We start from the raw sequence: 56,249 nt of genomic DNA on the forward strand, positions 1-56,249 counted from the left end.
TGGTCATAGATATCGCACCCGACCAGGGTACACCTGCAAATGACCCGGTAGAGCCAGAGGCGCTTCCCAGGACTGCAAGTATCCCGGCCCCAAAACCCTTACCTACTGATATTCCAGCCACCGAACTGGCCTTGCCTTTGCTGCAATTAAATCAACGAAATTTTGAGGAGCAGTTGGCATCACGTATATTGCAAAGCGCTGATCGAGAGGTTGTTGATCTTGAACTGGCAGGTGTCGGAAGCAGGGAATCGTCCAGTTTTGGGTCGCTGCGATCTTCGGAAAAGCTGGTACCAAATCTGCGACTGTCTTCGGTGCTCGATGAGGTTTCGGGGCTAGGCAATCTGGCAGTTCCTCAGATTGATAGCAAACCGGAATGTATCACGGACAGCGAACTGGGTTTTGGGACATGGTCGGGCGCTCGATCATTTTCCGAGGATGTGGCCGAATTGCGGGTCGGGCTATTTCAGGAATTCGATCGTGTCGACCAGGCGCATGCAATGGATTTGGCGAAGCTCTATACGTATTTCGGGTTCGGTGTAGAAGCGCACCAAGCCCTGTCTTTGTTGTCGGAGACCTCGGTTGAGCAGCGCAGAGTAGCGGCCATCGCATCAGTGATGGACGGGTTGCCTGCGCCGACGCCGAACCCTTTGGAAGGACAGCAAAGATGTGATGGTGCCGCCGCACTCTGGGCGCTTTTGAGTAAGGGTAAACTTCAATCCGATGCGCATGTGAAGGCGATCGAACGCAGTTTTGGTCGGCTGCCGTGGCATCTCAGGCAACATCTCGGCCCGGATATCGCCGAGATGTTTGTCTCGGCAGGCCGACTTGAAGTATCGCGCCGGATCTTGCGTGCGGTCGAACGGGTCTTAGAGGACGAACCCGCTGATGTAACCTTTGCCCAAGCCAAAATCGCGGATGCTGCAGGGGATACCGATACCGCAGAAACGCTGTTGACCGAGGTCATATCGGCGCCCGATGCCGCGACCGATGCGCCGTTGGCACTTGCGCGGTTGATCGAAAAGCGGTGGTCGGACCGGGGTACGGTCTCGCCCCGCGACCTCGATTTAGCTGCAAGTTATGCGCGCGAGCTTCGGAAGTCCGATCTTGGCCCGATGTTGGCGCGTGCACACGCTTTGGCGATGGCTTTGTCGCAGGATTTTACCGGAGCTCTTGCCAGTTTTGAGGATGTCTCGGATTCCGACGAATGGCAGAGGACACGAGATCAGGTATTCCAATTGCTGGCGGAGCGGGCGGACGACATTACTTTCCTGCGCCATGTGATGGAATTGAAGGACAAGCGACGCAACGCGCTGGCGGTCGAAACTGCCGTGTCCATGGCAGAGCGATTGGCTGACCTTGGGTTTTCAGCGCAGGCTTACGCGCTGGCAAACCGACCGCAAGATCGGGAACGCAGCCGTGATCGTGCTCGGCTTCGGGCAAAGGCGGCTCTGTTGGGCAACCGTCCCCGTCAGGCGCTGCTGGAAATCGCGGACGATTCCTCGGACACCGCGCAAGAGTTGCGCGCCCAGGCCATGATGCAAACACAGGATTTCGATGCCGCCGCGCGCGCATTGCAGGCAGGCGGGAAGCACGAGATGGCCGATCGATACAACTGGTTGGCGGGCTCCGGCGGTGCGGATGAAGAGAGGTCAAACACCTTCACCGATTTGTCCCGCATCCGAACGTCCCTGATCAAGCCCGTTGCGCGGCAGCCGGACAAGCCGTTGTCGGACGCCGCAATGCTAATACAGGACAGCACCATCGCACGCGCGCAGATCATTGAAATGCTTGAGACAGTGCGCGCAATTGACCCGAACTGAACCTTGGAAGTCTGTTCTTGCAGGGACAGGTGTAACTGATTTGGCCTGTAGGCTGATAGACGCCAAAATCAGCCTCTAACAAAGGTATTGAATTCATTTGGACTTCCTATGCGTTAATCCATGATGCCCATGGGACAGTGGCGGTAAACTCAGTGAACGTGTCGAAGATCTACAGCTGGCTCAATGATCATTCAGGACCACCGCACGCGTTCAAGTGTGCTGGTTCTTGGACAACTCTATCTGAAATTACGATCACCACATCTGCCCTTGGTAATCCAGGCCGAGTGACTCAGACTTTCTGAAACCGTATTCCAGGGCATTACGGTTGCCACATCGGGATCCTGCAGACCCGCCCCAGAGATTTGTTCAGCCCAGATGTGAACATGCACCGCCAAAACAGCCGCTACAATTGGCATTGCGTATTGTGCCGGGGACATGGTCTGGGGTTGGCCCCAAGTTAGCTCGCCCTTTCCAGCATCGCCACGTCAATCCAACCAAACTTGGCCAGTTGATAAAGGATCAAACTGCACCGATCACATAAGCTTGGGCGTGTGTTTTCACAGGCTGATCTCCGGTTTGCGGAGGAGGCGTCTTGAGGAATTTAGTCATATGTACGAGCCGGCATGTGCTCTGCCCCCGACGTGAACCATCAAGAACAGAGACTATTCAACCGGATTTATTCAGTATGGGGCCTCCACATCATTCATCGAGACGTAGACTGTCTTCATCTCGCTGAAGTGGTTGATTGCCAGTTTCGAGTTCTCGCGACCGACGCCCGACATCTTAGATCCGCCGAACGGTGCCTCAACCGGGGCCAGGTTATAAGTGTTGATGTAACAAGTCCCCGCCTCAAAACCTGCCACGATGCGGTGGGCGCGGGTTAGGTCGTTGGTGAAGACGCCGGCGGCCAGACCGAATTCAGTGTCATTGGCACGGGCCAAAACCTCTTCTTCGGTGTCGAAGTCCAGCACCGACATCACCGGGCCGAAAATCTCTTCGCGCGCGATTGTCATATCGTCCTTAACATCGGCAAAAACCGTGGGCTGCATGTAGAAACCATCGCCTTGGACCCGTTCGCCGCCATAGATCAGCCGCGCGCCTTCAGCCTTACCCTTTTCGACATAGCCAAGCGCGATATTCATCTGGTTTTCGCTGACCATCGGGCCAAAGTTGACCTCTTCATCCATCGGGTCGCCGATTTTCGCCGTAGCGAGGCGTTCAGACAGGCGCTTAAGGAACGCTTCTTTGATTCCCTTTTGCACAAAAACTCGAGTGCCGTTGGAACAGACCTGTCCCGAGGAATAGAAATTTCCCAGAATGGCGCCTGACACGGCATTTTCGATGTCGGCATCGTCGAACACGATCATCGGGGACTTGCCACCCAATTCCATGGTGACATGTTTCATGCCATCGGCGGCAGCAGCGTACACCTTGCGGCCCGTTGGAACCGACCCTGTTAGCGAGACCTTGGCCACTCGGGGGTCGGTCACCAGGCTGGCGCCTACATCACCGTAGCCCTGAACAACGTTATAGACGCCTTTGGGTGCACCTGCCTCGATCAAAATCTCGGCTACTTGCAATGCCGACAGCGGAGTAGTCTCGGAAGGCTTGAAGATCATTGTGTTTCCGCACGCCAACGCCGGGGCACCCTTCCAGCAAGCGATCTGCGTCGGGTAGTTCCATGCCCCAATGCCCACACAAACGCCCAGCGCCTCGCGGACGGTATAGACAAAATCCCCGTCTGCCAGAGGGATATGTTCGCCGGTCAGCGAGGCCGCCAGACCGCCAAAATACTCCAGCGCATCCGCGCCGCTGGTAGCGTCGGCCACCAGCGTTTCCTGCAGAGGTTTGCCGGTATCATGGGTTTCGATAATCGATAAGTCACGATTGCGATCCCGCATGATGTCGGCCGCGCGTCGCAGCACACGGCCTCGCTCGGTGCCCGATAGGGCAGCCCAGGCCGCTTGGGCCGATTTTGCGCTGTTTAGAGCCTTTTCAACAATCTCAGGCGTGGCGGAATGTAGCCGTGCGATGACCTCTCCGGTGGCGGGGAAGATAACGTCGATGGGCGCGCCATTGGTGTCCTCGACATACTCGCCATTGATGAAGTGGCTGGCCTTGGGTTGAAACTTCATGCCGGTTCCCTTTGTGTTCAGAAATCTCTTTAGGCAAAGAGATCGCGTACGTTGAGGATCGAACTATCGATTATTGACTGATCAGTCAATCAAGTCGCAAATTGGCAGGATCTCGCCTAATACAAAGGGTCTTCCCTTGAAACGAAAGGTTAATGTTCTATTTATGTTCTACACAGTCAGAGGATTACCCGATGGCCCAGAACATGCGAAATTCCGCCCTGAGCGGCCCGACAAACGACTATCACCTGCTGCCAGTTACAGATCGGCAGATGCGCTTTGCCCGCGCCATCGCGCAACAATCAGCGCTTGAGATTCCGGTCGAGGCGCAGCGTGACCGCAAATCCCTGTCGGACTGGATTTCAGCTCATAAGCCGCATGATCCGTCGCCCTTTGCAAACTACCCAACAGGTAAGCAGGTTGCTTTTGCCGAACGTATCTCGCGCAGCAAGCGCCGCCCGATCCCGTCCGAATGTTTCCGCGACAAACAAATGATGTCGCGCTGGATCGATCATAATAAATAGATCGCTCTATTTGCCGTGGTTGCGCGCGTATAGCGCGACGGCGGCGGCCACAAACATGCCCAACAGGATGTAACCCGTCACAGCCTCGGCCACAGCCAGCCCACGGCAAAAGCCAGTTGGGGACATGTCCCCATATCCGACCGTTGTGAAGGTGACGTATGAAAAATACAGAATATCGGCTGGCCCTTCGGCGCCGATCACACAATGGTCGTTATATCCAAACGCGCCGTAGACGGCTGCGAACAGGAATGGCACGACCTGGATGAAGGACACCCCCATCAGGAACAACAACCTCCGGGGAGATTTCACCTGGGTCATGTAGTACCAGGACTGCGAGGCGATCCAGATCAGAAGGCCTACCGAAGAAAGAGTGCCAATGGTGTCGCCTGCAGTAGCTTCGTTCAGGCGCGACAGACCGTACCACGCAAGAAAGCTTGCCAAGACCAGCCCAAGCGCCGCCAGCAAAGTTGATTTCCATTCTTCCAGGGTTCTGGGTTCGTGGGTCATGAGCGCTCCGTCGGTTGGGCTTGCGCACAATCATCCGATTTCAAACGCAGCCTGCAAGCTGATTTCAGTCAGAGCCCAGATGTTCCTCGCCCCGCGCGCGGGCCAGCTGTATCTGCTTTTGCCGCTCGCGAAACCGCGCCTTGTCCTGTTCTGAAGTCTCATTGATACACCGATGGCAGGATACGCCATGCTCGTATTCAGGGCGTTTCACATCTTCGGGCAGGATCGGGCGACGGCAACCATGGCACAGCTTGTGTGGGCCTTCGACCAGACCATGACCAACTGAAACGCGGTTGTCGAAGACAAAACACTCACCCTGCCAAGTGCTGTCTTCGGGTGGCGTTTCTTCCAGATACCTCAGGATGCCACCCTTCAGGTGATAGACATCCTCGACCCCTTGCCCCAGCAGATAATTGGTGGATTTTTCGCACCGGATGCCACCGGTGCAGAACATGGCAACGCGTTTGTTGTGAAAGCGGTCCTTGTTCTGTTCCCACCACGCCGGGAAATCGCGGAAACTGGCTGTGTTAGGGTCTATTGCACCCTCAAACGTGCCAATCGCCACCTCGTAATCGTTGCGGGTGTCGATCACCACCACATCATCTGATCGGATCAGCGCGTTCCAGTCCTCAGGCTCGACGTAATTGCCGACATTTGCGCGGGGATCGACATCGGGTTGCCCCATAGTCACGATCTCTTTCTTTAACCGCACCTTCATCTTGCCGAAGGGCGGATGGTCCGAGGTCGCCTCTTTCCACTCAAGATCAGTGCATCCTGGCAACGCACGGATATGCGCCAGAACCGCGTCAATCCCGGCACGAGGACCGGCGATGGTGCCATTGATCCCTTCCTGCGCCAGCAGCAGGGTGCCTTTCACCGACTGCGCGCGGCAAAGCTCCTGCAAAGCCGGGCGCAGCGCATCGGGGTCGGTAAAACGCGTGAAATGATAGAGGGCAGCGATTGTGTACATGTGGGCGATCTAATGCCCTTGGCAAAAACACACAAGAGACCGCATTGACGATACCCGCTGCGCACCATACCGATAACACGACTTTAGGAGGCCAGCATGTCCCACGCCCTGCTCGTTATCGATGTTCAAAATGACTTCTGCCCCGGCGGCGCGCTTGCCGTTGCCGGAGGGGACGAGATCGTCGCACCGATCAATGCGATCATGGATACGTTCGATACGGTGATCCTGACACAGGATTGGCACCCGGCGGGACATTCTTCATTCGCCAGTTCTCATACTGGCAAAGCGCCGTTCGAGATGATCGACATGCCTTATGGCCCTCAGGTCTTGTGGCCCGATCACTGTGTTCAGAGCAGCGCAGGCGCGAACTTCCATCCGGATTTGCGAACAGATGGCGATCTGATCATCCGCAAGGGATTTCGCAGCGCTATCGACAGCTATAGCGCGTTTTTCGAAAACGACCATTCCACGCCCACTGGTCTAAAAGGCTATCTTGAGACGCGCGGGATCACGCAGCTGACCATGGTCGGTTTGGCGACAGATTTCTGCGTGCATTATTCGGCGGTAGATGCGGCACAGCTGGGGTTTGATGTCACTGTCTTAAGCAACTTGTGCCGCGCCATTGATATGGACGGATCTTTGGCTGTCGCAGAGCAGGCCATGCGCGCAGCAGGTGTGACACTGGCCTGAGGATCAAAGCGCGGCACCATGCTCGGCCAGCAGTTTCAGAAACACAAACAGGATCACGGCAAGACCTAACGCGAAACCGATACGCCCAGAAACCGTGCGACGCTTTGGACGCACTGGTCTTGGGCGTGGCGCTTGCAATGGTCGCTCGGGCATTTTCCGGTTCACGGTCCCGGGCTTTGCGGTCCTGATATGGCCCAAGAAGTGATGGAAATCGAACTCACCACTATACTCTCCCTGGACACCCATATTCCGGATATTCGCAAAAAGACGCTTTAGGATCAGGAGGCGATCTTCAGCCTCTTCTGGCCGAAAATAACCTCGGGCAAGATGCCCATCCGACTCGTCCAGGCTAAATCCTGATTCCAGAAATATTCTGCGAATCTTGGGCGATGCAGCGCGCAAAGCGTCTGCCGTCTTGATATCCCTGAACCGCGCCCGCACCGGGGGCCGCCCAGTTATCGATGTTTGCCCATGCTCAGGATCAACCTCATCCGGAGCTATTGCAACAATGTCAAAATCGTACTCGAGACTCATTCACTAACTTCAACCTTCAGTTCCATCCCCAGCCCTCACTAAAGCGTGAAGGAAACCCACAATAAGCCCGTAATGTGTTCTGTCGTGGGCATTGTTCCCAATTCCGCGACTCTTGCCATTTCGTGCTCCGATTGATCTAACAACGGAAATTGCAGGAGGTCCCCATGGTCGATATCGCGACGCGGGTCTACAATCATAAATGGAAGATTGACCCGATTATCCGGTCATTGATCGACACAGATTTCTACAAACTGCTGATGTGCCAGTCAGTGTTTCGAAATAAGCCCCAAACCGATGTGGTGTTTTCGCTGATCAACCGGTCGAATCACGTGCCATTGGCCCGTTTGATCGATGAAGGCGAGCTACGCGAGCAGTTGGATCACATCCGCTCGCTAAGTCTGAGTCGTGGGGAAAGCACGTGGTTGCGGGGCAATACATTCTACGGCAAGCGTCAGATGTTCCGCCCGGATTTCATGGAATGGTTCGAGAACCTGCGCCTACCCCCTTACCATCTGGAGCGTAAGGGTGATCAGTATGAGCTGACCTTTGAGGGTAAGTGGCACGAGGTCATGCTATGGGAGATCCCGGCGCTGGCCGTACTGATGGAATTACGCTCACGCGCGGTTCTGAACGATATGCGCCGGTTCGAACTACAGGTGCTCTATGCCCGTGCAATGACACGCGTATGGGAAAAGATAGCCCAGCTTCGCACTATTGAGGGGCTTGGGATCGCGGATTTCGGCACGCGGCGGCGGCATTCCTTCCTTTGGCAGGACTGGTGTGTGCAGGCCATGATTGAAGGTTTGGGCTCGTCCTTTACCGGAACGTCCAACTGTCTGATCGCAATGCGACGCGAAGTTGAGGCTATTGGCACCAACGCACATGAACTACCTATGGTGTATTCTGCGCTCGCCGAAGACGACGCCGCGCTTGCCCAGGCGCCCTATGACGTCCTTAGCGACTGGCACGAGGAACATGATGGAAATCTGCGCATCATTCTGCCCGACACGTATGGCACCAAAGGGTTTCTGGACCGCGCGCCTGACTGGCTGGCAGGCTGGACCGGCATTCGCGTTGACAGCGGCGACCCAGCAACCGGCGCAAAAATCGCAATAGACTGGTGGAAATCACGCGGCGAAGACCCGACGCAGAAGCGGGTTATTTTCTCGGACGGGTTAGATGTGGACAAGATACGCGAATTGCACGCTCAGTTCGCGGATCAAACCAATGTCTCGTTCGGCTGGGGTACGTTGCTGACCAATGACTTCCGCGAACTTGTACCGAATGACGCATTGGCTCCCTTTTCGCTAGTCTGCAAGGCGGTCTCGGCCAATGGCTACCCGACGGTCAAACTATCTGACAACCCGGAAAAGGCGATGGGACCCGCCGAGCAGATTGAGCGGTACAAGCGCGTCTTTGGCGTTGGAGCGCAGGAGCCGATCGAAGTGATCGTTTAGCCGTGGTAGGCCGCAACCGTCTTGAGCTGCGAGAACCCATAAAGCGCCTCGAACCCTTTTTCGCGGCCATGGCCGGATTTTCCAACGCCGCCAAAAGGCAGCTCGACACCTCCGCCCGCGCCGTAGTTGTTAATGAACACCTGCCCCGAACGCAAACCCTTGGCCAGCCGCATCTGCCGCCCACCATCTCGGGTCCAGACGCTAGCAACAAGGCCATATTCGGTGCTATTTGCTATGGTTAGAGCCTGTTCTTCGGTGTCAAACGGGATCAGAACCTGTACGGGGCCAAAGATCTCATCCCGCGCCAAGGCATGATCGGGCGGCACATCCGAGAACAATGTGGGCCGGACATATGCGCCGGATTCGGGTGCGCCAGCCGCAATCTGGCCCTCGGCGGCAATCGCCAAGTCCGAGCCTTGGTGAAGGAAACCGGTCACGATTTCTTTTTGCCGTGTTGAGATCAGCGGACCGACGCGCAAATCCTGGACCGCCGGTCCAACGGTGAGTTCTTGATAGGCAGTCGCCATACGGGATTTCACCGCATCATATACACCGCGCTGCACCAGAATGCGCGACGAGGCCGAGCAGGTCTGGCCCGCATTCTGTATACCCGCATTCACCAGATACGGCAGCGCGGCATCCAGATCGGCGTCATCGAAAACCAGTTGCGGCGACTTGCCGCCCAGTTCCAGTGTCACCGGAACAACGTTTCGACCCGCCGCCTGCTGAACCAACGCGCCAGTCGCGACCGAACCGGTGAATGAGATGTGATCCACACCCGGGTGTGCCGACAGGGCCGCGCCCGCCTCAGCCCCCAGGCCGGGCACCACATTCAGGGCACCAAGCGGAAGGCCCGCCTGTATCGCCAGATGCGCGAAGGCCAGTGCGGTCAGGCAGGCCTCTTCCGCCGGTTTCAGAACACAGGCGTTACCCATTGCCAGCGCCGCCCCGACAGAACGGCCAATGATCTGCATCGGATAATTCCACGGCACGATGTGGCCGGTCACACCGTGCGGCTCGCGCAACGTGTAGACGGTATAGCCATCCAGATAGGGAATGGTCTCGCCCATCACTTTATCCGCAGCACCACCATAAAATTCGCAATACCGCGCCAATGCTACCGCATCTGCCCGCGCTTGGGTCAGCGGTTTGCCGACATCCATCGCCTCTAGCTGTGCCAGTTCATCCACTCGGTCCAGAACCAGTTGCCCCAGTCGGGTGAGAATACGCCCTCGCTCCAGGGCCGTCATGCGACCCCAATCGCCATCGCACGCGGATCGGGCGGCCCGCACTGCAGCGTCGATATCGGTTTCGCCACCTCGAGCGATCTGGCAAATTTCGGAACCGTCCGAGGGATTCACCAGCGGCAAGGTTTGACCTGACGCGGGCATTTTCCATTCTCCGCCGATCAGGCAAAGGTTGGGATCGAACCAGAGGGGGTTAGTCATCGGAAGCTCCAATATCAGGCTCTATACAAGGGTTTTTCATGCAGCGCCTCGTCCAGTCTCCGGCAATTTCGGTGCCGCATTGATCAGAGTTCTTGTGTAAGGATGCTGAGGCTCTGTGAAGACTTGCTCGGTTTCACCCTGTTCCACAATCTTGCCGGCCTGCATCACCAACACACGGTCGGTGATGGTTCGAACCACGCTCAGGTCATGGCTGATGAACAGGTAAGTCAGATCGTAAGCCGCACAAAGCTCGGCCAGCAGGTCGAGAATTTGGGCGCGGACCGAGACATCCAGCGCCGAGACAGCCTCATCAAACAGGATCAACTCGGATCGAATAATCAGAGCGCGCGCAATAGCGATACGTTGCCGCTGCCCACCCGAGAATTCGTGAATGTAGCGGCCCGCATCATCGGGGCTTAGGCCAACGGCGGTAAGCATCTCAGCGACGCGATCCTGCCGTTCAGAACCGGTTGGCGGGGTGTCCAGCAAATGAAATGGCTCGGTGATCAGGCGCGCGACCCGGTGGCGAGGATTGAAGCTGCCATAAGGGTCCTGAAACACCACCTGCATCTTGCGTCGCACTGCCAGATTGGGTTTGTGGCCGGTGAAAACAGGCTGACCATCAAGGGAAATGCGGCCTTGCTGCACCTCCTCCAAGCCCAAAATAGCTCGTGTTAGGGTCGATTTTCCACAACCGGACTCTCCTACCAGCCCTAAACGCTCCCCCCGATTCAGGGTAAAGCTGACATGATCGACGGCCCGATGATGACCGGGCGTGGCAAACAGGCGCGTTCGGGGCAGACGGTAGTCCCGCACCACGTTCTCGACCTCAAGCAACGCTCGCGGTGCAGGAGAGGTCGGCAGGTTGACTTGATGCCCCGAAGCTTCGAACAGCATACGGGTGTAAGGGTGCTGCATATGGCGCAGGAGATGATCTGTTGCGCCCGTTTCAACAACCTCCCCATGCCGCATGACCACAATCTGATCCGCCATGTCTGCAACCACCGCCAAATCATGCGTGATCATCAGCAGACCCATGCCATACTCCGACACGAGCCCTTTAAGCAGATCAAGGATTTGCGCCTGCGTGGTCACATCAAGCGCCGTTGTCGGCTCATCCGCGATCAACAGTCGGGGGCGCAGTGCAATCGCCATGGCGATCACCACTCGCTGGCGCTGACCGCCTGACAGTTCGTGAGGATAACGCTTCAACGGAAACCTGTCGGTTGGCAATCCAACCCGGGCCAGAACCTCTTCGGCCCGAGCGCGCGCTTTGGCCGGGGGCATGGCCTTGTGGATCAGGATAGTCTCCATAACTTGATCGCCGATGGTCTTCACCGGGTTCAGGGCAGTCATCGGCTCTTGGAAAACCATTCCGATCGCAGCGCCCCGCAACGCACAAATCTCGGCCTCAGACCGGTTCAGTAGGTTCTGGCCCTCTAACTCTAGCACCCCATCTACTTCGGCATCGTTTGGCAGCAACTGCATCACGGCAAAGGCTGTCATTGATTTGCCCGAACCGCTTTCTCCGGTCACAGCCACGATCTGCCCAGGGGCAATCGACAGGTTGATCTTCTTTAAAATCGGCGTGCCATGGATAGCCAACGAGAGGTCCTTGATTTGCAAAAGACTCATGCGCGGGCCACCCGTATCCGAGGGTCCAACCAATCGCGCAAGCCATCTCCCAGAAGGTTCAGGCCCAGAACCGTCACGATGATGGCAAGACCTGGAATCAGAGCCAAATGCGGGGCAAAACTAACCATCGTCTGCGCATCGGCCAGCATTCTGCCCCAGCTTGGCGTAGGGGGTTGCGCACCAAGACCGACATAGGACAGCCCAGCCTCGGCCAGAATGCCAAGTGAGAACTGGATTGTTCCCTGAACAATCAGCAGATTGGCGACATTGGGCAGGATATGTTCAGCCGATATCCGTGCCGCGCCTTTGCCTGACACGCGGGCGGCAAGGATAAACTCGCGCTCCCAAAGAGACAAAGCTGCGCCTCGGGTGATGCGGGCAAAAACGGGGATGTTGAAGATACCGATGGCGATGATCGCGTTAATGGCCCCGGCACCAAAGACGGCAGTGATCAGAATGGCGATGACGAGAGAGGGGAATGCAAAGACCAGATCATTGCCGCGCATGATGAATTCATCTAGCCACGATCCACTGCGCGCAGCGGCGGCCAGACCCAAGGGGACGCCCAGCGCCATACCAATCCCGACCGCGACCAGCGCCACCGCAATCGAGGTGCGCGCACCAACCATGATCATCGAGAACATGTCGCGTCCGAAATGATCGGTACCGAACCAGTGCTGCGCGCTGGGTGGCTGCAGCTTGGCCGGAATGCTCAGCGCGGCGTGGTCGTATGGGGTCCAGACAAAGGACACCAGCGCTGCCAACACCACCAGTGAGGACAGCGTCGCGCCAAGGATCAGGTTGCGGCTCATGTCCTGCTCCTCAGCCTTGGATCGACTGCGGCATAGGCCAGATCGACAAAAAAGTTCACCATGATAACGGCAAAGACCAGCAGCATAACGACCGATTCCACGACGATCAGATCGCGCGCCGATATGGCCTGAAAAACCAGCCGCCCGAGGCCGGGTAGATAAAACACCTGTTCGATGATGATCGAACCCGCCAGCAGGAAGGAAAATTGGAGTCCAATGATCGTCAGTACTGGGATCAGAGCATTCCGCACTCCGTGTCGCCAAAGCGCCTGCCGACGCGAAAGGCCCTTGGCGCGTGCAGTGCGCATAAAATCCTCGGCCAGAATATCCAACAGAGCCGAGCGCATAACCCGCGCAAGGATCGCCGCTTGCGGCAGGGCCAATGCAATGGCTGGAAGGGTCAGCGAATGTAGACCGGTCCAAATGCCGTTCTCCCAACCCGCGAAACCGCCGGCATTGAACCAGCGCAAATTGATGGCAAAGACCAGCACCAGCATCATCGCGAACCAGAAATTCGGCACCGCGATACCAAGCTGAGTCGCACCCATCACGGTCAGATCACCCGGTTTGCCGCGCCGTGAGGCTGCGTAGATACCGGCGGGGAAAGCAATCAGCGTGGACAGGGTTAGCGCGTATAAAGCCAGCGGCAATGACACCCACAATCGATCTGCGATCATCTGCGACACGGGTGTGCGATAGGTGTAGGACGTACCAAAATCCCCAACCAGCATCCCGCCGACCCAGTTAAAGTACCGCTCGATCTTCGAGACATCGAGGCCCAGTTCAGCTCTCAGCGCAGTCAATGTATCGGCCTGCGCGTTCACGCCCAGCATGAACGACGCCGGATCACCGGGCGCGACCTCGATCACTGCAAAGATGACAACCGAGGCGACAGCCAGGCTCAGGATCAGCGACAGCAGACGTTTGAGGGCGTAGCGGAGCATTTGGAAACGTTAGGGTCACATCCCGTGTGGGTCCAGCGCCTAAGGCTCGAGAAGATAGACAAAAAGAAACCCGCCAAGCCAGAATCCTTGTGGGTTTCATGGTGCAACAGTTCGCGCCGGGGCGCTGGCCATCGCCCCGGTCCAACTCTGTTCTTCTATTCGGACCAACTGATCCCGGTCAGATCGATCGCTGCCGTAGGTGCGTTTTCCCATAGCCCCTCAACACCGGCCTTGGCCACGCCAAGCTTGGCAAGTTGAAACAGGTACCCGTTGACGTAATCGGTCGAAATCAAGCGCTGTGCCTCACCCAGCAAACGTGTGCGCTCATCAGGGTCCGTGGTCGAATTCAGCGTGTCCATCAATGCCTGAAAGTCGGTGCTGTCATATTGGAAGTAATAGTCGGGCCGGGCATAAATACCGATATCCATCGGCTCGGTATGGCTGACGATGGTCAGGCCAAACTCCTTGCCCTTGAACACGCTTTCCAGCCACTGCGCCCATTCCACATTGATGATCTCGGCGGTGATGCCAATATCGGCCAGTTGCGCAGCGATGATTTCACCCCCGCGTCGGGCGTAGGAAGGCGGCGGCAAGTGCAGCGTGGTCTCGAACCCATCGGGATACCCGGCCTCGGCCAGCAGCGCCTTGGCTTTTTCCGGGTCATAGGCCGAATTGCCGGTCAAATCGACGTAAGCCGGGTTATGCGGAGCAAAATGCGTACCGATGGGTGTGCCATAGCCGAACATAGCCCCATCAATGATGGCCTGCCTGTCAATCGCGTGGGCCAATGCCTGTCGGACCAATATGTCATCAAACGGGGCTTGTTTGTTGTTGGTCGACAGAATGGTTTCCCCCTCGGTCGAGCCGACAAGAACCTGAAAGCGCGGATCAGCCTCGAACTGCGGCAGATTCTCGGGTGCGGGGAAGTTGTCGAACACGTCCACATCCTCGGCCATCATGGCGGCAAAGGCGGCGGTCGGATCCGAGATGAACTTAAACGTTGCGGTCTCTAACGCGGGCTGTTCGCCCCAATAGTTGGGGTTGCGATTCAGGATGATGCTGTCACCCTGCAGCCAGTCAGAGAAGGTGAAGGCCCCCGTGCCAACCGGGTTGGTCTTGATATTCTCGATGCTTTCGGGCGCAACGATCACCGCGTCACCCCAGGCGAGATTGAAAAGGAAGTTCCCGTTCGGCTCATTCAACGTCACCTGAACGGTCAGGGGGTCCACCACCTCGACACTTTTAATACCCGCAAACAAAGCCTTCTGCGCGTTGGCGCTGTCTTCTGCCGTGGCGCGATCAAGGGTAAACTTGGCGTCCTCGGCATCCATCGTTGTGCCATCGTGAAATGTCACACCGTCGCGCAGCTTGAATGTGTAAACGGTACCGTCATCCGAGATTTCCCAGCTTTCGGCCAGCCCCGGCACCACCGAGCCATCGCCCATGAACCGGGTCAGGCCTTCGAAGATATTGGTGTAGACAACCGAATCGATAGCCTGCGCTGCAGCGCTGGTCGGGTCCAGATGCGGTGGCTCAAGCTGCATGGCGATGGTGATGTCAGATTTGGCCATGGCCTGCGTGGCAAACAGGCCCGCGCCAAGGACCAGGGCCGACGCGAACGAGCGAAAGCGCTGCTTTGTCATGAAAATCTCTCCCCACTGAAATTGGCTAGCCCTGCTTTTTTCGGGCCGATCTGCGACCAATGTCCTCGCAAACCCGAGGTCAATCAAGGAATTGTTGGCGCAACCGGGGTTTCTTTGCGCCTGCCGCATCTGCTATGCCGCGCTGCAACATGAACCCTGCGAGGAGCGAGCATGAGCGCCACCGCCCGCAAGAAAGCCCCGAACGCCGAGGATATCCGCGCCCGGAAAGGTACTGATCCTCTGGTCTCGTTGACCGCCTACACAACACCGATGGCGCAGTTGATGGATGCGCATTGTGACTTCGTTCTGGTCGGTGACAGCGTCGGCATGGTGTTGCACGGGTTGACGTCGACCCTTGGTGTGACGATGGAGATGATGATCATGCACGGCCAGGCCGTTGCCCGTGGTCTGGACAAGGCAATGATGGTGATCGACATGCCTTTCGCCAGCTACGAGCATGACCCGGCTCAGGCATTCCGCAACGCAGCCCGGCTGATGTCGGAAACAGGAGCTGGGGCGGTTAAGCTGGAAGGTGGCGTCGAGATGGCTGAAACCATCCGGTTTCTGGTCAAACGCGGGATCCCGGTGATGGCACACATTGGCCTGACACCGCAGTCGATAAACACTTTGGGTGGCTATAAGGTACAAGGGCGCGACGAACAGGCCGATGCCGTATTGGCCGACGCCCGGGCCGTCGCCGAAGCAGGCGCGTTTTCGGTCGTGTTAGAGAAAGTTCCGCAGGGTTTGGCCAACCGGATTACCGCTGAGATTGCGATCCCCACAATCGGCATTGGTGCCTCTGCCGGGTGCGACGGGCAAATTCTGGTGGTGGATGATATGCTTGGCTTTTTCACCGCCTTCAAACCGAAATTCGTCAAACGCTATGCTGATCTTGGCCCGCTGGCCGAAGCCGCCATTGCTGAATACGCCGCCGAGGTTCGTGCGCGAAGCTTCCCGGCACACGAACACGTCTTTGCCGATGCCGTACCCGTCAAAGGACCCAAGTCATGACCGCGCCTATTCTGCGTCGACTGGCAGACTTGCGCGCTCTGACCCGTGATTGGCATCTGAATGGTGAGGTGATCGGAGTTGTCCCCACCATGGGTGCGCTGCACCAGGGGCATCTGTCGCTGGCCGAAGCCGCGAAGACGGCTTGCGACCGGGTGATCGTGACGATCTTTGTAAACCCCAAGCAGTTCAACAACCCCGAAGACCTCGCCAACTATCCGCGCACCGAACAAGAAGACGCGAAAAAACTCGCGCCTTACAACGTCAATGCGATATACGTGCCCGACCCGGATGAGATTTACCCTGATGGCTTCGCCACCACAGTCTCGGTCTCGGGTCTGACCGACGCGATGGAGGGAGAATTCCGCCCGGGTCATTTCGATGGTGTGGCAACAGTTGTCGCAAAGCTGTTCCTGCAAACGCAAGCGGATCGAGCCTATTTCGGGGAAAAAGACTATCAGCAGCTTATGATCGTCCGCCGGATGGCCCGCGACCTCGATATCCCTATCGAGGTGATTGGTTGCCCCACGGTGCGTGAACCTTCGGGCCTCGCAATGTCTTCGCGCAATCAAAGGCTATCCGAGGACGGTCTGGCCATCGCAGCCGAAAAACATCGTATCATGCGTGCAGTTGTTCAGGCGCTGGAAAACGGCGAAGAATTCGAAGCTTTGGCTTCTCAGGCACAGGCCGATCTTTTGGCCGCCGGCTTCAACGAAGTGGAGTATCTGCAACTACGCTGCGCTGAAACGCTGGAGCCTATGACCCATGCCAAACGACCCGCACGACTGTTTGCGGCAGCCTTGGTCGACGGCGTGCGGCTGATCGACAATCTACCGGTGTCTCCGGTCTGATTTCCCCTCTGGTACGTTTGGTTGTGTTTGCGCTAAAGTCCTGCAAAACCAAAGCGGGAGGGGCGCAGGAATGACCTATATACTGGCAATCGATCAGGGCACCACATCGTCTCGTGCAATCCTGTTCGACGCGCAAATGCAGCGCGTCGGCACTGCGCAGCACGAGTTTACACAGCATTTCCCACAGGAAGGCTGGGTTGAGCATGATGCCGAGGAGATATGGGACAGCGTTCTGACGGTTTGCCGTGAAGTGATGCAAAGGACAGGTGTATCCGCGGCACAGATCGCTGGCATCGGGATTACCAACCAACGCGAAACCACTGTCATCTGGGATCGCGCCACCGGGGCCCCCATTCACAACGCAATCGTCTGGCAGGACCGTCGCACCGCTGAGATTTGCGAGCGTCTTCGCAAAGCGGGATGCGAGGATGACGTAACTGCCCAGACCGGTCTGCTGCTAGATCCTTATTTTTCAGGCACCAAGGTCAAATGGTTGCTTGATACCGTCCCCGGCGCACGCGACCGTGCTGCCGCCGGAGAGCTGCTGTTCGGCACAATCGATACCTTCCTGATCTGGCGACTGACAGAAGGGCGCGTGCACGCCACCGACGCCACCAATGCGGCCCGCACATTGCTATTCGATATTCACAAAGGGGAATGGAGTACCGAGATCTGCGACTTGCTGGACATCCCCCAAGCTTTGTTGCCCGACGTGCGCGATTGCGCCGCAGACTTCGGATCGACCTCCCTGTTTAACGGTAATATTCCAATTCTCGGCGTGGCGGGGGATCAGCAAGCTGCCACCATCGGACAGGCCTGTTTCCAGCCGGGCATGATGAAATCCACCTATGGCACGGGCTGTTTCGCACTACTCAACACCGGTACGCAGCCAGTTGAATCGAAAAACCGGCTGCTAACGACAATTGCCTATCAGTTGGACGGGCAGAAAACCTATGCGCTTGAAGGCTCGATTTTCATTGCCGGTGCGGCGGTGCAATGGCTGCGCGATGCGTTGCAAATCATCGAAACCGCACCGCAAAGCGGTGAACTGGCCGCCAAAGCTGATCCAAACCAGCACGTTGTTCTCGTCCCTGCCTTTACTGGGCTGGGCGCGCCTTATTGGAAACCCGATTGCCGGGGCGCAATCTTTGGCCTGACTCGCAATTCAGGCCGCGCCGAAATCACGCGCGCCACGCTGGAAAGCATCGCGTTCCAGACCCGCGACCTGTGGCACGCCATGCAGGGCGATTGGGGCGCAGAGACTGACGTGATCCTGCGCGTCGACGGCGGAATGAGCGCCTCGGACTGGGCCATGCAGGGGCTTTCCGACATTCTGGGCGCCCCGGTCGACCGCCCGGTGATGCAGGAAACCACCGCGCTTGGTGCCGCATGGCTGGCGGGCATGAAAGCGGGTGTCTACCCGGATCAGGCCGGATTCGCCGAAACCTGGGATCTGGATCGGCGGTTTGAGCCTGCAAAACCCGTAGCTGACCGAGACGCGGCCTATGCACGCTGGCAACGCGCGGTTCAGGCGGCCATGGCGTTCTAACTGTGGTCCTTCATCAAGCGCTGTTTCTGCCGTGACCAGTCGCGCTTGGCCTGCGTTTCGCGCTTGTCGTGCAGCTTTTTACCTTTGGCGATGCCGATCTTCAGCTTCGCCCGACCCTTGTGATTAAAGTAAAGTACCAGCGGCACCAGCGTCATGCCTTTGCGTTGGGTCGCGTTCCACAGGTTCGACAGTTCCTTGCGTGACACCAGCAGTTTACGGCGGCGGCGTTCTTCATGTTTGAAGACCTTGGCCTGCTCATAGGGCGCGATATAGCTGTTGATCAGCCATAGCTCTCCATCATCGACGGACGCATAGCTTTCAGCAATGTTCGACCCACCGGCACGCAGGGATTTGACCTCGGACCCTTCCAGGACAATACCGCATTCGAGATCGTCTTCGATCGCATAATCGAAGCGCGCACGCCGGTTTTCGGCGATCACTTTGTAATTCGGGTCAGTATTCTGCTTCTGCTTGGCCATGACGCGTTGATTTAGGCCGCTTGCGTCCGCCTTGCAAGGCAGGGTTACGAATTGGCCGAGATTATCAGGTCAGGTCCAAATATCGTGTCAGCGTGATTGTGCAGATAAATCTTGAGCCACGGGGTAAAACGGTCGGGATGCCGTTTCACCTCGGCCAGCAGATCGTGGTAATCGACCCAGCGGATATCCATCACTTCTTCCGGGTTAGGCTCGATTTTTAGGGCCCCACGCACATGGGCCAGAAAGACATCGACCACCTCGTTCTCGACCATTCCGTTGCCGACATCGGCGTGATACTCCAATCGATGCCGGTATTCGGGGTAAAGTCCGGTGATGCCCAATTCTTCGCGCAGGCGCCGGACGGCACAATGCGAAGCGCTTTCGTCCCAATCCGGATGCGTACAACAGGTATTCGCCCATAGACCCGGCGTGTGGTATTTGCCCATCGCCCGGCGTTGCAGCAATATCTCGGTCCCGCGCACGGCAAACACGGACACAGCCTTGTGTCGCAGCCCCTTTTCATGCGCCTCCAGCTTGTCGACGGGTGTCAGTTCGCCCTCAACCCAAGCCGGGATCAAGATTCCCATCTGTCGTCTCCTGTTGGCGATCTCCGGTGCACATGGCCTTACCGGTTTTCCCCAAAGTGGCGCTGATTACAATGTCAATCAATCGCACGAAAGGCCGCAGGGGCTGCGGCATTTCGAAGTTCGTCTGTAAACCTGTTGGCGGAGTTACTCTCCCGAAACGCTCACGATATAGGCGTAAACGTCTTCGGCGCCCTTTTTCAGCTTGAAGGTCATTTTCGACTTGGCCGAGGTTTCCCCCAAATAGTCTTTCAAGAATGCTTTGGGGTCTTGGGCGTAGGCCACGAAAGTCTCTTCATCCCAGACCAGACCATTTTCGCCCGCGGCCACGATGCTATCGCCGTATCTGAAGCCTTCTTCAGTGCCGGCGGTGCGGCCTGCGATTCCGTACAGGTTCGGACCCGTCTTACCGCCCTTAACGATAACTTCACCCGCAGGGTCAGCAATCATGTGACAGGATTTACATTTATTGAAGGTCTTCTTACCCGCTTCGGCATCACCTTCTGCATAGACAGGAAGGGCCAGCAGACCGGCAATTGCGGTGGCAAGGATACGATTCATAGCTTTTGCTCCGATATGAATTGGCTGCACCGAATGGATCGCTGGCACAGCAGAGAGTCAACGCGCAGATTGCCGCGCGACGGCACTGTGTCACAGGCGATCGGTGTCGTACTTAACCGAAGTCATGTAACTGCGACCAGCAGGGCAGCAGGTCGCCAGCGCGGGGGGAAGCCAGATAGATAGCCCGTGCAATCGCGCGCGCAAGACAGATCGAGGCCGCATGGCCGATCATCGCCATCGCCTCGGGGCCAACCGTGCGCGCGCAGGTGCTGAGACCGAATACCAGATCCCCATCGCCAGGCGTGTGCGCAGGCACGATGGCGCGGGCGATGCCGTCATGGGCTGCTACCGCCAGACGCTGGCATTGCGGTTTGGTCAGCGCTGCATCAGTTGCAACTATAGCAATCGTGGTGTTTGCGCGATCTGGCGGAGCAGAATGCATCATCTGCGCCTTACGGCTGACAAGAGAAGAACCGAGGCCCGAGGTCGGATCTGGCCCCAATCCACCGAACTCGTCATCGATCTCAAACGGCGCAGCCCAAAAATGCCGATCACCCGGTGTGGTTACGCTGCCAAGCGGATTGGCCGCAACCAGCGCGCCGACGGTTACGCCACCCTCAAGCTTTAACGAAGCCGAGCCTAAGCCACCCTTGTGCATCGCGGCCAATGCGCCGGTACCAGCCCCCACCGAGCCCAGTTCAAATTCTGGTGAGGCGGTCAGATACGCAGACTTCCCTAGATCGCGATAAGGATTTTCGGTCCAGTTCTTATCTCCACCATTGAGTAGATCGAACAGAATCGCGCCCGGCACGATGGGCACGACGGCCGAACCGACCTGAAATCCGCGCCCCTGAGCGCGCAATGCGTCTGAAACGCCCGAGCACGCATCCAGTCCAAAGGCCGAGCCGCCGGACAAAGCAATCGCGTCGACCCGATCAACAGTTTTGTCGACCGCCAGAAGGTCGGTCTCACGCGTGCCGGGGGCGCCGCCCATCACATGAACCGAAGCTGTGAACGGGTTGTCCGCCGTCAGGACAGTTGTGCCTGATTTAAGCGTATCATCGTGCGCATTGCCAACCTTGAGGCCAGCGACATCAGTGATCAGGTTTCTGGGTCCGGGGTTCATTTTCGTCTCGCACACTGGGCCGGAAATCGCGCTGGCGCGCGCTGCCTCCGGCGGAGATATTTATGGCCAGATGAAGGGCGGATCAGATGCATCGGCCTCCGTCCACTTCCAGGGCTGTGCCGGTGATCATGCTGGCCTCGTCCGAGCAGAGGAAACAGGCGGCGTTTGCCATATCTTCGGGGGTTGAGAAGCGACCAAGCGGGATCGTCGACAGGAATTTGGCGCGGATTTCCGGGGTGTCTTCACCCATGAAGGATTTCAGCAGCGGGGTTTCACCCGCCACCGGGCAGATCGCGTTGACGCGCAGGCCCGAGGGGGCAAGTTCGACGGCCATCGTCTTGGTCGCGGTGATCATCCAGCCTTTGGAGGCGTTGTACCAGTTCAGATTGGGCCGCGGCGACAGGCCTGCTGTTGAGGCCACGTTCAGGATCGCCCCCGCGCCACGTGTCTTCATCTGCGGAACAAAGGCGCGCGCGGTCAGGTAAACGGATTTCATGTTCACGGCGAAGACGCGGTCGAATTCATCGTCATCGACGTCCTCAAGTGGGGCCGGCAGGTGCGTCACGCCCGCATTATTCACCAGAATATCAAGCTTTCCGAATTCTTCCGACACCGCATTTGCCATTGCCTGAACCGATGCCGCATCCGAGACGTCAACGTGCTGTGCGATGGCATTCGTGCCGACCGCAGACGCCATGTCGGAAGCCGCTTCGCCATTGATATCTGCGATCATCACGCGGGCGCCTTCGGTCAGGAATTTTTGCGCAATCCCAGCGCCGAACCCGGATGCGCCGCCGGTTACGATGGCGGTTTTTCCCTCAAGCCTCATGGCTTTACCTCCCCTGCGTCTTGCACCGGCAGAGTAGCAACGTGCAGCGAAACTGCCAGATCAATCTTCGGACACTTTGCCTCGCAGGGCTTTGACATCCGCGCGGGCTTTCTTAGCAGCAAGCCTTCGCTTGACCGAACCATAAGTGGGTTTGGTCGCGATCCTGCGCTTGGGATTGACCAAAGCCCGCGTGATCAGTTCAGCCAACCGGGCGCGCGCGATGTCGCGGTTTCGGGCCTGAGAGCGTGTTTCTTCACATTGAATGATGATGGCGCCGTCCTTGGTCCAGCGACGTCCGGCCAGCCGTTTCAGACGTGTCTTGACCGGATCAGGCAAGGAAGGTGAGCGCGCGGCCTCGAACCGCAGCTCAACGGCGGTGGAGACCTTGTTGACGTTCTGCCCACCCGGACCAGAAGACCGCACGAAGCTTTCGGTCATTTCCCAGTCTTGCAGGGCGATATCGTCGGTGATGCGCAACATGGATCGGACCTTACAGGGCGCAGTTGAAAACAAAAAGGGCCGCCCCGGCGGGACGGCCCTTCGAAAGCTCAGGAGGTTGGGTCGGTTAGATCAATCGACCAGCCGGAGCGAGCGCTCCGCCAAGGGCTGCCTTAACAGGCGATCCCCCCGGTTGTTCCAACACCTCTCTCCAATCTCTTTCTCGACACTGGATCACCTCCTTTTCTATCTGTTGCGGTTAACTTTGAGCCTGACACAAGATGCGCCAATCTCAAAGCACTTTTTTATGCAGGCTGCGCGGCGGTCAAACGGGCAACAATCACCTTGAACGGAATCAGGGCGATTAGCGCCAGCGACAGTTTCACCAGCCAGTCGGCGAAGGCCAGCGTTACCCAGAGTGGGGCCATCGGGCCGGACAGCATGAAGGGCACAGGCTCCCACGCCCAGTTGATCGCTGCATCTGCATTGGCACCAAAGACGGTAACCGAGACCGAGAACGCCAGGGTAAAGAAGATCGCGGTGTCCAGCGCCGAGCCAACCAGTGTCGACACCAGCGGCGCGCGCCACCAGCGGCCACCACGCAGTGAGTTGAACACAGTGACGTCGGTCAATTGCGCAATCAGGAAGGCGGTGCCCGAAGCCACAGCAATGCGCAGCGGTACGGCTGCATAGATAAACCCGTCACCCTGCAGCATGATCTGGCTGCCGATCAGCGAGCAGATGATACCGGTGACAAAACCGGCGAATACGACCTTGCGGGCCGGACCCACGCCATAGACGCGGTTCATGATGTCGGTGACCAGAAAGGCCAACGGATAGGTGAAGGCACCCCAGGTCAATAGGCCATCAAGGATCAGGAACTGGACCAGGATGTTTGAGGCCACGACGATCGAGGCCATGGCAAGGATGCCGGGAATATAAGAGCGTTGCATTTTCAGATGCCCGTTTTGACAAGGTAGCGGCGACTTGGCCCCAGGCTCATCCCGAGGCAGGCCGTGCGTTTAGACCTTTGTATGCGGCCTGTCAATCAGGCAGCAAGTATTCCACCAACTCGGTACGTTGCAAGGAACGAAAATTGTCGTCCGAAACCATGGTTGCGCGCAACCGCCCGTTCTGATCGCGCCAGACCGAAAGACCCTCCAGATTGTCATGGGCCCCGGTAGCGGTTTCAAACAGCGTTTCTTCGGCCTTGGGCACGTCGCCAGAGATCACCCAGCGTCGCAGGCGTGAGCGGAAGCCGATGAAAGCCACCGCACGCTCTAACACATAGAGCCTCCCGTCGGGCCCGAAATCCGCTGCAACCGGTAGGAACTTTCCACGGGGCGGCAACACAAAAGGCGCTGACCAGCGTGCGCCATCCCAGCGATAGACCGGTATATCGCCTCGAACAGTGCGGGTCTTTTCGGTCAGCGTATACAACCGCCCGCGACCATCTATCGCCAGCGCTTCAAATGAGCCGTTGAGGTCCATATTCAGGAACTCTCGCGGGCGCGGCAGAACCCGTCCATTGGCGTCGGGGGCAGTGTAATGCACGATTCGGTGAACGCCTTCGAACGAGACGTAAACGCTGCCATCTGCAGCAACGGCGAGCCCTTCGGAATCCCCTGCCCTCCCCTTCAAGATACGGCCTTTGCTGGACAGAATCGGCCACTGGTCAAGGATTTGGATGTTTCTGATCGTATCTTGATCTCGTTCAATCCGCGCGGTGATCAGTGTTGACCGGTCACTGATAGCGGCCATGTTCCGCCCGTTTTCGGAGATATGAATCGCCGAAAATCCACCGAACCAGTTAGCGTTGTCGCGCCAGACATAGCTGTCCAGCAGCGAAGCCTGCTTAAGCTCCATCGCCTGAACAGTCCCTGCCAGCAGAAGCGCCGTGATCAGTTGGATTGCAGAACGGCGGTACATTGCTGGGGTAGATCAGCCAGGCGAAACTCACGACGCTTTTTCGGTGCTGGCGCATTTGGATCAGGTGGCGGTGGGTTCAGAATATTGCGCACCCATTGCTGCGCCTCGGCGCAACCATCACCCTTGGGTGGCGGGTCCTGATTTACACAGCCTTTCGATCCTTTCGGGCATTTCAACCGCACGTGGAAATGATAGTGATGTCCCCACCATGGCCGGATCTTGCGCAGATAGGCTTTGTTGCCCTTCTCGTCATTGCACATCTGCACCTTTGCACCCGGGAATACGAAGATCCGGGCAACGCGCTTGTCCTTGGCGGCTTCGCGCAATACCGCATGGTGCTGCTTGGTCCAGTTGCCGTTTACATACGCGCCGTTCGCGCGGCGCAAGGATATAGACGAGATATTCTCGCGTGCTTTGCGGCTTAGGCGCATGTTATCGCCCGGCAGCATCCAGATATCGATATCCAAACCCAACTGATGCGAACGATGGCCCGAAGTCATCGGCCCCCCCCGCGGTTGGCTGATATCCCCGATATAGAGACCATTCCACCCCGGTTGTTTCGCGGCAAACCGGCTGAGATCCTGCACATAGTCGATCGCCTGAGGATGCCCCCAATTGCGATTGCGCGACAGGCGCATGGCTTGCCAAGTTGGCCCGGTTTCAGGGAGTTGCACCGACCCGGCGGCGCACCCGCGCGAATAACTGCCGAATGCGGCAGATTTTTGCTGCGACCCAACCTTCTGGGCTCCGAATAACTGTTTGGCCAAGGGCTGTGCCGTGGCCACGCCTGCCAGTGCTATTGCGGCCAGAACGGCCAAAAAACGTAGTAAAATCATCTGCTCTGATCCCCTTCCGGTTTCACCCAGCGCATCAGGACTAGGCCCAGAATAAACAACAGAATGATCGGTGACACCCCCAGTCTTGCACTACCGGTTGCTGTTGTTGCTATTCCGATCAATAGCGGCGCTGCAAAGGCGGTCGCCCGACCCGAAAGCCCGTACAGCCCAAAACTCTCGACCGGGGTGGCGGGATCAGTATGGCGTACCATCATTGAACGGCTGGCGGATTGCAGAATACCTCCCATGCCGCCGATCAGAACTCCGCACCCGAAGAACGTCATGTCCGGCAGGCCCGAGCCTACGGGTAATGAAATTCCGTAGATCTGTGTTCGATCCATCGACACAACCGTTACGCAGACAAAGATCAGAACCCAAATCGCAACCAATATCACCGGTTTAGGGCCGTATTTGCAATCCATCTTGCCGCCGATCCATGCAAAGATGGCCGAGGCCAGAACGCTGACGATCCCAAATACGCCGATTTTTATCAGGTCCCATTCAAGCACCAGCCGCGCGTAGACGCCTCCGAAACTGTATAGCCCGTTCAACGCGTCGCGATAGAACATCGACGACCCCAGATAGGTCGCGAGACTGACCCGGTGACGCAGCGCCGCCACGGACTTGCCCAGCAAGCGCAGCGCCTCACCCACGCTACCCTGTTTGTTGGTCTCGGGATCATCCCGAACCCACAGGAAATACGGCACCATGAACAACACGAACCATCCGGCGGTGAAGGGGCCGACAAACCGCGTCCCTTCACGCGTTGCCGCATCCAGCCCGAACAACGGATCCATACCAATCAAGGTCTTGCCGTTGGGCTGTTCAACAAACAGCGCCAGCATGATGGCCAGCGACAGCAGGCCTCCGAAATAGCCGAAGGCGAAGCCCGAACCTGAAATCTCGCCCACTTCTCTATCGTCACCCAGATCGGGCAGCTGAGAGTTGATGAAGATCAGTGCATATTCTGCGCCCACAAAGCCCAGACCAAAAGCCGACAGCATCAACCACATGTTCGAGCCATCGGGCATCGTGTACCACAACGCGGCAGACCCCACCGCGTACATCACCGAAAACCCGAGAATCCACGGGATGCGCCGACCCGAAACATCCGCCATCGCGCCCAACAGGGGCGCTCCGAACGCGATGATCAGCCCAGTTATGGTCAGGCAATTCGCCCAGACGGTCTGCGCCTGCGCCGCCGCAGCATCGGTGTCTAATCCGGTATTCGCATAGTATTGAGCCGCCACCCCGGCGAAATAGGGGCCAAAGACAAAGGTCACCAGCAATGTATGGAACGGCTGGCTGGCCCAGTCGAAAAACCACCAGCCCCAGATGCGCTTACGCTTGGAAATCTCCGCCATCTCTGCCCCATATTATTATTGTTGCGATCATAAGACGGGGCTTTGGGTCAATTCGCAAGCGTTCTGTTGGGGCGCACTTGCTCTTTGCGGCTGTGACGCTTAGGTCTCAGGACAATTGACGAACGGAGTGCCCATGCTGTCGCTGATCCAAATCCTTCTGCTGATCCTGGACATTGTCTGGTTCATCATCCTTGCCCATGTGATCATGAGCTGGCTGATCAACTTCCAGGTGCTGAACCTGCACCAGCAACTGGTGGCGCAAATCTGGTACGGACTGAACCGTTTGTTAGAGCCGATCTACGGCCCCATTCGCCGCATTCTACCCGCCATGGGCGGTCTGGATCTGACCCCTCTGGTGGTGCTGATCGGGGTCTATGCGTTGCGGATCATTCTGATCAACAACGCGGTCTATTTCTACTGACCTCTTGTTCACCGAATCTTAGTATGTGATGGTCCTGTCTTAAGAGCAGATAAACCATAAAACAGGACCCTCCGTCGCATGTTCGACTCCGCACCCTTGTTGCGAGACGTTTTCGGATTCGACGACTTCCGCCCCGGTCAGGAAGAGATCGTCGACGCCGTGACCGCGGGTGAAAACGTGCTGGCGATCATGCCCACTGGTGGGGGCAAGTCCTTATGTTTTCAGTTACCTGCGTTGCTGCGAGACGGCGTGACTGTTGTGATCTCTCCGCTGATCGCCTTGATGCGCGATCAGGTGCGTGGGCTGCAGGAAGCCGGTGTCGAGGCGGGCGCGCTCACCTCGGGCAACACCCCCGAAGAAACTGATGCGGTATGGGACGCATTAGAGGCTGGGCGGCTCAAGCTTCTGTATATGGCGCCCGAGCGTCTGGCCGCCGGGTCGGCGCTGGGGATGCTGCGCAGGATTAACGTCAATCTGATCGCGGTGGATGAGGCCCATTGTGTCAGCCAATGGGGCCACGATTTCCGCCCTGATTATCTGCGGATCGGAGAGCTGCGGCGCGCTTTGAATGTGCCCCTCGCCGCGTTCACCGCGACAGCGGATGCGGAAACGCAGGACGAGATCGTCGAAAAACTGTTCGACGGTGTTGAGCCGCGCAAGTTCCTGCGGGGGTTCGACAGGCCCAATATCCATCTGGCTTTTGCCGCCAAGGATGGACCGCGCAAACAGATCCTCGATTTCGCTGCCGCGCGCAAAACCCAATCCGGCATCGTCTATTGCGGGACCCGCAACAAGACCGAGGTGCTGGCGCAAGCCCTGCGCGCCGAAGGTCACACGGCCTGCCACTATCACGGCGGGATGGAGGCCGAGGATCGCCGCATCGTGGAAGCTCGGTTTGCGCGCGAGGACGGGCTGATTGTCGTCGCTACGGTCGCCTTTGGCATGGGTATCGACAAGCCGGACATCCGCTGGGTCGCCCATGCGGATTTGCCGAAATCGATCGAGGCCTATTATCAAGAAATCGGTCGCGCCGGGCGCGATGGTGGACCAGCCGAGACCCTGACCTTGTTCGGGCCTGACGATATCCGACTACGACGCTCACAGATCGACGAAGGGCTGGCCCCACCTGAACGGCGCATGGCGGATCATGCGCGTCTTAACGCGCTGCTGGGATTGGCCGAAGCACTGAAATGCCGCCGCCAGAGCTTGCTGGGGTATTTTGGGGAACAGACTGAACCCTGCGGCAAGTGCGATCTCTGCGACAACCCGCCTGAAGTCTTCGACGGCACAACGCCCGTCCGCATGGCTCTGTCCGCCATTCTACGCACCGAGGAATGGTTCGGCGCAGGTCATCTGATCGACATTCTGCTTGCCAACGAGACCGATAAAATTCGCGCACGGCGACACGACAATCTGTCCACCTACGGCATCGGCAAGGACTGGTCGCGCCCACAATGGCAAGCGATCTTCCGGCAGATGATGGGCCATGATTTGGTGCGCCCCGACCCTGAACGCCACGGCGCGCTGCGTATGACAGAAACCGCCAAACCCATCCTGAAAGGTGAGGCGCAGATCGATCTGCGCAAGGATACCATCCGCAAAGCCACCCGACGACCCGCTGTCAAATCGATGGTGTCCGAGGAAGACGCGCCGCTGCTCTCGGCGCTCAAGGCCAAGCGGCGCGCACTGGCCGAGGCCGCTCGGGTCCCGGCTTATGTCATTTTTCCTGATCGCACCCTAATCGAGATGGCAGAAACCCGACCTGCAAATCTGGATGACATGGCGCGGATCAGCGGTATCGGGTCAAAGAAACTGGAGCGCTATGGATCCACTTTCCTTGAGGTGCTGACCGGCGCGGTAGAAGAATTGCACCCGGCGCGGCGCAAGCTTGCCGGCCGCAATCAGGGCGACATTTACGATCAGTTGCTTGAGGTTCAATCACAATTGTCGCGTGGCCCCGACGGGATCGACAAACCGCTAAGCTGCACGGCCTCGCAATTGGCGAAAGTGGCACAACTGCACCCGGATGATCCACGAGCGATGGAGCAGGTTCTGGGTGACCGTCGTCACGAAAGGTTTGGCGCGGCGTTTCTGGACGTGCTGCAACAGGCGGGCTAGATACGCCTGAGCAGGCGAGAAACGAGGGCGGATATGCTGGTAGTGATTTCCCCGGCCAAGCGGCTGGATTGGGCTGAACGAAACGTCGAAGTGACACAACCCGATTTTCAGGATGACGCGATCCGCTTGTCGAAGACCGCACGCAATCTGACATTGGGCGATCTGAAAAAATTGATGGATCTGAGCGATGATCTGGCTCGCCTGAACCGCGACCGGTATCGTATGTTCTCGGACGCGCCCGATGCGGAGACGACGCGCCCTGCCGCACTGGCTTTTGCGGGCGATACCTATCAAGGGCTTGAAGCCGCATCGCTGGATGCCGACGAAATGGCCTGGGCACAGGATCACCTGCGCATTCTGTCCGGGCTTTATGGCGTATTGCGCCCGCTGGATGCCATACAGGCCTACCGGCTTGAGATGGGTAGTAAACTGAAAACCAGACGCGGGAAAAACCTGTACGAATATTGGCGCGATCAGCTAAGCAAGGTGCTGAACGCGCAGGCCGCCGAAACTGACAGCAAGGTTCTGGTGAACTGCGCCAGTCAGGAATACTTCGGCGCGGTCGACCTGAAGGCACTGAAGCTGCCCGTTGTGACCCCGGTCTTCATGGAGGACAAGGGCGGCACCCCCAAGATCGTCAGCTTCTTCGCCAAGAAAGCGCGCGGTGCGATGGCACGCTACATCATCCAGCACCGCCTGACCGATCCCATTGGCCTGTTGGATTTCGACAGCGTTGGTTATGAATACAGGGCAGATCTGTCTGACGACTACAAACCTGTGTTTGTTCGCCCCTATCAGGCCTGATCGAGCAGTGAAGGGTCGTAGGCTACAAGCTCAACGGTGTTCCCTTCGGGGTCTTGGGTGAAGATACCGCGCCAGCCGATCCAGCCGAAATGCTCGACCCGATAAGGCTGGTCGATCTGGTCGTACCAGCGCATGACAGCATCCTGTTCGACAAAGGGCAGCGACAGCGCGATATGGTGCAGGGCCGAGGCGCCCCCTGTTACTGGCACTGCCGCGCCAGTCTGGCCCGATCCACGCTCAGAGCCAACAGATTGGTGAAACAGGGCCAGCACCTGTGTATGTCCACCAAACCCTTCGGCAATCCGAAAAAAGGTGATGGCGCTGTTATGGTCGCCTTGCAATCGCTGCAACCCGATCACCTTCTCATAGAAATACACCATTGCCGCCATATCGGCGCAGCGAATTGCAATCTCACCCAATCCCCGGGGGCGAAAACCGCGCTCATCTGACATAAATCGATCCTATTCCGTACTTTCACCTTCTGCACCGACCAATTGGGCATCGGCTGGACGATGTTCCAGTATCATCTTGTGGATCAGTTTCTTGTGCAACGGTTTGGTCAGATAATGATCAAGCCCGGCTGCCAGTATGCCCTGATCATCCCCTGTCATGGCATGGGCCGTCAGGGCCACTATGGGAACATGTCGATCCGTGCCGATCTCACGCCGCCGGATTTCACCCGTCGCCTCTTTCCCATCCATCTTGGGCATCGAGATATCCATGAAAATCAGGTCCGGGTCGAAACTGGCGAAGGTTTCGACCGCCTCCAACCCATTGGAGACGAATTTCAAATCGATATTCAGATCTTTGGTCATCTTTTGAAGGATCAGTTGATTGGTTCGATTGTCCTCGGCTGCCAGAACCCGCATCAGCCTCTGATTCTGCGGAACTTGCGCATGAGTCTCGGGATCAGCGACGCAGTCGTCACTGCGATCCGACTTGAATACAGGAGCACCCAGCGCCATCAGCCGTGAATACAGCTCGGCGCGAGGAATGGGCTTTTGCAACACGCCGTCAATCAGGCGATGGGCCGGGTCGGCATGAATCACACCCGGATTGGCCGACATCACCACAATTGGCAGATCACCCCATCCTTTGTCGCGCAGTGTTGTGGCGAGTTCCAGACCGTCCATGTCCGGCAGATCGTGATCGCACAGCACCAGATCAATAGTTTTGTCCATTGCAGAAAGCGCTTCAGCCCCTGTTGAACAGGTGAGCGCCTGAGACCCAAGGCGGCTCAGTTGCTTGGTCAAAATGGCGCGGTTGACGGCCATATCCTCGACCACCAGAACACGGCCCAACTGCCCCGCCAGATCAGGCGGAACGGGCTGCGGACCTTCGGCCGTGGGCAGTGTGATACGGAAACCAAAGCAAGATCCTTTGCCCGCGTCACTTTCGACCCAGACGGCACCGCCCATCATCGAGATCAGCCGCTTGGTGATTGCCAGCCCCAAACCCGTGCCTTCGAATTGGCGGTTCTGAGCATCCTCAACCTGATTGAATTCACCAAAGATGTGCGGGACCTTGTCGGCTTTGATTCCGATACCCGTATCCTCGATGGCCACGTGGATGTCGCAGGTTTCAGTTGTCGCGTCAGGAACGCCGGTCACCCGAATAAGGACATGGCCTTGCGCGGTAAACTTCACTGCATTGCCGACAAGGTTGGTCAGAATCTGCCGAATCCGCCCCGGATCACCCACAAAAAGCGTCGGCAGGAACAGGTCATAGTCCACCAGCAAGGTCAGGCCCTTGTCGCGTACGCTGGGTTGCAACAGCATCGCGACCTCAAGGATACAGCGCTCCAAATCGAACTGTTCGGGGTGCAGCGTCAACTTGTCGGCCTCGATCTTGGAATAGTCGAGAACATCGTTGATGATGACCAGCAAAGCCTCGCCCGAATTGCGAATTGTGCTTACATAGAGCCTTTGTTCTTCGTTCATCGGGGTTTCGGTCAGCAGTTCGGTCATACCGACGATCCCGTTCATCGGCGTGCGAATCTCATGGCTCATATTGGCCAGAAAGGCGGATTTGGCGCGGTTTGCGGCCTCGGCCCGTTCACGTGCAGCGTCCAGCTCGGCCTCATGCCGGACCGAGGCTGTGATGTTCAACGCCAGGCTCAGCACGTCACCGCCGTGGCCCCGCTGATCAATCAGCCGGATATATTGGCTGTTCCACAACTGGATCACCTCGGGTTCGGGGTGCGGTTGCGCCCAGCGTGCAAGCATACGCACCTGCCAGTCCGCGATATTTTCTGCGCCGATATCCACGATCCCTTCATGGGTCAGAATTTCAAGAATACGCGTGTAGCTGATCCCCGGCGCGACCTCTTCCAGCCCATCGAATACGCTTAGGTAAGCGGCGTTGGCACCGATCAGTGTGTTGTTGCCGTCGAAAAAGGCAAACCCGTCAGGGATGGTCTGGATCGAATGCCACAGGCGGCGTTCAGCCACTTCGATCTTGGCATTGGCCACGGTCAGATCGGATTTGACCTTTTCGTTTTCATCGCGAACCGTCGCAACCTCGGCCTGAGTCTCATCGATCTGACGTGTCAATGCGATAGCATGACGTCCCAATTTGCGGTTGGCAGCAGACAACTCGGCCTGTTTCAGATGCAACAACCGCTCCGCCGCCAGTCGTGCGCGCCGTTCCTGCGCCAGTTTCTCAGCAAGACTCATGTAAAGTTTTCCCGCGATAATCTGCTCAGAGCATCGCGGTAGAGCATGAAAAAGTGCTTAAGCAGCGTTAGCGACGTCCCTCGCGCAACCAACCGGCCAAGAGGAACCCACCGGCCAGCAACAGCACCAGCCAGGGTGGAAGCAACCCGGCCTGTGTAACATCGCGGGTTTCATAGGCGTCGCGCGGGGTCAGACCGATCCAGCCCCGACCTGCTGCCGGTCGGCCCGCACGGACATTCCGGATTGAGGGCAGACCCTCTTCCAACCGGATCGTTCCCCCGCGCAGGCTGGCCAGAACGGGGCTTAGAATCTCATCGGTCGCGATCGTGCGCTCGAATTCCTTTGGTGCAGCAGGACCAAGGCCGATCACGGCAGAATGCGCGCCCTCTTCCAGACGGTACAGGCCAATTTCAGGGCCGAAGTACTGCGCCTCGAACCGACCGGGCGAGACTTCGTTTAGCGTAATCTCCAAGGTGTCGCCGTTGGGGAGGGTGACGGTGACCGGGCCAACCTCATCCTCCAGCGTTTGACGGATAATACGCATGGACTGGCCGTTCGCTTCGGCCCACAGCGCCTCTTCCTCAAGCTCGGGTTCTTTCATCATCCAATGCGCCAGCCTGCGGAGTAGTTCCAGCTGCGGGCCACCGCCCTCAAAGCCGCGGCTCCATAGCCAGGCGTGGTCTGATGCCATCAGCGCCACACGGCCTTCACCCACGCGATCCAACAGCAGCAACGGACGATCATCCACGCCGGTCATGAGCATATTGCCGGACAGCTGGCTGACATCGATCTGGCGCAGCCAAGCGCCCCAAGTCTCAGCATCGCCCAGATCAGCGGTAACCGGATGACGCTGGCCCAGATCGGTGACCATGGGCACGTACCGTTCCTCGTAAACCCGCGCACTGGGTTTTGCGGGCAGGACCGGCCCAAGCGGGGATCGGTACAGGCTGTCAGCCGTGGCAAAATCAGGGCCAGCAGCGACCAGCACCGCGCCACCATTGACGATATAGTCGCCAACATTATCCAGATAGATCGCAGGAAGGATGCCGCGCCGTTTGTAGCGGTCAAAGATGATCAGGTCGAAATCATTGATCTTCTCCAGAAACAACTCTCGCGTTGGGAAGGCAATCAGTGAGAGCTCATCCACCGGTACGCCATCCTGTTTTTCCGGCGGCCGGAGGATGGTGAAATGGACCAAATCAACCGAGCTGTCAGATTTCAGCAGGTTGCGCCAAGTACGCCCGCCCGGATGCGGCTCGCCCGATACCAGCAGAACACGCAGGCGATCCCGCACACCGTTCATCTGGATCAGAGCCGTGTTGTTGCGGTCGGTCAGTTCGCCCTCGGCCTGCGGGACCGTGAACTGGATGACGTTCCGACCACCATGCGGCAGCGTGATCGGGAGCTCGACGTCCAGACCGATTGGAATGGTGAACTGCTCGGGTTCACCTCCGTCGACGGAAATCTCAAGCGGAGCGTTAGTAACTCCAGCAGGCGCAGCGCCAGTATCTTCGACGCGCAGGGTCAGGGTCACGGGCTCACCGATAATGGCGAAGGCTGGGGCGTTACGCACGATCAGGCGCCGATCCCAATCGCCTTCGCGCCCGGTCTGCAACAGATGCATTGGAGCAGGCAGGTCGGGTGCCAGGTCTGCATCATGAACGATGCCGTCTGACACCACGATAATGCCCGCAATCCGCGCACGGGGTTCTTCGGCCAGTGCCGCGTTCAGCGCAGCCATGACCTGCGTGCCCTCGTCACCATCGCCGTCACCAACCTGGATGCGGCGCAGCTCGGTATTGTCTCGGGCTTCGATCTCGGTCGCGAGGTCGTTGGCAGCCTGAGCAGTCTGTTCGGCACGATCCGATAGGGTTTGACTGGCGCTTTCATCTTCGATCATCAACACGATGTCGGTAAGCGGCGCGCGATCTTCGACCTGATAGACAGGACCGCTAAGCGCCCCGAGGATGACCAAGGCCGCCAAGCCGCGCAGGGCCCAGCCCGACAGACCGCGCCAAAGCGCCAGAACCACACCTGACATGGCAATCAATGCCACGGCTGCCAGAAACGGCCACGGGATTAGCGGGTCAAAGATGACGGTTCCGGTCATTGTCCCAACCTGTCCAAAAGCGCGGGCACGTGAACCTGATCGGATTTGTAATTCCCGGTCAGCACATGCATTACCAGATTAACCCCAAACCGATTGGCCAACTCGCGCTGTCGTTCTCCGGCATAACCGCGACCCACGGGCAACAGGGACTGACCGTTGCGATCCACCGCCCAGGCCCCGGCCCAGTCATTACCGCCGATCACCACCGGGGTCACGTTATCGTTGAGGTTTCGGAAGGGCATTCCTTCGATCTGCTCGGCATCGGGTGGCGCGGCTTCGACCCAGACCTCGGTGCCAGAATATCGTCCGGGAAAATCCTGCAACAGGTAGAAGGCGCGAGTCAGCACGTGGTCACGCGGAACAGGCTCTAACGAGGGGATATTCAGCGGTGCCGCCAGCTGTTGTAGCTTGCGCCCATTGGGACTGGAGGCCCCGAAACCGGCGATATCGGCATCGCGCGTGTCAAACAGGATCATCCCACCCGACCGCAGATAGGCGTTCAGCTTTGCATAAGCTTCAACCGAGGGCTGCGGCTGGTCCGGAGTGACAGGCCAATAGAGCAGCGGAAAGAATGCAAGCTCATCACGTTCAAGGTCGATGCCAATCGGGTCGGCGGGTTCGACCGAAGTGCGAAAATGCAGCGTCTGCACCAACCCACGCAGCCCGGCCAGCGCGATATCGTCGACCTGAGCATTCCCGGTAAGTACATGGGCCAACACAAGCTCATGCGTCGCGTTCAATGCAAAATCGGTGTCTTCAGGGGTCTGCGCCCGCGCCTCGGGGGCAAGGAACACGGCAGTAAGCGCAAATGCAACAGGGGTTGCCTTGGCCAAGCGCCCCGACAACGCCAAAGACGCAATCACATCGATTGTCAGCAACAACAGTGCAAGGCCAAGCAACAGCCCTTCCAACGGAGTCTCATTGCTGATCTCCTGACCCCGGATTGGGACGTCAGACGGCCAGACCACCGGGGATAGTACAGCATCCTCGGCAAGAACATTCCGCGCCAGTTTCTGCTTGCCGTTTTCATAAAGCCCCGGGCGCAGGTCCGGCCCGATTTGCCCAGAAACCAGTTCGACTCCATCGACACCGGGCAGCGTTCCTGCGTCAGTCAAAACACCGAAGCCATCCATTATTTGAATCGGCTCCCATACGGTGCCCTGCATCTGAGCCTCTTGACGCGATTTGGCAGCAGAGGCAACGGCAAGCCGGTCGAGCATTTCGACAAACAGCCCGGACAGCGGCAGGCTGGACCATTCCGCATCAGCCGTGACATGGAACAGAACCACCTGCCCCAGCCCCAGCGGTTTTCGGGTCACCAATGGTGTGCCATCCGACAGTGACGCAATGACCCGATCCGCCAAATTAGGATCTGGTTGTGCCATGACCTGAGTGCTCACAGAGACGTCCGCAGGAATCTCCAACCCATAGAACGGCGAGTTTTCAGTGAACGGAGCAAGCCCCTTCGCTTCACCCCAGCTCATGGCGCCGCCGACCGAGCGGCCACCGCTACGAAGTCGAACCGGCAACAGTGCATCCTCAGTATCGCGCCCCAGATCGCTGGCGGCCATGCGTGGGCCGGCAAAGCGCAGCAGTAGGCCGCCCTGTTCAACCCATTCGACGACTTCAGCCTGTTCCGACTCGGACAGCTTGGCCACATCCGCCAATACGATCACATCCGGGTTCGCGGGGAGAACCTCGGCCAGGCCGCCTTCGACAAAATCAGCGGTCGGAATCAGCACCTGTGTCAGGTAGTGAAGCGGCGACAGTAACTCTAACCCTTCGCGGTTCAGGGTACCTGCGATCAATGCCACTTCGCGCCGACGCAGGCTGTCATCTGTCAGTGTAATGGCACCGGCAGAGCGCTGGCCTTGAATCTCGAACCGTGTAATGCGTGCGCGCAGTTCCGATGGAAGCGCAAGATCAATTTCCGCCTGCGTAGAGCCGTTTTCGAACTCAAGATTGGTCGATTGCAGCACCCGCATTGCTCCTGCCGGGTCGCGCCCTTGCGCCAGAACGGTGACTCTTTCCTCTGGTCCTGGATTAGCGCGCTGTACGCTGAGTCGGATTGCGCCGTCCTGATAGGTGGCGGGCAAGATCGCGGTAACGGGTGCAGAGGATTGGTAGACAATCACGTCCCCACGCGCCTGCAGGGCAGAAGTCAAACGATCATGGCCGACATAGGACAGACGGTCGCTGAACCAATGGGTGTCGAAGCCACCTTCGACCTGTCCCAACGCGATCAGAGTTTGGTCAATCTGTGCTTCGGTTGGCTGCCACGGCATCGGTGTAAGGCCCGGCAGACGACCACGCCACGCCTCGGCGGCCTGAAACACAGGTGCCTCAGGCTCAGTCAGACGCAAGATCGACACAGGACGACCCGCCCGCCCGGCTTCCGTCAATTGCGCATCAATCTGATCAAGTGTCGAGGACCAACGTGTCGCGCCCCCCCAGCTTGCATCCAGCACCAGCAGAAGCGGCCCGGATCCGGTCTCATCGCGTGAGGGGTTCAGCACCGGCCCTGCCAGCCCGATGATGATCGCTGCGGCTGCCAGCATCCGCAGTAGCAGCAACCACCATGGTGTACGGTCCGAAACGCTTTCATCATCCTTCAATCCCAGCAGCAAGGTGACCGCCGGGAAAAGACGTCGGATCGGTGCAGGTGGGACGGCACGCAGAATCAACCACAAAATCGGAAGGGTCAGAAGACCCAGCAGCACCCAAGGCGCGGTAAATCCGATTCCTGCAAGAACCGTCATTGCGCACCCCCATCTAAGGCGCGATAAAGCCACAACAGAGCCGATTGAGCGCTGTCATCGGTGTGATGGAGCCCCATCTGCCAGCCAGTCGCGCGGCACAGGTGGGTCAGCGCATCCTTGCGCGCCGCTAAGCGATCCAGATAACGATCGCGCAAATCAGCGGCCTTCAAGGTTTCATGTCGAGCGGTGCCACCAACACTTTCAAAAATGGTACGTCCCGAATAGGGAAAGGACTCCTCGCTGGGGTCCAGAACCTGCAGCAACACGCCGCGCACGCCCCGGTCAGCGGCTTTGGTAAGGGCCAGCTCGACCTCGTCCAGCGGCCCAAGAAAATCCGAGATAAACACCGCACGCGCATGCGGGATCATGGCGCGGTGTTCGGGTGGCGCGTAATCGGTTTGCGCATCTTCAGACCAGGCTTGGGCCAGCCGAATGATCTGAGCATTCCCCCTGCGCGGGGGCAGCGTCGTGCCAGTCAGACCAACGCGCTCGCCACCACGCACAAGCAGGATAGCGGACGACAGCCCCAGCAGGCGCGCACGATCGGCCTTGGTCGGCAAGTTCTTGTCCGAAGCAAACCGCATCGACGCGCCCTGATCGACCCAAAGCATGATCGACTGTGCAATCTGCCATTCGCGCTCACGTACAAACTGCTGATCACCACGGGCCGAACGGCGATGGTCGATCAACCGGCGACTGTCGCCAATCTGCGCAGGGCGGTACTGCCAGAAATCATCCCCCAGACCCGAGCGTCTCCGCCCGTGATCGCCCAATAAAACGGTTCCGGCCAGATGCTCGGCCCGCGCCAATAACGGCGGCAACCGGGACGCTTCGGCCTCGGAGCGTTCGCGTAGGGTCTGGGCGGCGCTCACGCCGCGGCCTCAGTTCGGACCAGCCCAGTAGCGGTGGACTCAATCAGGTCAGAGAGGCTGTCACCACGTGCCCGCGCCGCGAAGTTCAACGCCATACGGTGGCTGAGAACCGGACGCGCCATGGTCAGAACATCCTCGGCATTGGGGGCCAAACGGCCTTCCAGCATCGCATTTGCGCGCACGGTCATCATCAGAGCCTGCGCAGCGCGCGGTCCGGGACCCCAGGCAACAGTTTCCTTCACCCGCTCTGACACACCTGCCTCATCCGGGCGGAAGGCGCGGACCAGATCGAGGATCAGTTCGACAACCGACTCTCCTACAGGCATCCGGCGCAACAGAACCTGTGCGGCCAGCAATTCTTCTTTGGTGAAAATCTGATGCGCCTCGGCTTCCTCAACACCCGTGGTAGCCAGCAGAATATCACGCTCGGTCTGGCGATCCGGATATTCCACGTCGACCTGCACTAGAAACCGGTCCAGTTGAGCTTCGGGCAATGGATAGGTCCCTTCCTGCTCAATCGGGTTCTGCGTTGCCAGCACATGGAACGGTACGCCCAATTCGCGGTCTTCGCCCGCGACTGTCACCGTACGCTCTTGCATCGCCTGCAACAGCGCCGATTGGGTCCGGGGACTGGCACGGTTGATCTCGTCCGCCATCAGCAACTCACAGAAAATCGGGCCGGAGATGAACCGGAAATGGCGGCTGCCATCTTCGGCAGTATCCAGCACTTCCGAGCCCAGAATATCAGCAGGCATCAGGTCCGGCGTGAACTGGATGCGGTTGCCATGCAGGCCCATCACGGTCGAAAGCGTCTCGACCAACCGCGTCTTGCCCAGCCCCGGCAGACCGATCAGCAGCGCGTGACCGCCGCACAAAAGCGCGGTCAGGGTCAGGTCCACGACCTTCTCCTGCCCGATAAAGCGGCGGGTGATCGAGGATTTGGCCTCTTGCAGCTTGTTTTCCAGCGCTTCGATCTCGGACACGAGGTCGGCAGGTTCGGACATGAGGTTCCCTTCCGTGGACTGTTATGATTGAAGTGTATCGCGCTGAGAGGAAATGGCAAAAGCAATGAGCGGACAAAAACCCGTGACCCCTTCACCAGACGGTCTGGCGGCTTCGGTCAAAGCGGCCAAAACGCGGGGTTTGCCGCCCGTTCACCTATGGAATCCTCCGTTTTGTGGCGATCTGGACATTCGGATCGCCAAAGATGGCACTTGGAGTTATCTAGGGTCACCGATCAACAGGGTCGAGCTTGTTAAGCTATTTTCCTCAATTCTTAAGAAAGAAGAGGGTGGGTACTTTCTCGTCACTCCCGCTGAAAAGGTGGGAATCACCGTCGAGGATGCGCCGTTTGTTGCCGTTGATTTTGAGCATGAGGGACAAGGCGAAGCCCAACGTCTGACTTTTACGACGCAAGTGGGCGATACAGCCATCGCCGGGCCCGATCACCCGATCCGCATTGTCCTAAATACGGAAACTGATGAGCCCTCACCCTACATATTGATGCGCGCGAATCTTGAGGCGCGCATTGATCGCAAGAGCTTTTACCGGTTGGTCGAGATCGCCAGACATCACGACGGTTGGTTTGGTGTCTGGTCGGACGGCCAGTTTTTCCCACTGATCGCATCTGATGTGCTAGAGGATTGAACCGGTCGCGGCTTGCGGTCCTGCGCCAGCACGACTGCAAGCGCCACCAGCGACGCGCCCAGCGCGCGGGTCCAGTTCCAGTCCTCGCCCAGCGCCATCATGATCACCATCACATAAAATGGTGCGATATTGATGTGGAATGACGCCAGGGCGACCCCTAGTTTTCCCACTGATGCTATGAAGAAAAATTGGCTCAGGCCCAGTGAGAACAGTGCGTAGAACACCAACATACCCATCTGCGCCACATCTACGGGGCGTGTAGGCAAGACCTCTAGCCCCAGCAATCCGGCTAACGGCACCAGAATGGCTGCGGTCGACAATCCTCCGACCAATGTAATGGTGCTACGGCCCAACTGGCTAAGCTCGGGGAAGTCGCGCGCAGTGGCCATGCTGGCCCAACAGAACAGCGCGGTAGACACCACTGCGCACATCGCGCCCAGTCCTAATTGTGCCGGTGCCACCGCGCTGGTGGCAATCAGGCCGCCAATGATTGAAATCACCAATCCCAGCGCAAAACTCCAGCGCAATCGCCGCGTTCCCGCCACAAGCTCCATGATCGTAGCGATCAAAGGCGCACACGAGGCGATAATGGCAACGGTAACTGGGTCGGTCAGCTTCTGCGCTACAAGGATCAGGAACATCCCCGACCCTAGCCCCAAACCGCCGACCAGGAGGGCATGGCCCCAACGGGCGCGCAATACCTGAGCCGGTCCGTCCAGAATCAGCCAGATTGGTACCATGACCAACACCGCAAGAGACATCCGTGCCGCGAACAGTGCGATAGGTGGCCAGCTTTGCAATAGGATCTCAGCCGCCGGGAACCCCGCCGCCCACGTCAGCATCGAAGCCACCGCCAGCGTATTTCCGGTGAACGCGGTCTGTCGACCGTCAGATACAGCTATAGCGGTCCCGCGCGCGGGTTCAGGGCTCATGGCCATCGTGATCAGACCTTATTGTTGGCGCGGCCCTCGCAACGGGATACCGCTTGAGCCTGATGGTCCCTGATTCGAAAGCCTTTATCTGGCCGATTTTCGACAATCTGTCGTTTTCAGTCTCTTTCACGTGGCCGTCGTGATCGCTAGGCTCTGCAAAGTTCGACACCAGATGCCCGATGCCCAGATTTGCCGCCAATCTTTCACTGCTGTTTGCAGAACTGCCCTATCTCGACCGGTTTCAAGCCGCCGCGCAGGCCGGGTTTACGGCTGTTGAAATTCTCTTCCCCTACGACCTCGCAGCCAAAGAGACCCGCCGCGCGCTGCTGTCCAGCGGGCTTGATCTGGTGCTGATCAACGCCCCGCCCCCGAATTATACCGGCGGTGAACCGGGTTACGCCGCCATGCCCGGCAGCTCCGACCGGTTTAAGTCCGATATCCGGCGCGTTCTGCGCTACGCGGATGTGCTGCGGCCAGAGATGATTCACGTTATGTCCGGATTTGCTTCTGGTCCCGAGGCCCTGCGTTGTTTTGTCGAGAACCTGCAATGGGCGGCAGATCTTGCGCCGGCACAGCGGTTTACAATCGAACCGCTCAACCCCGTATCGCAACCTGGTTACTTCTTGAACAATTATGATCTGGCCGCCGAAGTGCTGGACCGCGTCGACCGCGCAAATGTCGGCCTACAATATGACAGTTTTCATGCACAGATGATCCACGGCGATGCGCTGGCGATTTGGCACCGTTTTCAGCCCCGTATTGTCCATGCACAGATCGGGGCTGCGCCGGATCGCTCGGAACCCGGGCTGGGTACAATGGACTTTGCCGCGTTGTTTGCTGCGATGGACCAGTCGGATTACAGCGGCTGGGTCAGCGCCGAATACAACCCCTCAACTCGGCGGACTGAGGACTCACTGGCTTGGATACAGTATTAAACCCTATATGAACGCTGGATTTTCAGACTGAAATGGCGCAATTGAGGGCATCGACACGCCAAGGATGCCCCGCATGATATCTGCCCGCTATGCCAATGCCCTGTTCGCCTTGATCATGTCCGGCCTGATGTCCTGCGTCGTCACCGGCATAGCCACGCTAAAAGCTATCGGCTTCAGCCCTTCAACACTCGGAGACTGGATGGCCTCTTGGGCCTTTTGCTGGCCTATCGCCTTTACCGTCATCCTGACGCTGGGCCCTTTCGTAAAACGCCTGATCGCCCGCCTGGTCAGGCCAGAAGCCTGACCCGCTGCAAAGAGGGCCCGCAGGGCTTGATGAGCAGCGCCGCCCCTAATGGGCCTCGGCCCAGTTCGCGCCTTGTCCGGCATCCGCGACCAGCTTAATATCCAGCTTCACTGCCGGATCTGCTGCCCCTTCCATCACCGCGCGCGCGACCGAAATGGTTTGATCAACAGCCTCTTCAGCCACTTCGAACAGCAGCTCGTCATGCACCTGCAACAGCATCTTGGCGGGCAAGCCGTTGATCGCATCCGGCATCCTCACCATCGCGCGCCGGATCACATCTGCTGCCGTCCCTTGGATCGGAGCATTGATCGCAGCACGACGCGAGAACCCCGCATGCGGCCCCTTGGCATTGATCTCGGGTGTATGGATTTTCCGGCCGAACAGGGTCTGGACATAGCCATTCTCTTTGGCAAACGCGATCGTGTCGTCCATATAGCGCCGGATGCCCGGGAAACGTTCGAAATAGCGATCGATGAAACCCTGCGCATCCGCCCGGGGAATGCGCAGATTGCGCGCCAGCCCAAAGCCCGAAATGCCGTAGATCACACCAAAGTTGATCGCCTTGGCCTGACGACGGATATCCGGCGTCATCTCGTCCAACGGAACATCAAACATCTCGGACGCCGTCATTGCGTGAATGTCCAAACCATCCGCAAACGCCTGTTTCAGGGTCGGAATATCGGCGATATGGGCCAGAATCCGAAGCTCAATCTGGCTGTAATCAAGGCTGACCAGCACATTGCCCGGCTCGGCAATGAACGCCTCACGTATGCGCCGACCTTCCTCAGTCCGCACCGGAATGTTTTGCAGGTTCGGATCGGTCGAGGCCAAACGGCCCGTATTCGCCCCCGTAATCGAATATGACGTATGCACCCGGCCCGTATCAGGATTGATATGGGTCTGCAGCGCGTCCGTATAGGTCGATTTCAGCTTGGAGAGTTGCCGCCAGTCCAGCACCCGGCGCGGCAGTTCATGTTCGGTCGCGAGGTCCTCAAGAATGTCCGCCCCGGTCGAGTACTTACCGGTCTTGCCCTTCTTGCCGCCCTCAAGCCCCATTTTGTCGAACAGGATTTCACCCAGTTGCGCTGGCGAACCGACGTTAAAGTTCTCACCCGCCAATTCGTGGATTTCAGCCTCTAACCCGGCCATCTTCTGCGCAAATGCATTTGACATTCGGCTGAGAACATCGCGATCGACCTTGATGCCATGCATCTCCATTTCTTTGAGAACCGGCACCAATGGACGTTCAAGTGTTTCATACACCGTCGTCACCTGCACCTGATGCAACTGCGGCTTGAACAATTTCCACAGGCGAAGGGTGATGTCCGCATCCTCGGCAGCGTAGGCCGTGGCCTTGTCAATCGGCACCTTGTCGAAAGTGATTGCAGACTTGCCCGAGCCAAGCAGAGGTTTGATGGGAATCGGCGTATGGCTCAGATAGCGTTCAGATAGCGTATCCATGCCATGCCCATGCTCACCGCCGTGCATGGCGTAGGACATCAGCATCGTGTCGTCGATGGGGGCAACGTCGACGCCGTATCGCTTAAAGATTTTGGCATCGTATTTCATGTTCTGTCCGATCTTCAGGATCGACGGATCCTCAAACATCGGTTTCAGCAAGTTTAGAGCCTCATCCAGCGGCATCTGTCCATCGGCCAGCGCATCCGATCCGAACAGATCATCGGTCGCGCTTTCACGGTGAGTCAACGGGATGTAACAAGCCTCACCCGCCTCGACACATAGCGAAATCCCGACCAAATCGGCGATCATCTCATTCAGGCCAGTGGTCTCGGTATCCACCGCAACCCAGCCGCGCTCGTAGGCCTGATCGATCCATTTCTGCAAAGCCGCTGCATCGCGCACGCATTCGTATTTCGTTGCATCAAATGGGACGTCTTCGGCCTGTGACTCCGCCTCGGGCGTGGATATATCGGGGATGACAGGGGACTCGACGCCCAGCTTGTCAGCAATGCGTTTGGTGAGCGTCCGAAATTCCATCTCTGCCAGAAACTTCATCAAAGTCTCAGCATCGGGATCCTTCACCTCAAGGTCATCCAGAGTGAAATCCAACGGTGTGTTTTCATCCAATTGCACAAGTTTCTTCGAAAGCTCGATCTGGTCGCGCTTATCGATCAGAGTCTGGCGGCGCTTGGGCTGTTTGATCTCTTCAGCGCGATCCAGCAGGGTTTCCAGATCGCCATATTCATTGATCAACAGCGCTGCCGTCTTCACACCAATGCCCGGAGCGCCCGGTACGTTATCCACCGAATCCCCGGCCAAAGCCTGCACATCGACAACCCGCTCGGGCCCGACGCCGAACTTCTCAACCACCCCGTCGCGATTGATGCGCTTGTTCTTCATCGCATCCAGCATCTCGACACCGCCACCCACAAGCTGCATCAGGTCTTTGTCAGAACTGACAATGGTCACCCGCCCACCGGCCTCACGCGCCTGAACGGCGAGGGTCGCGATAATGTCGTCGGCTTCATAGCCTTCAAGTTCTTTGCAGGCGATGTTGAACGCCTTGGTGGCTTCGCGAGTCAGCGGCATTTGCGGGCGCAAATCCTCGGGCATCGCTTCACGGTTGGCCTTGTAGAGATCATACAGGTCATTACGGAACGTATGCGAGCCCTTGTCGAAGATCACCGCAACATGGGTCGGCGCATCCGGCCCGGCGTTCCCTTCGACATATTTCTGCAGCATGTTGCAAAAGCCCGACACGGCCCCAATTGGTAGCCCATCCGATTTCCGCGTCAACGGCGGTAAAGCGTGATAGGCGCGGAAGATAAAGGCTGATCCATCAATCAGATGCAGATGGCAGCCTTTTCCGAATTGGGTGGTGGTCATATGAGGCTCCTGCGCTGGGTTGCGCCAAGTTGTACAGAAGGGCTGCACGAAAGACGAGGCCGCCTGGCCAATTCGTTGCGACCTAATTTGCCCGTGGTCTGGCCTTAGCTATTCGAAAAGGTGCGCTTATCCGCATTCCAAGCCAAACCTGCTTTTTGCGCGATCAACGAGAACTGTTTGTTCAGCGAGCGATCATTCAGACGTTGGGACAGGCTGCGCAGTGGGATGAGGTTCCGCTCACCATATCCATCGATCAGGAAGCAGGCCGGACCAGCGCCCCTTGTCCCGTAGACAATATTCGAACTTTTGACGTCGCGCGCGACGATGTGAAGGTCAAACATCTGCCCGACGAATGCATTCAGCGCATCTAAAACCGGGGCGTCCAATCCACTACGGCAGACTTCATACAGCTTTGGTGCAAGCCCGCCATCAAGGCCAGAAATGCGCTCAACCACAACCCCCGCCCCATGCGTCGTCTGAACCACGCCCAACATCCTGGACAGGGGTGAACGCTCAATTTCTGTCCCGAGTTTCAGCGATACCCGCAGCTCGCATTCCAGCTCTTTTAGCGTGCTGCGATACTGCGCCTCGGGGAACAGTTTCCATGCCAGTCGCTTGCCAAGCCTGTGCGAGACACGATCTTGGGACCGGGTAAAAACTTTGATCAGAAGGTCAGGATGACCGGGAAAGTCATAGACACTGCGCACAGTCCCGTTCGCGATTGGCTGGCTGTCGGAAAGGTCAATCGTTTTGGCTGTGAACAGCATTATCCATCCTCGCCAGTTACGACCGCCTGCCGTCCTGATCGCCCTTACGCGTCCTGACCAGAGTCCTCACCACGCAGCACGTATTTGCAATCGCAATAGGGGCACTCGACCCAACCAGTGTCTTCGGGAATCTGCAGCCAGACGCGCGGATGACCCAGCGCACCCTCGCCACCATCGCAGGCGACGCGGGTAATTTCGACAATCTTGGTTTCCGGCGCTTCGATGGTCACGGCTGGCGATCCTTCTTTGGTTGTCGGCCTCGCGGGCATGTATTAGGTGCGTTTATGGGCGATGAGCAAACCGGGGGCAAGGGCCACATGTCCGATGCGGCAATCACAATCAGATCACTGCGCAAGACCTATCGCGGCGGCAAGGGCCAGCCCGAGAAACAGGCTTTGAAAGGGATCGACCTGACGGTGCCGCAGGGGTCCGTTTTCGGTCTGCTTGGCCCGAATGGAGCCGGCAAATCGACCCTGATCAACATTCTGGCGGGGCTGGTGGTCAAAACGTCTGGCAGCGTCTCGATCTGGGGCTTCGACCAGGATCAAAACCCGCGCCAATCCCGCGCCGCCATCGGCGTGATGCCTCAGGAATTGAACCTTGATCCGTTCTTTACACCTCGAGGCGCATTAGAAGTTCAGGCCGGGCTGTACGGTGTTCCCAAGTCTGATCGGCGAAGCGATGAGATCCTCGACCTCGTTGGCCTTGCCGACAAGGCCGAGGCCTATGCGCGCACGCTCTCGGGCGGAATGCGGCGGCGTCTGCTGCTGGCCAAAGCGCTGGTGCACCATCCCAAGATTCTGGTGCTCGACGAACCCACGGCGGGTGTGGATATTGAACTGCGACAGATGCTTTGGGCCAATGTGCGCAAGCTGAACGAACAGGGCATGACCATCATCCTGACCACGCACTATCTGGAAGAAGCGCAAGAGATGTGTGACGAGATCGCCATTATCAATCACGGCGAAAAGATCGCACAAGACAGCACGGCTAATCTGCTGGGCCGCATGGACAGCCGAACCATGGTGATCGTGCCGGATAGCCCCATACAGACTCTGCCTGTAGCGGATAACGTGACTGCGGCGCAACGTGAGAACGGCGACCTTGTGCTGCAATACCACAGCAACCTAACTACAGCCGAGCAGGTGCTGGAATCTGTACGTCAGGCCGATATTCGCATTCAGGACGTCCGCACTGAAGAAGCTGATCTTGAGGATGTGTTCCTTGCGTTGACCTCCAGCCGGGTCGACGACGCAACTGTCAACGACCCGAACCAACCACATCGGGGGATGCACCGCGTCAAGCTTTAGACACGATCGATCCGTGCGTGATAACAGTTGTTCAGAGCAGATCGGATGTGGATGTAAGCGACATCAGCGCGGGAGAATATTTTTTTAGCCGCCTCATGCAACTGCGCCTGTGGGGTGATGATCCCGGTTCCATAGACAATTCGGTCGTCCGGACCATACCCTTTGATCAGGTATTTGGGCGAGTCGGTCAACGCCTCGGGCAGCACATCCTCACTTTCATAGCGCGCGCAGGGGTCGGCACAAAGGAAGATCGGTCCAGTCTCTGCATAAGGCTGCGTTTCCGGGAAGGGTCGGTGCGCCAACACCAGCATCTCTTTACCTTCCGGTATGTATTTCAAACAATGACGGCATGGGTTGCCCGCCCCATTGGAAATCGCACGCTCTGGTTGGTTTCCATATCCATCCGGCGCACCGGCGCGATATGCCTGAACCTGCTGTGTTGGTAGGGCTGAAATTCCGTGCATGATGTTTCTCCTTGATTTGAGATGATCATGGCAATCGCTTGTTTTGGACTCGACCCGTTTCCTGCGTATTGCAAAATCTGCAACCCTGCCTGCAAAAGAATGTTAGCGATAAAATAAGGGCTACCCGTCAGACCAATTTGGGTCTAAGCAAACATCAAACACCCCAAACGATCCATCTATGATTGAGGCTTTTGTCATGAGCGCTCAGAACTCCACCCTTCGTGGGCTTGCCTTTGCGTTCTTAGGCTTTGCCGTCTTCGCGACGCATGACGTGCTGATCAAGGTGCTGGGTGGCACCTATTCGGTTTTGCAGATCATCTTCTTTGCGACGCTGTTTTCCTTTGTCCCCATGGCAGTAACAATTCTGGCCGATCGGACCACTGGGAATTTCCTGCCGCGGCATCCGTGGTTGGTGCTGTTGCGATCAGCGACGATGATCATGGCCATGTCTTGTGCCTTCTACGCTTTTTCGGTGCTGCCGCTGGCCGAAGTCTATTCCCTGCTATTTTCCTTTCCGCTGATCGTAACTGTTCTGTCGATTCCGATTCTGGGTGAGGTGGTCCGTGCCCAAAGGTGGGCGGCCGTGGGCGTCGGCCTGGTCGGCGTCCTGATCGTCCTGCGCCCTGGCGCGACCGAGATCACCCTGGGCCATTTAGCGGCTCTGGCAGCAGCCTTCTGCAGCGCATTTGCTTCGGTTCTTGTCCGCAAAATCGGGAATGAAGAACGCTCTGCCGTCCTGATCCTTTATCCTATGCTGCTGGCCATCGCCGTCATGAGCGTCACCCAACCGGCTGTCTATCAACCACCATCATTGCTGCATCTGGCGATGATGGCGTTTGTCGGGGTGTTCTCGGTAATCGCACAGCACCTGATCATCCTTGCTTATCGCGCCGCCCCCGCCGGCGTCATTGCGCCCAGTCAATACAGCCAGATCATCTGGGCCACGATCTTCGGCGTGATTTTCTTTGGCGAGCACCCGGATATCTGGGTCGCCGTTGGCGCAAGTATCATCATCGCATCAGGTGTTTTCGTGGTTTGGCGAGAGAGCCGATCAAACACTACCTCTGCTAATACGCCTGTGCTGCGCGTCAGGTCGCCCCGATCAGATACTGGAGCGACGAGGCCCGGAGAATAAGAAACGGCGCGCATTGCAGCGCGCCGTTCAATCCATTTCAGCCCTTATGGAGCCTTAGTAGACGACCACTGATCGGATACTCTCGCCCTTATGCATCAGGTCGAAACCGTGGTTGATGTCATCCAGGCCCATGGTGTGGGTAATCATGGGGTCGATCTCGATCTTCCCGTCCATGTACCAATCCACGATTTTCGGGACGTCGGTGCGTCCACGCGCTCCGCCAAACGCGGTGCCACGCCATGAGCGGCCTGTTACCAGTTGGAACGGTCGGGTCGAGATTTCGGCACCCGCAGGAGCCACACCGATGATGATCGATTCACCCCAGCCCTTGTGAGCCGATTCCAGCGCTGCGCGCATTACGCCGACATTGCCTGTGGCGTCAAAGGTATAATCCGCGCCGCCCTTGGTCAGGTTGACCAGATACGGCACCAGATCACCTTCGACCTCAGAGGGGTTCACGAAATCGGTCATGCCGAACTTGGTCGCCATTTCCACCTTGGCTGGATTCAAATCAACGCCCACGATCTGATCCGCGCCAGCCAGACGCAGGCCCTGAATCACGTTCAGGCCGATACCGCCCAAGCCGAACACGATGGCACGGCTGCCAATTTCTACCTTGGCAGTGTTGATCACCGCGCCAATTCCGGTGGTCACGCCGCAGCCGATATAGCAGATCTTGTCAAAGGGCGCGTCCTCACGCACTTTGGCGAGCGCGATTTCAGGCAGAACCGTATGGTTCGAGAAGGTCGAGCAGCCCATGTAGTGCAGGATCGGATCGCCATCCAACGTAGAAAAACGCGAGGTGCCATCCGGCATGAGGCCTTGGCCTTGGGTTTCGCGAATTGCCTGGCACAGGTTGGTCTTGGGATGCAGGCAGTATTCGCACTCACGGCACTCGGGCGTATAAAGCGGGATGACGTGATCGCCGGGTTTCAGGCTGGTTACACCCGGGCCGACCTCAAGCACGACACCTGCGCCTTCATGGCCCAGAATGGCGGGAAACAAGCCTTCAGGGTCGGCGCCCGACAGTGTGAATTCATCGGTATGGCAAATGCCTGTCGCCTTGATCTCGACCAGAACCTCGCCCGCTTTGGGGCCTTCAAGGTTTACGTCCATCACTTCCAAAGGTTTGCCTGCCTGAACGGCGACGGCGGCACGGGTACGCATGGTGCTTGTCTCCCTGTCTGTTTTGCCCGACCCTGCGTCAAATACAGGGTTTTTTCAACTGCGCTTTCATGACAGGTTGGCTAAATCTTTGATATTTCAGAAACGACATCACCAGAAAGCCCTGCGCCAATGTACCGTTTATTTCCGATCCTAATTCTTCTGACCGCATGTTCTGAGACCTCTGCACCGCAGGACGCGGCGCTTGAACTAGAGGAGGCACCGGTTGATCTTGCATTTTGTAAGGGAGAACCGTTTGCGAACACCATTGGTGAGCCGGTTTCAACCATACGAGCCCAACTGCCTGAACGGTCGCGCGTTCTGGGCCCGGATGATATTGCCACGCAGGATTATCGCATCGACCGGCTGAACGTTTATGTGAACGGCGCAGGCACAATTCAGAGGCTTACCTGCGGATAGGGTCACTTTGCCCGGTACACCAGAATATCGGGCAAATAATCGATCAGGCGCACAACCCATGAGAACGGTACCGGGAAATCGGTTCGAAACCGGCGACGGGACATGGCGCGCACTACGTGATCGGCCGCATCTTCGGGTGTCATCAGCATCGGCATTTTGAAACTGTTCTTGTCGGTCAGACGGGTCTTGATGAACCCCGGATTGACAATGCGCACCGTCACGCCTGACCCTGCCAGATCGTGCCGCATGGTCTCGGCCAGCGAGATCAGCGCAGCCTTGCTGGCCCCGTACGAGATCGCATTGGGAAGCCCATGATACCCGGCAAGCGACCCGATCAGCGTGATATCACCACTGCCTGAGCCCACAAATCCTGGGACGGTTTCACCCAACACCCGAAGCGCACCGGAATAGTTCACATCGCTGATCGCCAAAGCGGCATCGGTGTCCCAATCTGACGTACTGATCGGCTCATAGGCGCCTGCGTTGTAGACAAGCGCGTCAATTGAGCCAGCCTCCACCACAGCGCGGCGCACAGTGTCGAGATCAGTCACATCCATCGGTACAGCACGTGCATTAGGCAAGGTGCCACAGATTTCATCCAATCGCTCGGCATTGCGAGCAGAAAGGATCAGATGTGCGCCTTCGCGGCTCAGCTTTTCGGCCAAGCAACGACCCAGCCCTTCGCTGGCGCCAATGATCCAATAGGTTTTTCCGTCAAAACTGCTCATGCGTAAGTCTTTTTTCGTACTACTAGGTCGAATACGTTCTGACAGCAGCAATGGATCACGCCCAGCGCTCGTAGCATTCGGCCAGATAACACTACATAGAGCGTCGGAAAAAAACTTCTAACGCGGTTGATCCAAAGCCGCATTCCCTGCGTATCTTGTTGTAAATACCGAATAACGAGGATGGAATGTTCGACGAAACCCGGGGCGTACGCAAGAAAATCGCAGTCATAGGCGCAGGCATTTCAGGTCTCTCCGCAGCTTATTACCTTTCCGAAGACAACGATATAACCGTGTTCGAGGCTGAGCCCCGACTGGGCGGCCACGCCCGCACGGTGATCGCCGGAAAGAACGGAGATCAGCCGGTAGATACCGGTTTCATCGTCTTCAACTATGTCACATACCCCTATTTGACCCGGCTGTTTGATGAGCTGAACGTGCCAGTTACCAAAAGTGAGATGAGCTTTGGCGCAACTATCGACAATGGCCGCATCGAATATGGGTTGAACAATCTGCGCACTTTGACCGCGCAGAAACGCAACCTCGCGCGTCCAGCCTATTACAAGATGATCGCCGATATCCTGCGGTTTGGCAAAGAGGCCCCCGAAGCCGCGCAGGACGACGACACCACGATCGGTGAGCTTGTGGATCAACTGCGTCTCGGCCACTGGTTCCGGCACAATTATCTGATGCCGATGTGCGGCGCGATCTGGTCAACTCCGGTCGAGTTCGTCGATCAGTTCCCAGCCCGCTCGCTGGTGCAGTTCTTCCGCAATCACGCGCTGCTGGCCTCGGGCCGTGCCAATCAGCACCAGTGGTACACCGTGAAAGGCGGCAGCATCGAGTATGTCCGCCGGATCGAAACTGCGCTACGTGCGCGCGGTGCTGACATCAGACTGTCCGCACCCGTGCAGCGGATCGAGCGGCATGATCTGGGCGTCACCGTCCATGCAGGAGGTGAGGCCGCTCTGTTTGACGAAATCATACTGGCAACCCATTCCGATCAGTCTCTCGCCATCTTGGGTGATGCAGCGACCGAAGCGGAAAAAGCGGCGCTCGGCGCGATTAGATATCAACCGAACAAAGCTATCCTGCACTGTGATCCCCGCCAAATGCCCAGGCGGCGTGCTTGCTGGTCCAGTTGGACCTATCGATCGCAAAAGGGCAATGTTGGGGTCACATATTGGATGAATCGGCTTCAGAATATCCCCGACAGTGACCCACTGTTTGTGACCCTGAACGCCGCATCAGACATTCCCGCGGACAAAATCTATGACGAGGTCGAGTTCGCCCATCCGGTGTTCGACAAAGCCGCCCTGCGCGCGCAAGGGCAAATCCGCGAGATGCAGGGACAGAACCGAACCTGGTTTGCCGGGGCGTATAATCGGCATGGTTTCCACGAAGACGGGATTGCCAGCGCAATGCATGTTGTCGAGCGCCTCACCGCCATCCCGCAGAGCATCGGAGCTGACAATGGTATCCCTGAAACGGACCTCGCTGTTTCGGCCAGCGTATAGAACCTGTTGCGCTGCGCTGCTGTCACTGGCGCTGATGGTCCCCGGCGGACTGGCGGCTTCGCCTTTGTCGGATGCAATCAAAGACCCTAAGCTGCGCGGCACCGGGACATTCCGTTTTCTGGGGCTGCCGCTCTATGACGCCAAGCTTTACACGCCCGGCGGTGCCGCATTCAGCTGGAATCAGAATTTCGGACTGCAACTGACCTACCGAAAAAACCTGAAACAAAAAGCGCTGGTCGAGTCGACCCTGGAAGAGATGGCCCGACAAGGCAATTCTGCGCCGACGGAAGCCCAATTGCAGGGCTGTTTTCAGGCGGTCAGCAAAGGCGATAGCTATCTGGCCATCGCGCAAGGCCCCAACAGCGTCAGCTTCTGGCGCAATGGAAGCAAAACCTGCACCCTGACAAATCCGGGTATCACACGCAGCTTTATGTCAATTTTTCTGGGTAACAATACACGATCCGCCTCGTTCACACAGCAGTTGAAGGGGCAGTGATGCTGTACCCGCGTGTCAGCCTCTATGCGCTGATGCTTGCTGCAGCAGGTATCCCGCTTTACATCCACCTGCCGCGCTTTGCAGCCGTGAATCTCGGTATCGGGCTGGGGGTCATTGGCACCATTCTGCTGGTCATTCGACTGGTCGATCTGGTGCAAGATCCACTGATTGGCTGGGCCATTGATCGCTGGCCCGGTGGGCAAATGTTGTTTGCCGCCGCCTCTGCGCTGGGTCTGGCGATTGGATTCCCATTGCTGTTTGGTTTGCCAGAAGGGGCAAGTATCGCCGAATTAGTGTCTATTCTGATCCTGTTATTCTCGGCCTACAGCCTCGGGACCATCTTGCTTTATGGCCGCAGCGCCACGCTGGCGAAACAGGCTAGCGCGAAGGAACTGATGACACTAGCCGCCTTCCGCGAAGGCGGACAACTGACCGGAGTTATCATAGCAGCCGCAGCACCCGCTGTGTTCGTGGCGCTTGGCGCAGCCGCGCAAGGGTATCCGGCCTTTGGAGTGTTTCTCGGGCTTCTGAGCGTTGTGACTCTGGCTGTTACCCTGCCAATGTGGCGACGCACGCCGATCACCGGTCAAGGGCTGTCCTTTGCAGGCCTAGGACAGGCAGGGGCTTTACGTCTGCTTGCCCTTGCGTTGGTCAACAGCCTGCCCGTCGCCATTACCTCGACCCTGTTTCTGTTCTTTGTTGAAGATCGGCTGCAACTGCCAGGCAAAGCGGGGCCATTGCTGATCCTGTTCTTCCTCAGCGCCGGGCTCAGCGTTCCGTTCTGGGCCAGGCTCAGCAATCGGATTGGCCCGAAACAGACTCTGAAGATCGCCATGCCGCTGGCCATTCTCGGCTTTGTCGGGGCCGCTCTTCTAGCCCCCGGGGATCTCATCGGTTTCGCCATCATATGCCTCGCATCCGGCGCGGCGCTTGGGGCGGACATGGTTGTCCTGCCCGCAATGTTCTCGGTCGTTCTGACCCGGGCCGGGCTGAACGCATCTGCTGCGTTCGGCATCTGGTCTTTCGCAGGTAAGCTGGGTCTAGCTCTGGCCGCCTTTTTCACACTGCCGCTACTGGAACGCAGCGGCTTTACACCTGGACAGGCCAATTCTGCCGAGGCTTTGAATACACTCACCCTCGCCTATGCGGTGCTGCCCTGCATCTTGAAACTCGGAGCGTTTGGCATGGTCCTGACCCTCCCGACAGAGGTCTCTGCCAAATGAAAACGCTCCTGATCTGTCTGCTTGCGATTTTTGCGCTGTTTGCTGTGAAGAACCGGTTCCTCAGTTTCCGCTCGCAATCACCTTCCGACTACAGCGGAACCGGGCCTGAGTTTTCGCTGAAGAAGAACCTGAATGGAGAGATCCTGTCGGAAGGGCTGATCTATGGCCCTAACGGCAAGATGTCGAACAGCTTTGTCGCGCGTATGGTCGGCGAATGGGATGGCAACACCGGTACGCTTTCCGAGTATTTCACCTATTCCAACGGCAAACAGATGACCCGCAAATGGCATCTGACGTTGGGCACGGGCAACACTTTCACCGCAACAGCGGACGATATTGTCGGCGAGGGCAAAGGCGTGATTTCGGGCTCAACCGTCAAGCTGACCTATCGCATCATCCTGCCCGAGGACGCGGGCGGGCATACACTGGATGTGACCGACTGGATGTATCTGACGGAGAACGGTGTAATCATGAACCGGTCCGAGATGCGAAAATTCGGGATCAAGGTGGCCGAGCTGGTCGCCACGATGCGCCCTGCGCCTGAAGTGAAATCCACCCAGCTGCATGGCGCAAACGGCCACGATACAGACTCTGAGCTGAGGGTTTTGCAATGATCGCCCGCCGTACCCTTATTGCAGGTGTCGCGATCGCGGGGTTGGCCATCCTCGCCGCATGCTCGGCCAAACCGCGTATACCAAAATCGTTTCTGTCAGATCGTCAGCTGAACCTTGAAGAGTTCTTCGAAGGTAAGACTGTCGCTTATGGTCAGTTTCAGGATGTACTAGGTAATGTCCCGCGTCGCTTCCAGGTCGATATTGACGGCACATGGGACGGAGAGACTCTGACGCTTGTCGAAGATTTCGTCTATGACGATGGTGCGACCGAACAAAGGATCTGGACCCTGACCAAGACCGGCGATGACACCTGGACCGGCACCGCTCCCGGTGTGCTGGGCACAGCCAGTGGGGTCGAAAGAGGCGATACGTTTAACTGGAAGTACAAAATCGACCTGCCCGTCAAAGACGGCACCATGCGTGTCAATTTCGATGACTGGATGTGGTTGTTGTCGGATGACCGGTTATTGAACCGAGCCTATGTTTCGCGTTTTGGCGTAAGGCTGGGTGAAGTCATATTGTACTTCGAGAAGAAGTAGTCACCCCGCCAGCACAGCCAGCGGGGCAAAAAAGTATCAGACGGTTCCGCCCAGACTGCCTTCAAGCTCGACCATCTCCTGACCACCGGCCATCAGGTCCTGCAGCTCTTCAGGGGTGATCTGGCCACGCTGCGCCGTACCCAGCGTTTGACCGCGGTTGAGTACCGTGAACCGGTCCCCCACTGCCAACGCATGGCGGACGTTATGAGTAATAAAGACCACCGCGATCCCCTGCTTGCGCACCTTGTCGATGGTCGCCAGAACGTTGGCTGTTTGGCGCACCCCAAGGGCCGAGGTCGGTTCATCCAAGATCAGAACCTTCGCCCCGAAATGCACCGCCCGCGCGATGGCGACGGTCTGGCGTTCACCACCTGACAGCGTGCCCACCGCCTGATCAGGGCCGCGCAGGTTGATCCCCATTTTCTTCATCTCTTCCATCGTGACCTTGTTGGCATAGTCATGATCAAAAAAGTGAAGAGGTCCGACCTTCTTTACCGGCTCATTACCCATGAAGAAGTTGCGCGAGACCGACATCAACGGGATCATGGCCAGATGCTGGTGCACGGTTGCGATCCCGGCCTCGATGGCATCACGCGGGTCGGCGAAATGCATGGGGTGGCCTTCGAACAGAATCTCTCCATGCGTAGGCTGGTGCACGCCCGACATGGTTTTGATGAAGGTCGACTTGCCAGCACCGTTGTCGCCGAGAAGGCAGTGGCATTCACCGGGGAACACGTCCACCGAGACACCCGCCAGCGCGATCACGCTGCCGAAGTGCTTT

General features: G+C 57.9%; 54 protein-coding genes (2 of these 54 running past the window's edge). 21 read left to right on the forward strand and 33 right to left on the reverse strand.

Translation table 11 applies throughout. The features are described 5' to 3' along the window. A protein-coding gene (locus ACR0AH_RS09300) for a tetratricopeptide repeat protein (RefSeq protein WP_480591578.1) crosses the window boundary here: on the forward strand, positions 1–1,820 show its 3' portion. The gene continues 328 nt to the left of window position 1, outside the view; only the last 1,820 of its 2,148 coding nucleotides appear in the window; its start codon lies off the left edge, out of view; its stop codon occupies positions 1,818–1,820. 680 nt (positions 1,821–2,500) lie between these two features. On the opposite strand, the gene betB is transcribed toward ACR0AH_RS09300, so the two are convergent. Then, positions 2,501–3,955 carry a betaine-aldehyde dehydrogenase gene (gene betB, locus ACR0AH_RS09305; RefSeq protein WP_480591581.1) on the reverse strand — a complete coding sequence of 485 codons (1,455 nt, stop codon included), beginning with the start codon at positions 3,953–3,955 and terminating at the stop codon, positions 2,501–2,503. Between the two features lie 191 nt (positions 3,956–4,146). Between betB and ACR0AH_RS09310 the strand changes: the two genes are divergently transcribed. Further along, the gene (locus ACR0AH_RS09310; protein WP_170394874.1) at positions 4,147–4,476 is read left to right on the forward strand and encodes a hypothetical protein; all 330 of its coding nucleotides are present in this window, start codon (positions 4,147–4,149) and stop codon (positions 4,474–4,476) included. A gap of 6 nt (positions 4,477–4,482) precedes the next feature. Here the strand turns inward: ACR0AH_RS09310 and ACR0AH_RS09315 are convergent, their stop codons facing one another. Further along, the gene (locus ACR0AH_RS09315; protein WP_170394876.1) at positions 4,483–4,983 is read right to left on the reverse strand and encodes a potassium channel family protein; all 501 of its coding nucleotides are present in this window, start codon (positions 4,981–4,983) and stop codon (positions 4,483–4,485) included. Positions 4,984–5,047: 64 nt separating this feature from the next. Further along, positions 5,048–5,953, reverse strand: coding sequence for an oxygen-dependent tRNA uridine(34) hydroxylase TrhO (trhO, locus tag ACR0AH_RS09320; protein WP_480591584.1), 906 nt, complete (start codon positions 5,951–5,953; stop codon positions 5,048–5,050). A 96-nt stretch (positions 5,954–6,049) separates the two neighbouring features. Here trhO and pncA point away from each other — a divergent pair, with 96 nt between their 5' ends. Then, complete coding sequence (pncA, locus tag ACR0AH_RS09325; RefSeq protein WP_170408552.1) at positions 6,050–6,643, forward strand: bifunctional nicotinamidase/pyrazinamidase; 594 nt, start codon at positions 6,050–6,052, stop codon at positions 6,641–6,643. A 3-nt stretch (positions 6,644–6,646) separates the two neighbouring features. Here the strand turns inward: pncA and ACR0AH_RS09330 are convergent, their stop codons facing one another. Next, positions 6,647–7,177, reverse strand: a complete 531-nt coding sequence (locus tag ACR0AH_RS09330; protein ID WP_170514119.1) for a hypothetical protein — start codon at positions 7,175–7,177, stop codon at positions 6,647–6,649. 164 nt (positions 7,178–7,341) lie between these two features. Here ACR0AH_RS09330 and pncB point away from each other — a divergent pair, with 164 nt between their 5' ends. Continuing rightward, positions 7,342–8,634, forward strand: a complete 1,293-nt coding sequence (gene pncB, locus ACR0AH_RS09335) for a nicotinate phosphoribosyltransferase (RefSeq protein WP_170394888.1) — start codon at positions 7,342–7,344, stop codon at positions 8,632–8,634. On the opposite strand, the gene ACR0AH_RS09340 is transcribed toward pncB, so the two are convergent. The 5 genes from ACR0AH_RS09340 to ACR0AH_RS09360 form a co-directional block, all read right to left on the reverse strand. Continuing rightward, complete coding sequence (locus ACR0AH_RS09340) at positions 8,631–10,082, reverse strand: aldehyde dehydrogenase family protein (RefSeq protein ID WP_480591588.1); 1,452 nt, start codon at positions 10,080–10,082, stop codon at positions 8,631–8,633. The genes pncB and ACR0AH_RS09340 overlap by 4 nt on opposite strands. A gap of 36 nt (positions 10,083–10,118) precedes the next feature. Further along, a complete protein-coding gene (locus ACR0AH_RS09345; protein ID WP_170733939.1) occupies positions 10,119–11,717 on the reverse strand; it encodes a dipeptide ABC transporter ATP-binding protein in 1,599 nt (532 codons plus the stop codon). Beyond that, positions 11,714–12,529, reverse strand: a complete 816-nt coding sequence (locus ACR0AH_RS09350; protein WP_170408556.1) for an ABC transporter permease — start codon at positions 12,527–12,529, stop codon at positions 11,714–11,716. Before ACR0AH_RS09350 ends, ACR0AH_RS09345 begins: the two co-directional genes overlap by 4 nt. Then, positions 12,526–13,473: an ABC transporter permease gene (locus tag ACR0AH_RS09355; protein ID WP_170426057.1), complete on the reverse strand. Its 948-nt coding sequence runs from the start codon at positions 13,471–13,473 to the stop codon at positions 12,526–12,528. The genes ACR0AH_RS09350 and ACR0AH_RS09355 overlap by 4 nt, the downstream gene beginning before the upstream one ends. Positions 13,474–13,628: 155 nt before the next feature. Continuing rightward, entirely contained in the window at positions 13,629–15,116 is a 1,488-nt protein-coding gene (locus ACR0AH_RS09360; RefSeq protein WP_480591592.1) for an ABC transporter substrate-binding protein, read from the reverse strand. Positions 15,117–15,287: 171 nt separating this feature from the next. Here ACR0AH_RS09360 and panB point away from each other — a divergent pair, with 171 nt between their 5' ends. The 3 genes from panB to glpK all read left to right on the forward strand — a co-directional run bounded on the left by panB (position 15,288) and on the right by glpK (position 18,524). After that, positions 15,288–16,127 carry a 3-methyl-2-oxobutanoate hydroxymethyltransferase gene (gene panB / locus ACR0AH_RS09365; protein ID WP_170626741.1) on the forward strand — a complete coding sequence of 280 codons (840 nt, stop codon included), beginning with the start codon at positions 15,288–15,290 and terminating at the stop codon, positions 16,125–16,127. Beyond that, entirely contained in the window at positions 16,124–16,975 is an 852-nt protein-coding gene (panC, locus tag ACR0AH_RS09370; RefSeq protein ID WP_480591595.1) for a pantoate--beta-alanine ligase, read from the forward strand. Before panB ends, panC begins: the two co-directional genes overlap by 4 nt. Before the next feature lie 70 nt (positions 16,976–17,045). Beyond that, complete coding sequence (glpK, locus tag ACR0AH_RS09375; RefSeq protein ID WP_170514141.1) at positions 17,046–18,524, forward strand: glycerol kinase GlpK; 1,479 nt, start codon at positions 17,046–17,048, stop codon at positions 18,522–18,524. Here the strand turns inward: glpK and smpB are convergent. From smpB to ACR0AH_RS09425, 10 genes are all read right to left on the reverse strand, one after another. Continuing rightward, positions 18,521–19,003 carry an SsrA-binding protein SmpB gene (gene smpB, locus ACR0AH_RS09380; RefSeq protein ID WP_170394914.1) on the reverse strand — a complete coding sequence of 161 codons (483 nt, stop codon included), beginning with the start codon at positions 19,001–19,003 and terminating at the stop codon, positions 18,521–18,523. The genes glpK and smpB overlap by 4 nt on opposite strands. Before the next feature lie 44 nt (positions 19,004–19,047). Further along, entirely contained in the window at positions 19,048–19,590 is a 543-nt protein-coding gene (gene idi, locus ACR0AH_RS09385) for an isopentenyl-diphosphate Delta-isomerase (RefSeq protein WP_170394917.1), read from the reverse strand. 144 nt (positions 19,591–19,734) lie between these two features. Continuing rightward, positions 19,735–20,148: a c-type cytochrome gene (locus tag ACR0AH_RS09390; protein WP_170394920.1), complete on the reverse strand. Its 414-nt coding sequence runs from the start codon at positions 20,146–20,148 to the stop codon at positions 19,735–19,737. A 112-nt stretch (positions 20,149–20,260) separates the two neighbouring features. Next, positions 20,261–21,274, reverse strand: a complete 1,014-nt coding sequence (locus tag ACR0AH_RS09395; protein WP_170733941.1) for a P1 family peptidase — start codon at positions 21,272–21,274, stop codon at positions 20,261–20,263. Positions 21,275–21,356: 82 nt separating this feature from the next. Beyond that, positions 21,357–22,103: an SDR family oxidoreductase gene (locus ACR0AH_RS09400; RefSeq protein WP_170733942.1), complete on the reverse strand. Its 747-nt coding sequence runs from the start codon at positions 22,101–22,103 to the stop codon at positions 21,357–21,359. Between the two features lie 60 nt (positions 22,104–22,163). Continuing rightward, on the reverse strand, positions 22,164–22,583 hold the full coding sequence (gene arfB, locus ACR0AH_RS09405; RefSeq protein ID WP_170394928.1) for an alternative ribosome rescue aminoacyl-tRNA hydrolase ArfB: 420 nt from the start codon (positions 22,581–22,583) through the stop codon (positions 22,164–22,166). Positions 22,584–22,846: 263 nt separating this feature from the next. Next, entirely contained in the window at positions 22,847–23,494 is a 648-nt protein-coding gene (locus ACR0AH_RS09410; protein ID WP_480591598.1) for a queuosine precursor transporter, read from the reverse strand. Between the two features lie 91 nt (positions 23,495–23,585). Next, the gene (locus ACR0AH_RS09415; protein ID WP_480591600.1) at positions 23,586–24,470 is read right to left on the reverse strand and encodes an esterase-like activity of phytase family protein; all 885 of its coding nucleotides are present in this window, start codon (positions 24,468–24,470) and stop codon (positions 23,586–23,588) included. Next, positions 24,443–25,306, reverse strand: coding sequence for a penicillin-insensitive murein endopeptidase (gene mepA / locus ACR0AH_RS09420; RefSeq protein WP_170515195.1), 864 nt, complete (start codon positions 25,304–25,306; stop codon positions 24,443–24,445). The genes ACR0AH_RS09415 and mepA overlap by 28 nt, the downstream gene beginning before the upstream one ends. Next, complete coding sequence (locus ACR0AH_RS09425; protein WP_480591603.1) at positions 25,303–26,670, reverse strand: MFS transporter; 1,368 nt, start codon at positions 26,668–26,670, stop codon at positions 25,303–25,305. The genes mepA and ACR0AH_RS09425 overlap by 4 nt, the downstream gene beginning before the upstream one ends. A gap of 133 nt (positions 26,671–26,803) precedes the next feature. Between ACR0AH_RS09425 and ACR0AH_RS09430 the strand changes: the two genes are divergently transcribed. The 3 genes from ACR0AH_RS09430 (at position 26,804) to yaaA (ending at position 30,013) form a co-directional block, all read left to right on the forward strand. Then, positions 26,804–27,091, forward strand: a complete 288-nt coding sequence (locus ACR0AH_RS09430; RefSeq protein ID WP_170394943.1) for a YggT family protein — start codon at positions 26,804–26,806, stop codon at positions 27,089–27,091. A gap of 78 nt (positions 27,092–27,169) precedes the next feature. Further along, entirely contained in the window at positions 27,170–29,209 is a 2,040-nt protein-coding gene (gene recQ, locus ACR0AH_RS09435) for a DNA helicase RecQ (protein WP_480561901.1), read from the forward strand. 33 nt (positions 29,210–29,242) lie between these two features. Continuing rightward, a complete protein-coding gene (gene yaaA / locus ACR0AH_RS09440; RefSeq protein WP_480591606.1) occupies positions 29,243–30,013 on the forward strand; it encodes a peroxide stress protein YaaA in 771 nt (256 codons plus the stop codon). Here yaaA and ACR0AH_RS09445 read toward each other — a convergent pair. From ACR0AH_RS09445 to ACR0AH_RS09470, 6 genes are all read right to left on the reverse strand, one after another. Then, positions 30,004–30,465 (reverse strand): VOC family protein, encoded by a 462-nt coding sequence (locus ACR0AH_RS09445; RefSeq protein WP_170733948.1) that lies wholly within the window; start codon positions 30,463–30,465, stop codon positions 30,004–30,006. The genes yaaA and ACR0AH_RS09445 overlap by 10 nt on opposite strands. Before the next feature lie 9 nt (positions 30,466–30,474). Further along, on the reverse strand, positions 30,475–32,688 hold the full coding sequence (locus tag ACR0AH_RS09450) for a response regulator (RefSeq protein ID WP_480591608.1): 2,214 nt from the start codon (positions 32,686–32,688) through the stop codon (positions 30,475–30,477). Positions 32,689–32,755: 67 nt separating this feature from the next. After that, positions 32,756–34,798, reverse strand: a complete 2,043-nt coding sequence (locus tag ACR0AH_RS09455; RefSeq protein ID WP_480591611.1) for a hypothetical protein — start codon at positions 34,796–34,798, stop codon at positions 32,756–32,758. Next, complete coding sequence (locus ACR0AH_RS09460; RefSeq protein WP_170733951.1) at positions 34,795–37,557, reverse strand: DUF4159 domain-containing protein; 2,763 nt, start codon at positions 37,555–37,557, stop codon at positions 34,795–34,797. The genes ACR0AH_RS09455 and ACR0AH_RS09460 overlap by 4 nt, the downstream gene beginning before the upstream one ends. Further along, complete coding sequence (locus ACR0AH_RS09465) at positions 37,554–38,429, reverse strand: DUF58 domain-containing protein (protein ID WP_170733952.1); 876 nt, start codon at positions 38,427–38,429, stop codon at positions 37,554–37,556. The genes ACR0AH_RS09460 and ACR0AH_RS09465 overlap by 4 nt, the downstream gene beginning before the upstream one ends. After that, positions 38,426–39,433: an AAA family ATPase gene (locus tag ACR0AH_RS09470; protein ID WP_170394959.1), complete on the reverse strand. Its 1,008-nt coding sequence runs from the start codon at positions 39,431–39,433 to the stop codon at positions 38,426–38,428. The genes ACR0AH_RS09465 and ACR0AH_RS09470 overlap by 4 nt, the downstream gene beginning before the upstream one ends. 64 nt (positions 39,434–39,497) lie before the next feature. Between ACR0AH_RS09470 and ACR0AH_RS09475 the strand changes: the two genes are divergently transcribed. Beyond that, a complete protein-coding gene (locus ACR0AH_RS09475; RefSeq protein ID WP_480439072.1) occupies positions 39,498–40,076 on the forward strand; it encodes a DUF1285 domain-containing protein in 579 nt (192 codons plus the stop codon). Here ACR0AH_RS09475 and ACR0AH_RS09480 read toward each other — a convergent pair. Next, a complete protein-coding gene (locus ACR0AH_RS09480; RefSeq protein WP_480444204.1) occupies positions 40,001–41,014 on the reverse strand; it encodes a DMT family transporter in 1,014 nt (337 codons plus the stop codon). The genes ACR0AH_RS09475 and ACR0AH_RS09480 overlap by 76 nt on opposite strands. Before the next feature lie 173 nt (positions 41,015–41,187). On the opposite strand from ACR0AH_RS09480, the gene ACR0AH_RS09485 reads away from it, so the two are divergent. Further along, the gene (locus ACR0AH_RS09485; protein ID WP_480591614.1) at positions 41,188–41,943 is read left to right on the forward strand and encodes a hydroxypyruvate isomerase family protein; all 756 of its coding nucleotides are present in this window, start codon (positions 41,188–41,190) and stop codon (positions 41,941–41,943) included. A 73-nt stretch (positions 41,944–42,016) separates the two neighbouring features. After that, positions 42,017–42,247: a DUF2798 domain-containing protein gene (locus tag ACR0AH_RS09490; protein ID WP_170408576.1), complete on the forward strand. Its 231-nt coding sequence runs from the start codon at positions 42,017–42,019 to the stop codon at positions 42,245–42,247. A 45-nt stretch (positions 42,248–42,292) separates the two neighbouring features. Here the strand turns inward: ACR0AH_RS09490 and polA are convergent, their stop codons facing one another. The 3 genes from polA to ACR0AH_RS09505 all read right to left on the reverse strand — a co-directional run bounded on the left by polA (position 42,293) and on the right by ACR0AH_RS09505 (position 46,091). Beyond that, positions 42,293–45,094, reverse strand: a complete 2,802-nt coding sequence (polA, locus tag ACR0AH_RS09495; protein ID WP_480591616.1) for a DNA polymerase I — start codon at positions 45,092–45,094, stop codon at positions 42,293–42,295. 104 nt (positions 45,095–45,198) lie between these two features. Continuing rightward, positions 45,199–45,861 (reverse strand): YrbL family protein, encoded by a 663-nt coding sequence (locus ACR0AH_RS09500; protein ID WP_170408578.1) that lies wholly within the window; start codon positions 45,859–45,861, stop codon positions 45,199–45,201. A 44-nt stretch (positions 45,862–45,905) separates the two neighbouring features. Continuing rightward, a complete protein-coding gene (locus ACR0AH_RS09505; RefSeq protein ID WP_170394974.1) occupies positions 45,906–46,091 on the reverse strand; it encodes a zinc-finger domain-containing protein in 186 nt (61 codons plus the stop codon). Between the two features lie 87 nt (positions 46,092–46,178). Between ACR0AH_RS09505 and ACR0AH_RS09510 the strand changes: the two genes are divergently transcribed. Next, a complete protein-coding gene (locus tag ACR0AH_RS09510) occupies positions 46,179–47,171 on the forward strand; it encodes an ABC transporter ATP-binding protein (protein ID WP_480591672.1) in 993 nt (330 codons plus the stop codon). Here ACR0AH_RS09510 and ACR0AH_RS09515 read toward each other — a convergent pair. Continuing rightward, positions 47,168–47,635: a DUF1203 domain-containing protein gene (locus ACR0AH_RS09515; RefSeq protein WP_480591619.1), complete on the reverse strand. Its 468-nt coding sequence runs from the start codon at positions 47,633–47,635 to the stop codon at positions 47,168–47,170. The genes ACR0AH_RS09510 and ACR0AH_RS09515 overlap by 4 nt on opposite strands. 196 nt (positions 47,636–47,831) lie before the next feature. Here ACR0AH_RS09515 and ACR0AH_RS09520 point away from each other — a divergent pair, with 196 nt between their 5' ends. Further along, entirely contained in the window at positions 47,832–48,770 is a 939-nt protein-coding gene (locus ACR0AH_RS09520) for a DMT family transporter (protein WP_170566842.1), read from the forward strand. A 54-nt stretch (positions 48,771–48,824) separates the two neighbouring features. Here the strand turns inward: ACR0AH_RS09520 and ACR0AH_RS09525 are convergent, their stop codons facing one another. Further along, positions 48,825–49,937 (reverse strand): S-(hydroxymethyl)glutathione dehydrogenase/class III alcohol dehydrogenase, encoded by a 1,113-nt coding sequence (locus tag ACR0AH_RS09525; protein WP_170394983.1) that lies wholly within the window; start codon positions 49,935–49,937, stop codon positions 48,825–48,827. Positions 49,938–50,066: 129 nt separating this feature from the next. On the opposite strand from ACR0AH_RS09525, the gene ACR0AH_RS09530 reads away from it, so the two are divergent. After that, positions 50,067–50,354 (forward strand): I78 family peptidase inhibitor, encoded by a 288-nt coding sequence (locus ACR0AH_RS09530; RefSeq protein WP_480591622.1) that lies wholly within the window; start codon positions 50,067–50,069, stop codon positions 50,352–50,354. A gap of 2 nt (positions 50,355–50,356) precedes the next feature. Here ACR0AH_RS09530 and ACR0AH_RS09535 read toward each other — a convergent pair whose 3' ends face one another. Then, complete coding sequence (locus tag ACR0AH_RS09535; RefSeq protein WP_480591625.1) at positions 50,357–51,082, reverse strand: SDR family NAD(P)-dependent oxidoreductase; 726 nt, start codon at positions 51,080–51,082, stop codon at positions 50,357–50,359. A gap of 185 nt (positions 51,083–51,267) precedes the next feature. On the opposite strand from ACR0AH_RS09535, the gene ACR0AH_RS09540 reads away from it, so the two are divergent. The 5 genes from ACR0AH_RS09540 to ACR0AH_RS09560 are packed head-to-tail and all read left to right on the forward strand — an operon-like array spanning position 51,268 to position 55,468. Further along, entirely contained in the window at positions 51,268–52,596 is a 1,329-nt protein-coding gene (locus tag ACR0AH_RS09540) for an FAD-dependent oxidoreductase (RefSeq protein WP_170426006.1), read from the forward strand. Next, the gene (locus tag ACR0AH_RS09545) at positions 52,553–53,092 is read left to right on the forward strand and encodes a hypothetical protein (RefSeq protein ID WP_170733957.1); all 540 of its coding nucleotides are present in this window, start codon (positions 52,553–52,555) and stop codon (positions 53,090–53,092) included. Before ACR0AH_RS09540 ends, ACR0AH_RS09545 begins: the two co-directional genes overlap by 44 nt. Further along, the gene (locus ACR0AH_RS09550; protein ID WP_480591628.1) at positions 53,092–54,315 is read left to right on the forward strand and encodes an MFS transporter; all 1,224 of its coding nucleotides are present in this window, start codon (positions 53,092–53,094) and stop codon (positions 54,313–54,315) included. Before ACR0AH_RS09545 ends, ACR0AH_RS09550 begins: the two co-directional genes overlap by 1 nt. Beyond that, positions 54,312–54,929, forward strand: coding sequence for a DUF3833 domain-containing protein (locus ACR0AH_RS09555; protein ID WP_170395001.1), 618 nt, complete (start codon positions 54,312–54,314; stop codon positions 54,927–54,929). The genes ACR0AH_RS09550 and ACR0AH_RS09555 overlap by 4 nt, the downstream gene beginning before the upstream one ends. Further along, positions 54,926–55,468, forward strand: a complete 543-nt coding sequence (locus ACR0AH_RS09560) for a DUF3833 domain-containing protein (RefSeq protein WP_170395003.1) — start codon at positions 54,926–54,928, stop codon at positions 55,466–55,468. Before ACR0AH_RS09555 ends, ACR0AH_RS09560 begins: the two co-directional genes overlap by 4 nt. 36 nt (positions 55,469–55,504) lie before the next feature. Here the strand turns inward: ACR0AH_RS09560 and ACR0AH_RS09565 are convergent, their stop codons facing one another. Next, positions 55,505–56,249 carry the 3' portion of an ATP-binding cassette domain-containing protein gene (locus ACR0AH_RS09565; RefSeq protein WP_170395006.1) on the reverse strand. Its footprint extends 44 nt past the window's final position, so 745 of the gene's 789 nt are visible here — the last part of the coding sequence; its start codon lies off the right edge, out of view; it ends in the stop codon at positions 55,505–55,507.

Source organism: Ruegeria sp. AM5 (assembly GCF_056540645.1).

Excerpts from the sequence above, each read along its gene's own strand:
- betB (WP_480591581.1), bottom strand. The coding sequence starts at position 3,955 with ATGAAGTTTCAACCCAAGGCCAGCCACTTCATCAATGGCGAGTATGTC.
- ACR0AH_RS09310 (WP_170394874.1), top strand. The coding sequence starts at position 4,147 with ATGGCCCAGAACATGCGAAATTCCGCCCTGAGCGGCCCGACAAACGAC.
- ACR0AH_RS09315 (WP_170394876.1), bottom strand. The coding sequence starts at position 4,983 with ATGACCCACGAACCCAGAACCCTGGAAGAATGGAAATCAACTTTGCTG.
- trhO (WP_480591584.1), bottom strand. The coding sequence starts at position 5,953 with ATGTACACAATCGCTGCCCTCTATCATTTCACGCGTTTTACCGACCCC.
- pncA (WP_170408552.1), top strand. The coding sequence starts at position 6,050 with ATGTCCCACGCCCTGCTCGTTATCGATGTTCAAAATGACTTCTGCCCC.
- ACR0AH_RS09330 (WP_170514119.1), bottom strand. The coding sequence starts at position 7,177 with ATGAGTCTCGAGTACGATTTTGACATTGTTGCAATAGCTCCGGATGAG.
- pncB (WP_170394888.1), top strand. The coding sequence starts at position 7,342 with ATGGTCGATATCGCGACGCGGGTCTACAATCATAAATGGAAGATTGAC.
- ACR0AH_RS09340 (WP_480591588.1), bottom strand. The coding sequence starts at position 10,082 with ATGACTAACCCCCTCTGGTTCGATCCCAACCTTTGCCTGATCGGCGGA.
- ACR0AH_RS09345 (WP_170733939.1), bottom strand. The coding sequence starts at position 11,717 with ATGAGTCTTTTGCAAATCAAGGACCTCTCGTTGGCTATCCATGGCACG.
- ACR0AH_RS09350 (WP_170408556.1), bottom strand. The coding sequence starts at position 12,529 with ATGAGCCGCAACCTGATCCTTGGCGCGACGCTGTCCTCACTGGTGGTG.
- ACR0AH_RS09355 (WP_170426057.1), bottom strand. The coding sequence starts at position 13,473 with ATGCTCCGCTACGCCCTCAAACGTCTGCTGTCGCTGATCCTGAGCCTG.
- ACR0AH_RS09360 (WP_480591592.1), bottom strand. The coding sequence starts at position 15,116 with ATGACAAAGCAGCGCTTTCGCTCGTTCGCGTCGGCCCTGGTCCTTGGC.
- panB (WP_170626741.1), top strand. The coding sequence starts at position 15,288 with ATGAGCGCCACCGCCCGCAAGAAAGCCCCGAACGCCGAGGATATCCGC.
- panC (WP_480591595.1), top strand. The coding sequence starts at position 16,124 with ATGACCGCGCCTATTCTGCGTCGACTGGCAGACTTGCGCGCTCTGACC.
- glpK (WP_170514141.1), top strand. The coding sequence starts at position 17,046 with ATGACCTATATACTGGCAATCGATCAGGGCACCACATCGTCTCGTGCA.
- smpB (WP_170394914.1), bottom strand. The coding sequence starts at position 19,003 with ATGGCCAAGCAGAAGCAGAATACTGACCCGAATTACAAAGTGATCGCC.
- idi (WP_170394917.1), bottom strand. The coding sequence starts at position 19,590 with ATGGGAATCTTGATCCCGGCTTGGGTTGAGGGCGAACTGACACCCGTC.
- ACR0AH_RS09390 (WP_170394920.1), bottom strand. The coding sequence starts at position 20,148 with ATGAATCGTATCCTTGCCACCGCAATTGCCGGTCTGCTGGCCCTTCCT.
- ACR0AH_RS09395 (WP_170733941.1), bottom strand. The coding sequence starts at position 21,274 with ATGAACCCCGGACCCAGAAACCTGATCACTGATGTCGCTGGCCTCAAG.
- ACR0AH_RS09400 (WP_170733942.1), bottom strand. The coding sequence starts at position 22,103 with ATGAGGCTTGAGGGAAAAACCGCCATCGTAACCGGCGGCGCATCCGGG.
- arfB (WP_170394928.1), bottom strand. The coding sequence starts at position 22,583 with ATGTTGCGCATCACCGACGATATCGCCCTGCAAGACTGGGAAATGACC.
- ACR0AH_RS09410 (WP_480591598.1), bottom strand. The coding sequence starts at position 23,494 with ATGCAACGCTCTTATATTCCCGGCATCCTTGCCATGGCCTCGATCGTC.
- ACR0AH_RS09415 (WP_480591600.1), bottom strand. The coding sequence starts at position 24,470 with ATGTACCGCCGTTCTGCAATCCAACTGATCACGGCGCTTCTGCTGGCA.
- mepA (WP_170515195.1), bottom strand. The coding sequence starts at position 25,306 with ATGATTTTACTACGTTTTTTGGCCGTTCTGGCCGCAATAGCACTGGCA.
- ACR0AH_RS09425 (WP_480591603.1), bottom strand. The coding sequence starts at position 26,670 with ATGGCGGAGATTTCCAAGCGTAAGCGCATCTGGGGCTGGTGGTTTTTC.
- ACR0AH_RS09430 (WP_170394943.1), top strand. The coding sequence starts at position 26,804 with ATGCTGTCGCTGATCCAAATCCTTCTGCTGATCCTGGACATTGTCTGG.
- recQ (WP_480561901.1), top strand. The coding sequence starts at position 27,170 with ATGTTCGACTCCGCACCCTTGTTGCGAGACGTTTTCGGATTCGACGAC.
- yaaA (WP_480591606.1), top strand. The coding sequence starts at position 29,243 with ATGCTGGTAGTGATTTCCCCGGCCAAGCGGCTGGATTGGGCTGAACGA.
- ACR0AH_RS09445 (WP_170733948.1), bottom strand. The coding sequence starts at position 30,465 with ATGTCAGATGAGCGCGGTTTTCGCCCCCGGGGATTGGGTGAGATTGCA.
- ACR0AH_RS09450 (WP_480591608.1), bottom strand. The coding sequence starts at position 32,688 with ATGAGTCTTGCTGAGAAACTGGCGCAGGAACGGCGCGCACGACTGGCG.
- ACR0AH_RS09455 (WP_480591611.1), bottom strand. The coding sequence starts at position 34,798 with ATGACCGGAACCGTCATCTTTGACCCGCTAATCCCGTGGCCGTTTCTG.
- ACR0AH_RS09460 (WP_170733951.1), bottom strand. The coding sequence starts at position 37,557 with ATGACGGTTCTTGCAGGAATCGGATTTACCGCGCCTTGGGTGCTGCTG.
- ACR0AH_RS09470 (WP_170394959.1), bottom strand. The coding sequence starts at position 39,433 with ATGTCCGAACCTGCCGACCTCGTGTCCGAGATCGAAGCGCTGGAAAAC.
- ACR0AH_RS09475 (WP_480439072.1), top strand. The coding sequence starts at position 39,498 with ATGAGCGGACAAAAACCCGTGACCCCTTCACCAGACGGTCTGGCGGCT.
- ACR0AH_RS09480 (WP_480444204.1), bottom strand. The coding sequence starts at position 41,014 with ATGGCCATGAGCCCTGAACCCGCGCGCGGGACCGCTATAGCTGTATCT.
- ACR0AH_RS09485 (WP_480591614.1), top strand. The coding sequence starts at position 41,188 with ATGCCCAGATTTGCCGCCAATCTTTCACTGCTGTTTGCAGAACTGCCC.
- ACR0AH_RS09490 (WP_170408576.1), top strand. The coding sequence starts at position 42,017 with ATGATATCTGCCCGCTATGCCAATGCCCTGTTCGCCTTGATCATGTCC.
- polA (WP_480591616.1), bottom strand. The coding sequence starts at position 45,094 with ATGACCACCACCCAATTCGGAAAAGGCTGCCATCTGCATCTGATTGAT.
- ACR0AH_RS09500 (WP_170408578.1), bottom strand. The coding sequence starts at position 45,861 with ATGCTGTTCACAGCCAAAACGATTGACCTTTCCGACAGCCAGCCAATC.
- ACR0AH_RS09510 (WP_480591672.1), top strand. The coding sequence starts at position 46,179 with ATGTCCGATGCGGCAATCACAATCAGATCACTGCGCAAGACCTATCGC.
- ACR0AH_RS09515 (WP_480591619.1), bottom strand. The coding sequence starts at position 47,635 with ATGCACGGAATTTCAGCCCTACCAACACAGCAGGTTCAGGCATATCGC.
- ACR0AH_RS09520 (WP_170566842.1), top strand. The coding sequence starts at position 47,832 with ATGAGCGCTCAGAACTCCACCCTTCGTGGGCTTGCCTTTGCGTTCTTA.
- ACR0AH_RS09525 (WP_170394983.1), bottom strand. The coding sequence starts at position 49,937 with ATGCGTACCCGTGCCGCCGTCGCCGTTCAGGCAGGCAAACCTTTGGAA.
- ACR0AH_RS09530 (WP_480591622.1), top strand. The coding sequence starts at position 50,067 with ATGTACCGTTTATTTCCGATCCTAATTCTTCTGACCGCATGTTCTGAG.
- ACR0AH_RS09535 (WP_480591625.1), bottom strand. The coding sequence starts at position 51,082 with ATGAGCAGTTTTGACGGAAAAACCTATTGGATCATTGGCGCCAGCGAA.
- ACR0AH_RS09540 (WP_170426006.1), top strand. The coding sequence starts at position 51,268 with ATGTTCGACGAAACCCGGGGCGTACGCAAGAAAATCGCAGTCATAGGC.
- ACR0AH_RS09545 (WP_170733957.1), top strand. The coding sequence starts at position 52,553 with ATGGTATCCCTGAAACGGACCTCGCTGTTTCGGCCAGCGTATAGAACC.
- ACR0AH_RS09550 (WP_480591628.1), top strand. The coding sequence starts at position 53,092 with ATGCTGTACCCGCGTGTCAGCCTCTATGCGCTGATGCTTGCTGCAGCA.
- ACR0AH_RS09555 (WP_170395001.1), top strand. The coding sequence starts at position 54,312 with ATGAAAACGCTCCTGATCTGTCTGCTTGCGATTTTTGCGCTGTTTGCT.
- ACR0AH_RS09560 (WP_170395003.1), top strand. The coding sequence starts at position 54,926 with ATGATCGCCCGCCGTACCCTTATTGCAGGTGTCGCGATCGCGGGGTTG.